Here is a 57,671-nt window from a genome sequence, read left to right on the forward strand (position 1 = left end):
TAGCGCAGCGTAGATCACTACTACGTGAGCAACGGAGCTTTCGGTAGCGTGACATATTCGCCGTCGACTAAGCTACAACGCAATACATCGTCATCAAAGTCGAGCTTTTAAGCAACCTCTTCCAATAGAAGCTTAAATGCTTGGCTTTCAGGACCAAGAAGATGGCTCGATACTAGAAAGCGAGTAGCGCAGCGTAGATCACTACTACGTGAGCAACGGAGCTTTCGGTAGCGTGACATATTCGCCGTCGACTAAGCTACATCGCAATACATCGTCATCAAAGTCGAGCTTTTAAGCATCCTCTTCCAATAGAAGCTTAAATGCTTGGCTTTCAGGACCAAGAAGCTTGCACGCTAGTAGAAAACGAGGAGCGCAGCGTAGATCACTACTACGTGAGCACCGCAGTTTTCGCTAGCGTGCAAGATTCGCCGCCGAATCCACTACATCGCAATACATCGTCATCAAAGTCGAGCTTTTAAGCATCCTTACCGTGAGACGTCGCGAAGTTCTCCTTGCATTGCTGTTAATACATCCCCCTCCGTCGCGAGCGGCGTATCGCCTGCTACAGTATGAGCCAGCATAGCTGCCGCAGCGGCAAACTCTACCGTGTGCAAAGGCGATGCGTCCTGCAGCTCGCCGTGTATAATCCCACTTGCATATGCGTCTCCTGCCCCTACCCGATCATAAACTGCGAAGGTAAGCTGGCGTGAAAAGTGGAATTGGCCTTCCTTATATAGATATCCAATCAATGAGTGCGTATTATCTCCATTGATCTTGCGATGTGTGCCAGCTACTGCTTGCAGCTTGTAGCGCTGTGCAACCTGGGGAATCAACTGTTGTAGTTGACCTGCTCTGTCCTTCTCACTTGCTGTCATACCAAGAATATGAATGGCATCTCGCTCATTCATAAAAACAATATCTGCGATTTCCAGCATCTCCTCATAATGAGGCTTTGCCAGCTCATAGCTGCCTTCTCCCCAAAGCGAAGGTCTGTAGTTGCAATCAAAAATTACGGTTTTGCCCGCTTTTTTTGCTGCTCGACCAAGACGCTTCATCGCGGCACGGACCTCATCATTCATGGCAAGCGTAATACCGCAAAAATGTACGGCATCGATATCCGCAGCTGCTCGTTCAAACACAGCATCGTCAAACTGAGCAGTATTAAAGCTGCTTCCCCAGCGATCCGTATAGGTGACTCGGCTTGCTCTCGCCCCGAAGCCATGCTCCAGAAAATAGCTGCCAATATATCGTCCACCGCGAGAGATATAATCCGTTTCAATTCCTAACTTGCGCAAATAAGCGATTGCTGCATCGCCAAGCGGATTATCGGGCAGCTCACTTAGCAGATACCCCTCATGGCCGTAGCGAGCCAAAGCAGATACGACATTAACTCCCGTTCCAGAGAAGGAATAGTTCAAACTATTGCTCTGCGACAACGTTGCATAGCGCGGCACTTCAAGCCGCATCATAACTTCTCCGAAAGCGGCTACTTTACTCATAACGATCAACCAATGCTTTAAGCGACGTATACAGCTTGACTACATCAGAAACTCTTGTTGCTCCTGTCGCAGAATCGATAATCGAGGTGTACACATGCGGAATAACTTGCGGTACGCCGGCCTGTAGCGCGATTTCAACGATCGCTTCAAAATTGTCCAGATCAATCCCACCAGTCGGCTCAAGCGCAAATCCTTCCTCGCCGCAGGCTTTCGCCACTGCGCGATATTCCTCTTCTAGCTTAAGACCGCCCATAGGGTAGTATTTCAATGCATTACCGCCCATGTCGCGTACTAAAGCAATAGCCGCCTTAACTGGAACAATTGCCTTATCCTCAATAGCACTGCTTGCTACACCCGTAGAAATGTTCACGTAGCCCGGCTTGCCGCAAGGAGATACAAGGCTGTTCACCCAGCTGTCTCGTCCATCCAAATTAGCACGAGTTGCACCTACTGCAGGGAAAATTTGATTGATATGTGCGCCTGCATAGCCTTTTACGATTTCGGCAACAACTGCAGCTTGACGATTGTCGCCTGCACCCAGACCAATAGAAACGGCATCGTCTATTGCTGCGCCGTACTCCTTCATCGCTTCTACCGCTGTTGCCGCATCAGGGTAAGACTTTGATAATACCCCTACCAGCACGTGACCCTCTGCTGCTTCAAATACTTCCTTGGCATTAGCTATGGAGTTGGTTAATACATTCAGTGCTGCTTTCCCTTTATATAGACGTTTGTTCATATTGCTCATCCTCCAATGATTTCGCGTATTCTGTTTGCAATTACTGTGATGTCGTCGCCCTGCAAGGAACGAGGATCAATATCGAAATAACCTTGCTTAACGCCATAGTCGCGTGTATACACAGCGATGTCGCCCTCACGCAGCTGATCATTAACCTGCGTCGCATTAAGTCCAGCCTTGCTTTCATCAATACGAATGCGGCTGCGGAAAATCGCACGACCTGCTTCATCCTGCACGATGCTTACAGCAACACCAGGCAGCGCAGACAAGCTGTCTAACTCAGCCAGTGCAGCTTTCTCCTGCTCGCTGTTATCCTGCTTGACGAGGTACTCATCAAGTGCTTGCAGCAAGCCAAAAATGCTCTCCTTGCCGACCTTCATACTGCGTCCGATGCCGTGCAGCTGCGTTCTTACCCAATCAGTGTATGGCAGCTTGCCTGCCACAATGCCTGCAGTTGGACCTTCAATGGCCTTCGAGCCACTGTAAATGGCTAGATCCGCATAGCGAACATATTTCTGCAAATCCTCTTCAGCAGCAGCATCTACAATTAGCGGGATGCGATGGCGTCTTGCAAGCTCGCTTACTTCTTCTACGCTAGCCATATTTTTCTGTACACAATGGTGCGATTTCACGAACAAAATCGCTGCCGTGCGCTCCCCAATTGCTTCCTCAATATGCTCCGTTCTGCCTTCATTGGCGTAGCCAACCTCGATCAAGCGCCCTCCGCCAAGTGCAACCATCGTTTCAACAGGAGCGCCGTACTGCACATTATGTCCTTTGAACATGATGATCTCATTGACATAGATAGGGTCCTGATGCAAGCGAAGACTCGCTCTCTGCTGACCTTTCGTCACCATAGCAGCGACAGACATCGCAATTCCACTTGAAGCAGAATTGACCGCTACTGCACCCTCTGCACCTAGCAAACGGGCAATATGCTCACCGGACTTGACAACCAAATCCGCCATTTCTACATATTTCTGCCCACCTTGCTTAACTGCCTCCATTACCGTATCCGTTGGCGCGGATACACCTAAAATGCTCATTCTGCCGCTTGCATTCACGACGCGCTTCAGACCGTATTTAGCATGCATGGTATGTGCCACCTGCTACCACTCCTTGTACATTAATAAATTCAGTTGCAACTCGTTCTTGTCCTTCAGAATCTACCAGCTGCTTCTCACCGGATACCACCTCAAACAGTGTCAAATCCGCTGGCGCACCAACCGTAATGCTTCCCAGCTCAGGCCGTCCTATCCTTGCGGCAGCACGGCTCGTTACCATTGAGACTACCTCCTGAAGACTATAACCCAATAGCAAAAATTTGCTCATCGTATCTGCCAGGCTGTACACTGGACCATTCAATCTATTATTGCGATATATATCTGTGCTGATTGTATGCGGATGTATGCCCGCTGCTTTTGCCTTTTCCGCTACTTCAAAAGAGAAGCTCGCCGTTCCGTGTCCAACATCGAGGTGTACACCGCGGTCCAACGCCTCAAGCAAAGCTGGTATAGGCTGTCCCTCTTGATCGAACAAATTATTCGCCTTGCCGTTTAGAAAATGTGTGATCATATCTCCTTGCTGCAGCAGATCGATCACATCTGCAATCGCTGGCGGTCCTGAACCGATGTGAACCATAAGCGGAAGCTTATAACGGTCGGACCATTGACGAGCTCGTCTAAGCGGCGCAAGCCCTTGCTCCTTAACAACGCTTCGGCTAATTCTCGCTTTCAGCCCTACAATAAAATCTGCATGCTGATGAAGAGCTTGGCTTAGCTTTTGTTCATCGAGCCATGCCATATCTGACAGCTCATCAATGCGCTCTAGTCCAATATGCGAAATATTCAAAAATGATAACACGCGTGTCTTCGCTTCAACTGCTTTCGCATAAAAGGCATCGATTCTATCAGCTCCGCAGCTGCCAGCATCTACAATGGTTGTGACTCCCAGCTTAATGCCGATCTCATCAATATCATCGCCATAAGGCGCGAGCTCCGACACTGCATGCACATGCAGATCAATCCAGCCTGACGATGCCATAAGCCCTGAGCCATCTATTGTACGAGCAGCTTTCCCCTGTCCAGGAGGAGTCAGCTCGGATATTTTGCCGTCTGCAATCACGATATCCACCATAGCTCCATCAAGCAGCGTTACATTTTGCAGCACCCATGACATAGGCCTTTCCTCCAATCCTTGAACGATCTATATAAAGCTTCTATTTCAACTTAATGGATCAAATTTGATCTTTATATTGGCAGCTATAAACTAATCTGAACTCGACACACCTCAGGAGCTAATGAGCTTCCACCAACAAAAACTGTCAGCTCACAAGGCTCCACTCGGAATCGCATGTCCTGGTTCCATATCGCTACTTCTTCTCTACCAAGCTCAAACTCTATCGTTTTAGCCTCTCCAGGCCGCAGTTCGACCTTTTTGAAGCCCTTCAACTCTCGTATTCTGCGGGTGATCGGAGAACCAGAAGCCTGAATGTACAGCTGCACCGTTTCGGCTCCTAGACGCTCCCCCGTATTTGTCACTTTAACTGAAAGCTTTATACTGGCTCCGTGCTCCAGCTCCAGCGAAGCTATCTGCTCAACAGACAGAGATTCCAGCTCATAGGAAAACTCGGTATAGCTAAGACCATAGCCGAAAGGATACAAAGGCTGCTCCGACATATCGACATACGGTCTGCGTCTTCCTTGATTTTTCTGATTATAATAGATTGGCAGCTGGCTTGATGAACGAGGCATGGAAACTGAAAGCTTACCGCTCGGGTTTACTTGACCAAACAACATCTCAGCTAGCGCATTGCCACCTTCAGGACCAGGATACCAGGCGCATATCAGACCTGCACAATGACGCTCGATCGATTCAAGAGCAAGCGGTCTGCCAGATATCACGATCGCAATAATAGGTGTGCCTGTTGCAGCTATTTGCTCTACCAGCTTCTCTTGGACGCCTCCAAGCCTTAAATCAGCGAGATCAACGCCCTCTCCGCAATCCATCTCACCTGCATGATCAGCTCCCATTATAATAGCGCCGTTCTGATCAAATTGATCTCCAAAATCACGTGCACTGCTTCCGCCCAGCACCAGTACGGCAACGTCGGATTGTGCGGCTGCTTCTACTGCTTCTGCGAATCCATCCTCTCGCATATCTCGAATGCCGCAGCCTCGTGCATACGTCACCGCTGAGCTAGCAGGAGCCATTTTACGAATCCCTTGCAGTACAGTTGTACATGTTCCAGGAAGCTGAATGCTTGTATAATCGCCCAGCTGATTATAGACATGATCAGCATTAGGACCGATCACTGCAATACGTCGCGGTGAAGCCGATAAAGGCAGTATTTGATTTTCATTGCGCAATAGTATTGCTGATTCACGAGCCAGCTGTAAATTCATCGCTTTGGCCTGCTCTGTTCCAACTACTGTAGCGGATAGAGATTCCTCCACATAAGGCTGATCGAATAATCCAAGCTCAAACTTGAGCTTCAGTACTCGGCGTACTGAACGATCCACCGTTTCGATCTCGACTAATCCTTGCTCGACTGCTTTCTCTAGTGTCGTAAATGCTGTATCCCAAAGGCTAATATCTACACCAGCCTTTAATGCTAGTGCTGCTGCCGCCTCATAATTGCCAGTAAGTGCAATCAACCTGTCGACTGCACAACCATCTGCCATAACCATTCCTACAAACTGCCATTCCTCGCGCAATATGTTTTGAAGAAGTTTTGAATTGGCGTGACATGGCACTCCATCAATTTCGTTGTAAGCCGCCATCAGCCCTTTGGCTCCAGCAGCAACGCCAGCATATGCAGCAGGCAAGTGGATCTCACGAAGCTCTCGTTCTCCGATATTCGCTGGGCCCGCGTTATGACCACCTTGCGCAGCACCTTGCGCGCATAGATGCTTAAGCACCGCAACTACTTTGTTATTGGACAGAAGCTCCTTGTCTCCATTTCCTTGCAGACCTTTTACTACTGCCTTGGCAAATTGAGCTGCGAGAAACGGATCTTCTCCGTAGCATTCCTCTGCCCTGCCCCAGCGCGGCTCAAGCAAAATATCCAAGGCTGAGACTAAGCCAAGATGTCCCCCGCGCCCACGAATTTCTGCTGCTACATAGGAATAAGCCCGCTCAGCCAATTCAGGATTCCAGGTCGAGCCTACCGCCAAATTAACTGGCAATAGTGTCGAATCCAGCGCCTGATGGCCGTGCGGGCATTCTTCTGACAGCAATACAGGGATGCCGAGACGTGTATGCTCGCGCACGTACCTTTGAATAGCGTTCGCTACCTTTCCATTCAATCTGGTCGGGATTCCATTATCATGCGTCACGGCTGACCAGGGATCGGCTCGGAATAAACCATACAGCGCTCCCATCCCTTCACCGAAAGCAACCTGCTCCTTAAACTTGTCCGTAAGCTCGATATCCTGACCTTCACGCTGGTAGGCGTCCCAGCCGTACATATGTTGATTTAGCTGACCGACTTTTTCCTTTAGCGTCATACGTGACAATAGGTCTTCTACTCGCTGTTCAACTGGAAGCTCGGCGTTCATATAGTCGGCAACCATTTCACCACTCCCTACGTGAGCTCTGTCATTAGAGCTTAATAGTTTCTCGTGACATTTATATGCTAGCTTTTATCGCTCGATATTCCTTTGGCGTCATGCCTGTTACTGATTTGAATACGGATACGAAATATTTGTATTCCTTATAGCCGACCCGATCTGCAATTTCGAACACTTTGTCATTTGTCGTTGCGAGCAGTCGCTGTGCATGACCGATACGTACGTCATTCATATATTCTTTAAAGTTTTTCCCTGTGTTTTGCTTGAAAATATAACTAAAGTGATTCGGTGTAATATTCAACCATTCCGCAACCTCTGAAGCCTTCATATCCTCACTGTAATGCTCCGCAATATACTTCATCGCCTTTTCAACAATCCAGTACGATTTGTTTACAGATTGATTACCAACGGCTTCGAGCAAGTCATGCAATTCCTCCAGCAGCTGATGCTCTATTGCTTCATAAGAATTGTAATGATGCAGATCAATGGGGTGCTTTCGTTCATTCGCTTGGTCTATATGAAGCGCATTCGAGCGCAAACGCTGGCGAAGAAGCGCCATCTGTTCCTCATATATACTTAACATCTCAGGCAATAATAGGCGATTCTGTCTCATTTCCGCTAAAAACGCTTTTAGCATGGCTTCAGATTCTTGCCATTCCTGACGATACAAGCAGCTGCTTAATTTACTTGCCCAGTCTCCAGACGGTGCATAGCTGCGATATACTTTTCTTTCAATTTCCAGTTCCTTGCACAGTTGTTCTGTCAGAATTGTATCTGACTGTAGAACAGAATAGAAAAGCAGTTGCTTTGCACGCTCGCAAGCCTCTGACGTATTTTCCGTTTCAGTATACGTTGCTGAAATCGCGATCACGATCTTGCTTTCGCGATGCCAATTTGCGATGGCTTGTCCTGCTAATGAATCCCATTGTTGCTCGGTCATGCTATTTCCTGAATCATGAACAAATGTATACAGCAAGTTGGGATGTGAAAAAGCAAAAATAGTAGACAAACCCGCAGAATGTATACAAGCTTGAAGCGTATTCTTCCAATCTTCTTGCAGGTCTCTAATTTCTTCAGCAGACTTATCGCCGAAGAACTGTTCATAGTCCGCTAATTGGCTTGCGATAACACGATATGAGCCACCCACTCCATTACAGCGTCTCAATGGTATCGACTCAGCATGTTCAGCTTTGTTATGAATAGCGTTCAAGAGCCATAAGACATCCTCTTCTTTGGAACCATTATCCTCATGTTCATGAATACGAGCTGCAATATTGCTTACAACTGCCTTGAGCTCATCAATATTTACTGGTTTAAGCAAATAATCACTGACGCCAATTCTCATCGCACGGCGTGCATATTCGAAATCTTCATAGCCGCTAATCATGACGAAGTTGATTTCGGGATAAAGCGTTCTAATTTGTTGTGCCAGCTCGAGACCATCCATGCCATCCATACGAATGTCCGACAGTACGATATCAATCGGCTCAGACTGAACGATTTGCAGAGCTTGCTCGCCATCATAGGCTACATCCACGATTTCGATACCTAACTGAGACCACTCAATCGTCATTCTTAAACCTTCACATATAATGGGCTCATCATCGACAATAATCATGCGAATGATACGGTTGCTGTTTCGCGACTTATTATGGTTGTTCATAGCTGTTATTCACCACCATTAGAGTTGAGATAAGGAATTTTCACTCTGACAAATGTGCCTTGTCCTTGATTGGACACTATCTCAAGCCCAGCACCAGAACCGAAAAAGATCGTTAAGCGTTCATTAATATTTTGCAATGCTCCGATTTTATCTGATGGCTGCTGCCTGCTCTTAAGCTTCGCTTCTATTTGACTCAAGCGCTGTGGCTCGATTCCTTTACCGTTGTCGCGAACATCAATCCAAACCTCATCGCCACTACGGTAAGCATTTACTTTAATCCAATTATTGTTCGATTTCACTTGAAAGCCGTGTATGAGGAAATTTTCGACTAATGGTTGAACAACCGTCTTCGGCAGCTTTAAATCAACCAGTGAATATTCCATAAATAAAGCGTAATGAAGCCGTGTTCCAAGGCGAACCTGATGCAGGGTTAGATAGGATTGTACATACTCCATCTCCTGCTGCAGGGTCGTAACGTATTGTCCATTATTCATGCTGGAACGGAAAAACCGTGACAGCATTTCGATCAGATGACTGGCCTTGTCTGCGTTCTCAAGTCGTGCTGTCCAGCGTATTGTATCCAGCGTATTGTACAGAAAATGCGGGTCAACTTGACTTTGCAGCAGTTTAAGCTCTGACTCCCGTTCTCTGATTTCCATTTTGTATTTATGGTCAATAAGCTCTTGAATCGTGTCCACCATCGCATTGAATTTACGATTAAGATCAGAAATTTCATTGTTTGAATTTACCGGAACCCGTGCAGTGAAGTCACCCATCATAACGCGTGTCGTCTCGTTTTTCAAACGAAGAATTGGGCCGATAATCATAATTTGAAATCCGATTAAAGCCGCAATCAGCAGCAATAATATCCCGAAAAGCACAGTGTTCATCAGCCATCGAACACCTACTAGCTGCTGGTCAATTACGGATTGCGGAATAGCAGTAACAATTGTCCAGTCAGTACCTTCCATCGCACGATTAAACGTATAAAAGGATTTTCCTTCGGAGCGAAAGCTCATATCTCTGACGCCTTTGCTGTTCATCGCTTCAAGAATATGATTTGGATCTAGTTCAGATGCTAGCGCATTCTCTGATTGAAGCACCTGTTCTCCATTGGGACCAACCACGAAGATAAAGCCCTCTTCGCGATACTGTTCATTTTCAAGCAGATTAACAATGCTGTCTTCATCAAGTCGTATCGTGAGATTACCAAGCGGTGTCGTTACATCTTTATACAAATTCAGCACGCGGAATAAGGATACGACATTGATGTTCCCTTTCCATCCGCCATTAATCGAATAACTTTCACTCCATACGATTTTCCCTCTTTTTTCAGAGGCTTTAAGCTGCCATTCTCGCTCATCGCCAAACACAGGCTCGCCCATTTCGATCAATCTGCCATTCAAGCCTTGGATGGTGATCGATTGAATGTATGGCTTCGAAAACATATGAAAAATGAGCAAGCCTTCAACAGATTCCTGAAGACTATCTATATACTCGCTGTAAACATTAGGATTGGATTGCAAATAAGCATTTAGATTTGCGTTGTAAATTAAATAGTCTGCAATATCCTCAACCATCGAAAATTGTTCTTCAAGCTGATTTACAACGGCATCAAGATTTCGAAGCGTCGATTCAACATATTGTTTCTGCAAAATATTAGTATAACTGGACTGTACAAGGATACCTACGCCCAATGTCGGCAAAATTACGAGCAGCAGAAAAATAAGCAGCGCAATTTGTTTTAATCCGAAATTTCTAAACATTCGTAATTTTCCAGGCATTAGATGCATCCCCTTCGCTCATAACCCGATCAAAAGCTTGCAGTGCAGAAAGCGAGTAGCGCAAGTCGGATGGTGAACCATCCTCTACAATAGAAGGTTCGACATTCGGCTTTCAGGACCAAGAAGCTTGGACGTTAGTAGAAAACGAGGAGCGCGGCGTAGATCACGCCTACGTGAGCACCTACAATGTTTTCGTAGAAAACATGCATCGAAAGCATTAACCTTCGCTAGCGTTCAAGATTCGCCGCCGACTAGACTACGAAGCAAACCATCGTCATCAAAGTCGGATGTTGAACCACCCCCTACAATAGAAGGTTCGGCATTCGGCTTTCAGGACCAAGAAGATGGCACGATACTAGAAAGCGAGTAGCGCAGCGTAGGTAATTGCTACGTGAGTACCTACAATGTTTTCGTAGAAAACATGCATCGAAAGCATACCCCTTCGCTAGCGTTCAAGATTCGCCGCCGACTAGACTACGAAGCAAATCATCGTCATCAAAGTCGGATGGTGAACCAACCTTTTCAATGAAAGGTTCAACTTTCGGCTTTCAGGACCAAGAAGCTTGGACGTTAGTAGAAAACGAGGAGCGCAGCGTAGGTAATTGCTACGTGAGCACCGCAGTTTTCGGTAGCGTTCAAGATTCGCCGCCGACTAGACTACGAAGCAAATCATCGTCATCAAAGTCGGATGTTGAACCATCCTCTACCCTTTGACTGCACCTGCTACCATCCCATTTACTAACTGCTTCTGCAACAATAGATAGAATATAATGATCGGAACTAAGGCAATTGTAAGTGCCGCCATTTGCAAGGTCAAGCTAGCCGTCTCTACGCCAACAAAATTAGCGATACCAAGCGGTAAAGTTTTCAGTGATTCGGAACTGATTAATACAAGGGCGAACAAGTATTCATTCCAGTTATAGATGAAGTTCAAAATAACAACCGTTGCAATCGCTGGGCGTGTAATTGGCAACATAATCGACCAGAAAATTCGGTAGATACCAGCCCCGTCCATAACCGCAGACTCTTCAAGATCCCTCGGAAAACCACGCATGAAGCCTTCCAAAATAAATATCGTAAGAGACAGATGGAATGCAGTATACGGCAAAATCAAGGATAAATAAGTGTCAAGCAAGCTCAAGTTCTTCATGATCATAAAGATCGGAATTAATGTTGCATGAATCGGAACAAGCATTCCTAGAAGAAAGATCGCATATACTGCTCCGCGAAGCTTGAACTCAAAACGTGATAGGAAAAATGCTGCAAGTGCGCCTAATAAAACCGTTACAATCAAAGATACGAAGGTGATAATTAAGCTATTCAAGAAATAAACGTCCATATTTGCAATTTCCCATGCTTTGCTATAGTTCGAAAACTCAAACGCCTTAGGCATAGCAAATGGACTAGCGGCATACTCCTGCTCCGTTTTAAAGGAGCCTACGATCATATAAAATATCGGTATAATGTTGAATATGGCAAACAGTCCAAGGAACGAGTAAGCCAAAATATAATATAACGGTGATTTTTTGGTCATAGTGTTCAGTTCCTTTCTAATTCTTTTCTCTGCCGACTCTGTTTGCGATCACGACCACGATTAGACTGAATATCAGAATCAGAATAGAAACCGCGCTTCCGTAGCCGAATTGTCTGCTTAAGAAAGCATTATTGTACATATAAATCGTCATAACTTCGGTTTGGTGAGCAGGACCTCCGCCCGTCAAAATTTGAATCAAATCAAATACGCGGAACGAATTACTTATGCTGTATATAACCGTGACCAGAATCGTAGCACGAATCATTGGAATTGTAATAAGGAATACCTTTTTCAAACCAGTAGCCCCATCAAGCTCTGCTGCTTCATTGACTTCACTTGAGATGTTTTGCAGCGCAGCCAGGAATATAATCATATACAAACCGCAGTTTTGCCAGATATACGCTACACTGATCGAAAGCATGGACAAATCTGGATCACCGAGCCAGTTGCGCTGCCAGCTTTCTAAGCCAATTACGCCCAGTATGCTGTTTAGGAAACCGTACTCTGTGTTGTAAATCATACCCCAGATCAAGGAAACCATTACTGAAGAGATGACAACCGGCAGGAAGCCAATCGTTCTGAAGAAACCATTCCCTTTTAATCCGCGGTTAAGCAGTAGTGCAAGTAGTAGCCCAAGTGGCAGTTGACCTACCAAACCCGTGAGCATGATGATGACATTATTTTTTACAGAAAGCCAAAAAATATCATCTTTAAATATTTCACTAAAATTATCCAAGCCAATAAATACTTTGGCGGAAATGCCATCCCAATTAAACAGTGAATAGTATAGGGAAAGTATGATTGGAACAATAGCAACGCCAATATAAATAATTAGCGAGGGGAGCAGCCCTATAAAAATGGCCAGCTTGGTCTTTCTTAGTGTATGCATTAGGCATCCTCCTCCAAGCAAAAAGTTTTTCTTTTAATGCGTGTTTCGTAATCTAGCTGTTTGAACTACCTCTTCTAAATCAGGGTTCAAAAAGCTGGGCTTTCAGAACCAAGAAGCTTGCACGATAGTAGAAAACAAGGAACGCAGCGTAGGAGATAACTACGTGAGCTCAAATGTTTTCGCAGAAAACAAACTACGAAAGCGTTCGCTAGCGTGTAAGATTCGATGTCGATTACACTTCAATGTGTTACGTCGTTATCAAAGCCCAACTATTTGAACTACCTCTGTAGAAAACAAGCCAGTATATGAACATCCCTATACCAGCTTGTTTGTCTACCGTTATCCATTTAGTTATTGATTGTAACCTCGTGCTTATCTTTCAATTAATGCTTGTGCATCCTGTGCAACCTTTTCAGGTGTAGATCTGCCTACAGTGATTGCTTGTAGACCATTTTCGAATTCTTTAGCAGCCTGCGTGTTAATAACTGCATCAAATACAGGAGAACTGCCGTGACTTGTTAGCTCATACATTTCTTTCAGATAAGGGCTAATATCGTCACCCATTTCCACATTCGCAGGAACTAGAATACCTGCTTTTGCAAGATCCGTGTATAGCTCTTCACTTACAAAGTACTTCATGAATTCAATCGCAGCAGCTTGTTTCTTCTCATCTAGACCACTCTTGATAGAGATACCGAACTGAGAAACACCAGATGCCATTTTAGGATCGCCTAGACCATCAGGTACACTTGGGAACAATGCAATTCCAAATTTGTCGCCTTCTTCATTCGTTGTACGAATACGACCATCAACAGTAGCAGATGAAATATGCATCGCAGCTTTACCTTGAATCAAGTAATCCTGTGCTTGTACAGAGTCCATGTTGTTAGCATCTACGTTAAATGCCTCTAGTTGCGTTAGTTCTTCGATAACAGCAATAGCTTTTACGAATTGAGGATCAGTAAGTTCAGCCTCGCCAGCCATAACTTTGTTAAAGAAGTCTGCTCCAGCAAAACGTTGTCCGATAATAGACATGTAAGAGGATTGAAGCGGCCATTTTTCTTTGTTGCCTAGAGAGATAGGTGTAATGCCAGCTTCTTTAAGCTTCTTGATCATGTCAATAAAGTCTTCATACGTGGATGGGAATTCATCGTAACCAACTTGTGACAGATACTCTTTGTTGTAATAAATAATGTCTACAAAATTGCGCTTTGTTGGAATTGCAAGTTGATTGCCATCTGCACTATAACCAACTAATGCATCCTCAAGAACAAGACCATTCCAGTTATCCATATAATCGTTAAGAGGCATTAACAGATTACCTTTTACAAGTGGATCAAGGTCTGCTCCAGGCCAAGTTACATTAATATCAGCCAAGTTGTTTGCGGTTGCCAATGTGAACAGCTTTGTTTTGTATTGTGCTGCTGCTACACCATCTTGTTGAATTTTAATATGAGGAAATTCTGCTTCAAAAGAAGCAATACGTGCTTTATACACCTCGTTATCGACGTTTGGTGATGTCCAAGGATGCATCATCGTTAATGTAATCGTTTCTTGTGATGCGTTATTCCCTTGATTACCGCCGTTCTCAGTGCCAGAATCTTTCTGATTGCCGCAAGCTGCCACAACAACCATTACTGTAGCCATAACTGTTGCAAATGTTAGACGTGTCCAGTTCTTCTTCTTCAATTCAACCACTCCCTCTTAATTTGTGATATAAAATGTGACATTCAATTAACAAAAAGCATAGTAATTCATGTCATACATTTATAGTAAACGTATAGAAAAGCAAAAAACATCCGAATAAATCATGATTATATCCATAATATTAAGATTTATCCACTTTAATGTCATGTAAACTAACATCGAATTGACCTTGTATATAGTTTTGAAATTTTAACCATTTAGTCGGAAGCGTTTTCATTTTGGTTAAATAATTGCGCTTATTTCAAGTATTGGATTGCGCGTACATTTTATTCAACTTCACTACGCAACCCAACACCTTCATATAGCATTAATTTCCTGCAAGAATATAATTAACCAGCTCATCTAATGGCACTGTCGCAAGTGCAATAGCCGTATCTGTAACACCATAGTAGATGTACAACAAACCATCCTTTACAACATTACCTGTCGGGAAAATAACATTTGGTACTTGATAACCAAACTTTTCATAATAAGGCACTGGCTCCATTATAAAGTTGTTCGTTCTTGCTATAATTTTTTCAGGATTTTCAAGATCAAGCAGGAGCGCGCCAACTCGATATACACTATCATAGTCAACACCGTGGTACAATACTAACCAGCCTTTATCCGTTTTAACAGGCGGTGTCGAGCCACCAATTTTCTTTTGCTCCCAAGGTTCAGGACCAGCTTTTGCTAATAGCTTCGGCTCTTCCCAATGGATAAGATCATCTGAATACGTAATCCACATCGCTGCTTTTTCCGTTCCGTATTCAGGGCCAACATACTCTTCAGGGCGTCTTAGCAAGACATATTTGCCATTAATTTTCTCTGGGAACAAAATATTGTCTCGGTCATTAATATCCAGAGGCGTCGTATCACACAAGTATTCCCAGTTCAACAAATCCTTAGATGTCAAAATTCCTGAGCGTGTCAACCAATGCTGCGGGTCATCCCCCCAGCCATCAGGATACTGAGGAATCGAGCGTTCTGGCAGACCAGTTCCTGTCGGATAATAATTCATCGCACAAGGACGAAGCGCATAGTTCAGATAGAATGTATCGTCTATTTTCACAATACGAGGGTCCTGCACACTTCCGTAAGGGAAACCTAGCATATCTGGCGTTACAATCGGTTCATCCTTTACATGGGTAAAATTAACGCCATCCTCACTCTCAAGTAAACCTAAAAAGTTTTTGCATGGTGTTAGCGAACCTGCTGTACGCTCAATCATATAAAATTTCCCATTATCGATAATAACGGCAGGATTAAATACCGTCGCCTTGCGCCATTCAAACAATCCAGGCACTACAATCGGGTTCTGGGGGTGTCTCGTAATTTGCATTCGCGAACCTCCTGACAAGATGTAATTGACTTATGAGTTAAATTATATAACGCCACTTCCCGCATTTATATCCGAAAAAACTTCGATTACATCCAATTTTCTAGTAATTTATGCATTGTATCCGTTTACATTTTATGGTTTTTCTATATTATTCAAATGTTTACCAATTACCTAACATGAATATGACATAAAAATCATGCTATATAAAAAGAAGTAGCCGGCTAAAATAAACTAACCGGCTACTTCTATATATCCTTAAACCATATCTGCTTGGAGCATTCCATATACAAAACTATCTGTCCACTCACCTTTATTCCAAAAGTCTTGAATAAAGTGGGCCTCTTTCCTCATTCCAACTCTTTCACAAAGTTGCGAAGACGCATGATTCCTGGCATCTAAATTAGCTTGAATTCGATGAACATTTCGCTCAGTAAATAACCAATTCACGGTGGCTTTCACCGCTTCCGTTGCATACCCTTTTCTTGATGATGTGGACAGGAAACTATAGCCAATTTCTACGGAATCCTTCATTCCTGTATACCATACAGAGATGTCGCCAATGACATAACCTTCTAGCGTAACAGCCAAATTTAAAACTTGTTTTTCCGTTAGCTCATTGTTTTTCAGCTTTTTTTCAAATTCTTCTTCAGCATTTTCATCGGTCCAAGCATCATGAAGCAGGTATTTGCAGGTGTCTACATTTTTGTAAATATCGAATACTGCTTCATAATCTTCCTTGATAAATGGCCGTAGTACCAACCGTGCTGTTTTTAGTTCCATGAATGCTGCTTCCCCCTAGTCTAAGTTGATTATTTCATTTGCCAATGCTATAGGTTGATCCTCATTTATTTCATGTCCTGCGTTTTGGATGATTTTTATTTCACTGTTAGGGAACCTCTGTCCGATAAACTTAGCTGCTTTGACATGTATAGCGTCTTTTTCTCCTACAAGCAGTAATCGTACTTGCTGTAAGTGTAGCAGATCTTGCGAGAAATCTCTTTCCTTTACGCTTTTCAGCACGGATAGAACTTGCTGCTTATCCTTATCTACACCTAATTCAGAACGGATTAATCGCCAGAAAATAGTGAAGACTAGTGTTTGAAGTGCCATAATCGCCTTGGGGGGACTTGGATGAAATGAACTGAGAATATATTTCACCTCTTTACTCGGATACATTAGTGCGTGTTGAGCAGCAATAACTGCTCCTAACGACAAGCCACATACGATCTTATGACCTTCTTCATCTTTTTCTATCTCTTTCTCCAATACATGAGCAGCCTGTTCAAGGGAATAGGATTCATTAACGAATCCGATTTGAAAGGAATCAATCAATCGTACGTTGTAATCGGGCGGAAGATGATTGATCACTTCGTTCCAATCCTGTGTTGTTTGTCCAAGACCTTGTAGTAAGTATATCGTTTTCAACCTCACGTCCCCCTTACCTTAATACCTGAACCGATTAACTTTCCCATAACCACTTCTGTGCGACGTCAATGTATTTTAGCTCTTTCATGTTTTTAAGGAAAGCAGGCTCTCGATCGATCTTACATGACCGTAACTCTAGTACTTTCAGTCTTTGCAGCTTCTCTAGCCCTGGCGGAATCTCTTTTATTGAGGTATATTGAATGGTAAGCCGTTCGAGCTGCTCCAGCTCTCCGATTTCTGGTGGTATGTAATTCAAGCTAATTTCGTCTATTGGCTTAACCTTGAAACCAGTGCGATCCGAGCTTCCGCACCTGATGGAGAGTATTTTAAGATTTTTCAGCTTGCTTATGGACGCAGGTATACGCTCCAGATCAGCGGTCATAATATCCAAATGCTCCAGCTTGCTCAGCTCAAACAAACCTTCGGGCAGACGATAAAGATCCTGTTCAAAAACTGCAAGATAACGTAATTCTGTCAGCTCTCTAATTCGATCAGGGAGCTCAGATATTTCATGACCACTAATATATAGCCAGTCAGTCTTATGTTTAACGGCATCATCCAATAGACGATCTAAATCACGATGAGCCTCTATGTCCAAGAAAAGACCGGTTATCTGCTCCATTAATTCTGTCGCTTCCTCATTCGTGACACACAAAATGTATATATGTTCATGTACAACTGAAATAAGGTAGTCTCCGCCACCTTCTTTTATGAAGCACAGATCTTCTGGCAGTTTACGAATCCAGTCTGATAAACGATTGGCCACTCGCTTCAGGACCTCTCCGCTTTCTTCACAGCATCGATAAAACAAATATTTCCCTTCGGTATAAAAAGCCTGACTATGGTACGTATCGCTTAATTCAGTAATTCCGTCATAGTCACCATCATTGACTGTGACAGTTCGAAGCAAGTAGGGCTCTAGTGCTTGTAATACACTTCTGTATTCAGCTGGCAAGCAATCAGCTGAGATGTTGTGGCTCCGAAGCACAAAACATTCCGAATTCTGTATCGCTAGATCAATGACTTGCTTATACGCTTTTCCTCTGGGATCAGTATACATTCTCATTCGCTTCTCTCCCTTCCTTTCCAAGTATATACGACACGTTTAGGTAATGCCATAATTTGGTATGTCTCTTGCTGATTTTTATTGTTAATTTTTTGTATGTTTCATATAGCTCATGAGCCCTGTTGACTGAGAGGAATCATACAGCACTTTTAGCCATAAAAATACTCTCTTTATTTGCGTTTTACGCAAATAAAAGAGAGTATTTTGAACGTTAGGTTTGGTAAAGTACTTCCACAATCTCGTTGCAGTCAGTTTTGGCTTCATGTAAGGTATCACAACTAGTATATTATTTAGACCGTGCAGTTCCCTGTTTAGCAGCTGATGCTTTGTTTTTACTCTCTCTAGTCTTGTACGGCTTAGGAGAATTAGCAGCTCTACGTTCTGCTGCTTGCCAACGATTCCATCCTTTTTTCCCTGTACCTCTACCTGTACCGCCTTTTCCTTTGCTCAATCGATCACTCCGTTATCATTTTGAATGTCCTATGTATTATCATAGCATTCGTGTCAAATTGATCAATTATACATGCTCTTATAGACAAAAACTCCTCTTTACCGTATGTAAATCACACCGTAAAGAGAAGTAGTTTTATTTTACATTATCTTATGTTTAAACCGTTTTGATCAGATCTGTCACTCCCACTCAATCGTTGCTGTTGGCTTAGACGTTATGTCATACACGATACGTTTAATGTTGTACAAGAAGTTACCCATCCATACATCTTATTCACTGATCCCAAACCTTTTCGCTGATCTGATTCGGGCACGTTCAATTTCAATCTCTCGATTGCGTGGCTCCGCTTTAGTCTCTAGCGCATCCAATAAATTTTTGGATATGAGCTGAATTTCATAAACGGCTCGATTGAACGCTTCCTCGTTTGCCTTTGATGGTTTGTTAAAACCCGATATCTTTCTCACATACTGGAGAGCCGCTGCCTCGATTTCTTCCTCGGTAGCGGGCGGAGCAAAGTTGAATAGCGTCTTAATATTTCGGCACATAACGATCTCCCTTTACCTTTTCTTATTAATATTTTACTACGCTGTACTAGCCTTAGCTAGAACTTATTCCTGTCACAAAAGCCACACAGCTCTCACAATATGAATTAATCTTAGAGAAGGACATCAATTGTCTTGTTTTGTATATAAAACAAAGTAAAAATTTCTCTTTTTAAATTAGTTAAACCAATCTAGAGCATAAATAGCATTAGCAGCTAATAAAAATCCAACGATACCAATAATCCAAGCTGTCATACTCTGTGCGTTTTTAGTTAACCATTTATCCAGCCTAATAAGTATTGGTTCCAGTGTTCTATGAGCAACAAGCCTACCTACCAATAGTAAAAGTGCAGGAAGTATCATTATAATACAGTAACCTAAGAGCATAAGACTACATATTGACCATGAAGGACTTTCAACTGTAATTAGGCCTATTGCTGCTAAATAGGGGAGCATTGTTGCAATTTCTAACACCACAGCAGTCAATGCAAGTCCAACCAACGTGATTAGAGCACTTTTACTAGAATCTTTGCCTCCCATAATGCGTTGTCGCCAATTTAAAATTCGACCACCACCTTGTGCTGCACGCTCAGATGCACGAAGACGGGCTTTTTTTGAATCCATCAGCTGGCTAATAATCAGTAAGAGAATCCCCAAAATAAATTGTCCAATTAACATCTGTTTTGATTCAAGTAATGAGCCATATCTGTTCAGAAATAGATCAGCACTAAACATGATTATCAAACCAAATAGAAAGTAAAGTCCTACTACGGTTAATAAGTAGATTAAAAATCTATCTACTCGAACGCGACGAGAAGTCATTAATAACCAAACGGGTATCAGTAGTGTACCGAAACTCATAGAATCAATTAAAGCGAGCACGACAAGGCTAGAAGTAAATGTTAAGAATGCCACTAATAGTTGACTCCTCTCTTTTATAGATAAAAAATAAAGCTCCTATAAGCCCCTTGGTCCCGTAAGTTTTTCACAGTAAGCTCTTCCTGCATCTCCTTTTGATTGATGCGTGGCTACTTCTTCTCCGTTATATAGGATGGTACAGCTTACCTCACTGCCATCCCCCACGCTTGCCCATGCTCGGGTAGAAGTAAGAGGAAACATCATATCTGTAGATACAGTGAATGCTTCTCTATAAGGAACTTCAATAGAATCAAAATAAACACTTTGTGGATTGTTACGACTATTTATTTCTACTCCAAGGTTATTTACTAAATTACCATCACTTTCAATAATAACCTCTACAGTAATTTCTTCTTCGGATTGTTCTTCTGCATTCTCGCCTGTCTTTTCATTTCTAAACAGTCCTTCAGACACACCTTCATACGTGCTCTTTATCACTCCGCAGCCCGATAGCATAATTAACATCACAGCAAAGAAAAGCATAAAAAAATTTAGCCGACTGAACTTCACCTTTCTTCTTCACTCCTTTGCTTTAAATAAATAGCCATCATTTTATCAATATAATCTATAAAATCTGAATCCATACCCACAACAACTGGTTCACCATCTTCCTGTACTCGAATCATTTCCCAATATTTATCTAATAAATCTTCATCATTATCAAATAATTCAAGTGCTTTTTGATATAATTCACCTGCAATCTCTTGTGCTTCTAAAGAATAAGGGGATTGATGCATAATTCCTCGTATTTGTTGATAAATAACAATAATATCCTCAAGCCGCTTATCATCACTTCCAAAAACGGGTAAATGGTTAAGTATATCTTTTTCCTTAGAAGTTAATGATAAATCATCACCGAAATGGGCGGGGATTACTCCTTCTACAAGAGAACGATTTTCTAATGCTTGAATAACTTGAAAAATTTCTTTTGCTTCAATTCTTCCTTTGAGCTGAATGGCATGAACGGTTGACCTAAGGTAATATTGTTTGCGGTTTAATTCTTCCTTTTCCTTCTCAATCAGTTCTATTTGTTCATTTAATGAAGTTATCCAATTTTGATTTTCTTTAATATCATTTTGATTTTGTGATAATAGTTGTTTTATTTGTTCCAATGTATAGCCAATTGATTTTAGCAACAGAATTTTTTGAAGGCGAAATAAGGCATTCTCATCATAGTAACGATAACGATTTTCTCTCATTTCTGTAGGTTTTAACAAGCCAATCTGTTCATAGTGATAAAGTGTTCTTTTACTGATATTAGTTTTCTTCGCTAATTCTCCAATCAATATCATCATTTGTTGTTCCTTCCCTTAAAAATATTATAAACAATGACGTATACGTTATTGTAAAGCAATTTATTTTTAATGCTACCATAAAGCAACATACATTTATATCAGGCAACTTCTGAAAAAAATCCCTAAGAAGTATTACACAACTTAGGGATAATTTTAGAGTAATGAATTTAAAAATTCTCTTGGTTTCACAATGCTCATATCTGGCGCTCCTATATGACAACGATGTAAAGATAGCAGTTCATTTTGGGTGGAAACAAGTATTCAAAACGTTCACTAAAACAAAAAAAGAGTTAGAAGCCCTTATATATCAAGGGTTTCTAACTCTTCTACAACTACTCCCACTCAATTGTCGCAGGCGGTTTAGACGTAATGTCATACACGATACGATTAACGTTATCTACCTCATTAACGATACGAACAGAAATCTTCTCCAGCACGTCCCATGGGATACGAGCCCAGTCTGCTGTCATTCCATCAATGGACGTAACTGCGCGGATACCTACTGTATAGGAATACGTACGAGCGTCGCCCATTACGCCTACAGACTTCATGTTAGGCAGCGCCGTAAAGTATTGCCAGATCTCACGATCTAGACCTGCTTTAATAATTTCTTCACGCAGGATGTAGTCGGAATCGCGAACGATTTTCAGCTTGTCCTCAGTTACTTCGCCAAGCACACGGATCGCTAGACCTGGACCCGGGAATGGCTGACGCCATACGATTTCAGCTGGCAGACCGCACTCCTCGCCGACTTTACGAACCTCATCCTTGAACAATGCTTTCAACGGCTCAACAAGCTCAAATTTCATATCCTCTGGCAAGCCGCCAACGTTATGATGCGATTTGATTGTTTGAGCAGTTGCTGTACCGCTTTCTACGATATCTGTATACAATGTGCCTTGCGCAAGGAATTTGAAATCATCAAACTTCGAGGATTCCTCGTCAAACACATAAATAAATTCATTACCGATGATTTTACGTTTTTGCTCTGGATCGTCTACACCCTTCAGCTTGCTAAGGAAACGCTCCTGAGCGTCGATTTTAACAACCTTCATATCGAATTTGCCTACGAAGGTTTCCATTACGCTTTCCGCTTCACCTTTACGCAGCAAGCCGTGGTCGATAAACATACAAGTAAGCTGATCGCCAATCGCTTTATGAAGCAGAATCGCGACTACTGAGGAATCTACACCACCAGATAGGGCGCAAAGCACTTTATCCTTGCCAACTTGCTTACGGATATCAGCAATCGTATCCTCGATAAAGCTTTCCATCGTCCAATTTCCTTCACATTCACAAACATTGTATAGGAAGTTGCGGATCATTTCATTCCCTTTCAAGGAATGACGAACCTCTGGATGGAATTGAACAGCAAAGAAACGGCGCTCTTCATCACTCATCGCTGCAATTGGAGCATGCTCTGTGCTTGCATCTACTCTAAATCCAGTTGGAGGCTCAATAACGAGGTCGCTATGGCTCATCCATACGGTTTGCGCAAGATCTAATCCAGCTGCAATTTTACTGTTTTCAATAAACATAACATCTGCTTTACCATACTCACGCTTGCCGGCACGTTCTACTTTACCGTTAAGCTGGTGAGACATCATTTGCATTCCGTAGCAGATACCTAAAATTGGAATATTCAAATCGTAAATTGCTGGATCTACAAGAGGTGAATTTTCCTCATACACACTTGCAGGACCTCCAGAAAATACGATACCTTTTGGATTCAATTCGCGAATTTTCTCAACAGGTGTATTGAACGGCAGCAGCTCGCTATATACACCCAAATCACGAATACGTCTTGCAATCAATTGATTGTATTGTCCACCAAAATCGAGAACAACGATAATTTCATTTTGCTTTGTCATGACCGAGCCTCCCACAATTAATGTGATAATTATAGCTATACCCCTTCCACGTAGTCAAGGTGGTTCCATACTTCTACAGAAAAACGTCGAGTAATTTGACGATTTTTAGCCAAATTACTCGACGCTCTTCTGCATATTCCTTATTATGGATGCATTATCTTGCACCCGGACCCGCTGCAATCGTACCTTCCTGCTCTAAAGCACCACCTACAGCATATTCACGAGAATTCGGTTGATCGGTTGATGCTTTTTTATTCACTCTTGCTCGTTTTAACATTAAAGCGTCCAACATTAGCTGCAGCTCGCCAGGCTCAGGAGCGGTCATTTGCTTGCTATAGTATAGACGCTCCTGCATTTGCAGCAGTTCCTCTAGCGCTTGCTTTTGTCCTTGATCGTGGATACCCGCCATAATCACCTTGATACGCTGTCTCCATGTTGCTGGATTAGCATGCTCAGAGACAGCATGCTCCAAGCACTTTAAGCGATGCTCAACGAGCCGTTGCACGTTGAATTGAATCTGTTCTCTTATTTCCGGCAGCTGCTCCATTGCCCGCTGCTGCTGTTCAAGACGCTTTTTATTGCGAGAAGGATAACTGATCGGGGCTTCCCGCAGCTTCTCAACCTCCATCAAGCGCGCATACCATTGTCGATAACGACGCAGCATTCTCGCCACTTGAAGCCTGCTCCAAAACAATCGCAGCATAATGACGATAGCGAGTACCCCTACGCTAACGGCTCCAGCCAGCATCCACTGATCCGGAGATAGCATCGAAGTCCATTGCTTCAGCTCCGTCCATAACTCGCTACCAAGCTGCCCCATTTGAGACATCCAGCCTGTAGTTTGCTCCGCTTCTTCTACAGCTGGTGTAGGATCAAAGGCAACCCATCCTACCGTAGGAAAGTATACCTCAACCCATGCATGCGCATCATTGTTTCTAACCTTATATTGCGTTTCCACTATGCCGCCTTCTATCGTTCGTTGCTCGACAGCTTCTCCCATATGATAGCCTTTCACATACCGTGCTGGAATATCCTGCGTCCGCAAGAGAACAACCATCGCTGTTGCGAAATGTACACAATAACCGCTTTGTTGTTCAAATAAAAAATGATCAACAAAATCCTCGTGATCGTTCGGGATTTCACTTTTCAGACTGTATGTGTAATTGTCCTTCAAGTATTGCTCAATCGCAAGAACCTGATCGTATCTGCTAGTCCAGCCGCCGCCTGACACCTCGGAAGCTAGTGCGGCCACACGCTCTGGAAGCTGCTCAGGAAGCTGGAGGTACGAATGCAGCATATCACTTTCCCATGCTCGTTGAGCAAGCTCCTCATCAGGCTCAACCATATCGTTAAGCTCGTCTGGCACAACAATCGGCAGCTCGGTTAGTACCGTATAGCTTTTTATCGCTGCATCCTTAACGGGTGAGTACAGTGCCCCTGTTGCAGGCTCAGTAATATAATTGCTAAGCTTACGCTCTGGATCACTAGCGATCAGCTCAAGCACCACTCCCCTCGTGCCTGATTGCATAAGCGGCATGCCAACCCACGGCTCGACATAAGTAATCGATTGCTGCAATCGCATTCGATTCGCTCCCGTACCAAGCTCAGCACTTGCTGCCTGCTCGTCCGATATAGTGTGCAAGGCGACAGCTCCGCCTTCATCACTCCAGCCTTGTCCTGTATAGGTTGAACGAGTCTCTGCCCGCCAATAGTTTTCTTGAGCTGACCACCCATAAAAGACAACCTCTGAAGAAGGACGGATCGTTTGACCAAGCACTTGATCATCATCGCCATAGCCTGTTGTGGCTAATGAGCTTTGCCGATAGCTGCTGCTGGTTACATTTCTAAGCGGCAATCCGCTGGACTGCTGCGTCCAGACGGTAAGCTCCTCAGAGATTGAAAACGAAAACAGATTGGACCAGGCGACTGGTTCGCTGCGCTTTTCCTTATTATTGCTCAGTACCATTCCACCCGCTACAACAATGACCACCAGAAGCACAATGCTGGCATATTGATAGCGAGCCTGCCTGCCCCAGCTTGCAGAGAGCTGTAGTCTGCGCTGCAGCTTCGGCAAAGTTGTTAATGCAACAAGCAGCAGTCCCTCGGCCATTGTACGCAGCAAGCCGTACCATACGTTAATTCCAAGCGTGGTGTGCAAGGTAACAAGATACAGCAGTGTCGCTGCAACAAGGGAAAGAGAAAGCTGGTAATACCACACCATCGACTGCAGGGACGGGACGAGCAGCAGCCACCCTGTAAACAGAAGAATTGTTCGGCATTCATCCGACATATACCAAATGCCATAATGAAACATATCCCTCACATTTTCTGAAAATGAAGGGATTAATTGAGCAAACCACTGAACGACGCTCTGATCTACTCCTCTATAGATGAACATAAGCGCCATCAGCCCGGTAAACAGACCTACCGCAATAAATACACTCATGCTTGGTCTAAGCATTCCTAGCGCCAGCATAATGCCCGTCAGCCATAGCAAGGCTTGTGGCTGCAGCAGCCTGCTCCATTCCCCTGCATGAACCCATGGCAGCAGCCATTCCAGTAGCAGCCCAAATAAGAGAACTGTCGTAACCAAACGATAAGAAAAAGTCGGCTCAAGCGAGTCACGCTCCTGATACATAGCGCTCACTCCCTTCCTCAACCTCTATTGCCGGCTCTGGCTTTTCATAGCTATATCGCCAAACGACCTGAATGCCTGCCTGTTCCAGTATTTTTTGCTGCTCACGCATCGCATACGTCATGACACGATTCGTTGTGACAAACTGCAGCTCCAGTCTGCTCCCCTTCATCCATGCCGCTTCGGCTAGCGCTATCCAACCCTCGCTATCCTTCCACGCACCAGAGTAAACGACGACATATCCTCCAGTAGGCAGAAGCATTGACATAAAAGGAACACGATCCTTCATATGAACGGAGACATCGGGGCGCGTAACCGCAAGCAAATACTGCAGCTCCTTAACATCCTTTTCTCCTGTAAACTCGAAGCTCCAATTATCACACAGCACAGATACATTTTGCTGCTGCCCCGCTTCTACTGTATCCGCCAAGCACCAGCTGATCATGGAGCTAAACATCTGATCCTGCTGCGCCTCCTGATAAGGCAAGTCATATTGGTCAAGAATCATACATAGCGATGGCGAGGTTTCATCCACCTCTCCAACTCTTGTGTGCAGTCCTCTTCCACGCGCCGCCGCCCGATGATCGATACGACGGAAACTGTCTCCAGCTGCATAAGGTCTAGTGGATAGACCAAGCCCTTCGTCCTCCGTATTCATGCTGTAATCGGAAAATTCGGCTTGATGCTGAGATCGATGCGACATGAAACGCTGCTGCTGATCGCTTCGATGCTGCATTTGTTTCATCCACGTGCTGCTTGTATTCAGCGCAACATAACTTTCGTCCATAGGCTGCTCAAGCTGCGGCAGCACAATCAGCTTCGCCTTTTGATCACATTCCACCTTGATGCACGTAAGCCCTAGCCAGTCACCAATACGAATGACAGCAGGCGCTGTCTCGTAGCAGCCTCGCTCCATAGCACTTACTTTGTACGTTAATGACATTGATCTATGAAACAAGGGCATAAAGCTCGCACGCAGCTTGATACGTTGTTTACGCATCGTGCTCGTATTATGCAATTGATCGTAGGCCGCATACCATACGCCTGGAACAGGCAGTTTACGTTGCAGCTTAACTGTCACATATAAATCGCCCTGCTCAAGCGTAGATGCTGACAATTGACGTTCAAAGCTTACGCCAGCAGCGGCGAGCATAGGGAACACTCCGCTGAAGACTGCTATAAACGTGAATGATCCTAACAGCAGCCACTCCGGCGCATCGCCGCGCAGCAGCACAGCTACTAAGGAAGCAAGCCATAAAACAAAAATGCCGCACCATGCTCCATATCGCGTGCGATAGTTTGGCTCCAGCTCAATAACACTGGTGACTGAAGGGGTACGAGTAACGCTGTTAGTGCCCCCGTTAGAATCACTGCTGCTTGCATCACGACTGCTTTCATCCCTGCCGATGCCTGCGTCATAGCTGTCGCCAGAAGCAGGAATAGCTTCCTCCTGCTTCAATTGAATAGACGATAATCGATCTTTTTTCATCGCGATCTCTCCTTTACATTCCTTGAAACCGGAATGCGCTGAAGCACTTGATTGACATAATCTCGTTTCATCTGATGCGTATTTGGATAGCTTTTCAGCTCAATGCGGTGCGCAAGCACAGTAGCTCCAATATGCAGCAGATCATCGGGCACAATAAAGCCTCTGCTCTGCATATATGCGCTTGCTTGAGCAGCCCTGAGCCAATCCCTCAATGCACGCGGACTCAGGCCCAGCACTAACGACTCGTCAGCTCTTGTGAACGCCGCAACCTCCGTCATATAACCTATAAGCGAAGGATGAACGTATACCCGTTGCAGCTCAGCTTGCATTTGCTGCCATTCTTCATGCGATATAACGGCACGCAGCAGCTCCAGCTTCGGTCGTCTGGCAGCAGCAAATTGCTCAAGAAGCTCTTGTTCTACCTGTTGCCCCGGATAACCCAAGCTCAGCTGCAGCATAAATCGATCCAGCTGCGCCTCAAGTAAACGGTTAGTCCCTTCATAGCGCAGCGGGTTTTGCGTCGCAATAAATACAAACGGCTGAGGCAGCGGATGCGTGACGCCTTCTATGCTCACACTACGATGCTCCAATGCCTCCAGCAGCGCAGATTGAGACTTCGAGCTTGCGCGATTAAGCTCATCTCCAAGTACAACATTTGCCATGATTGGTCCTTCTCGATATACAAGCCCTCTGCCCTGCGCATCCATGATCATGCCGCCTATAATATCAGCCGGCAACAGATCTGAGGTAAATTGAATGCGGTGAAATTTTCCGCCCAGCAGTCTAGCAATTGATGTTGCCAGCATTGTCTTTCCTACTCCGGGTACATCCTCTATTAAAAGATGTCCGCCTGCAAGCAAACCTATCATAACGTCACGTATTGCCGTCTGCTTACCTAGCAGTACTTGCCCAAGCCTCTGCTCCATACGCTGAAGCAGCTGAGCAGGCGGCTGTGACCAAGTATAATTAGCAGATAGCTGTTCCATTGATTGAGCAGTCGAAGAGGTAGTATTCATCTATGATCCTCCCTAGTACAATTTCTATTTCTAGTATCGCCACTCTCTCAATCTTTTAATCAACAATCTCTTAGCACTAGAGCATAAACAACAAAAAGGAAGAGCATCTCGCTCTCCCTTGAACATCCATCGTTATGTATGTATTGAATCGAAACTGTTGTGCTAACTTCCTTCTGCTTTTTTGCGCAGCTCTGCTGTCCGTTCCTTTAGCTGCTGGGCTTGCTTATCAGATAGCGGCTTGCGGTCCCATTTGATTGTTTCAGCAAGCCTTGATGTAATCGGCTGCGTATGTTCGTTAATGCTAAAAAACTGATAATCCCTCGTTTGAAAGTATGCAATAATCTCTGGTAGAGCCGCGACTGTTTCTCCATGCGTTGCACTGTCATGCAGCAGCACGATCATGCGATCGGACACACGTGATTCCTTTACCGCCTTCATAATTTCTTCAGCGGTCACCTCTCTCGATCTGGAATCACCGCTATCTACATTCCAGTCATAGACCATATAACCGGCATCTTCTACCGCTTTTAAATAACTTCTGTCCATATTGCCAAAGCTTCCCCCTGGTGCTCGGAACAAATAAGGCACAACTCCTGTAACCTCATAAATCGTTTCAGACGTCTCCACAAGCTGATTTACAAATTGCTCCGGCGACTCATACAGCTCGTTATAGCGGTGATTATACGAATGATTGCCAATGCTGTGACCCTCCTCTACGATCCGCTTTGCCAGCTCGGGATATTGCTTCACCTTCTCACCAAGCACAAAAAATGTCGCTTTTATATGATGTTCGGCAAGCATATCTAGTACCGATGCTGTCAGCTTGCTTGGACCATCGTCGAAGGTCAGATACACTTTACCTGCATAATTGCCCTGCTGCTCCTCATTGCTGTCTGGCAACGAAGAATTTTCTTCCTCCGGCTGCGGCTTTCTGCACTGCTCGAATGCCTTGGTGACAGGCATGGACTTCATCGCAAGCTGTAAGCACCCCAGCTCCTGTGATGCACCAATATAGTGCTGCTTGCCATTACTTGCTCTTCTGACGGTGCTGGCATCCACCAGCTCGGCTCGCTGCTGACCACGGTGCTGCTGAGACAGTATGCTTGTCTGCGAAAGCTGGGCAGCTTGTACGACTCCTGCCGCATCAGTATGCTGCAGTTGACCAGCAGGCATAATCGAATACAGCTCTCCTATCGCCCATAGCGATGTTGCAACCATTATGCCAATTATGACAATCAGCATCGACCTTCTCCACCAAGTGCTCAACAGCAACGCCTCCTACTATCCAATCGCTGCTATCAATATATGAACAAAGTAGAGGATGCATGTCTTGAATACGTGTATTTGCCAAAAAAACAAAAACAGCACAATCGTACCTGTGCTGTTGTATCTATTCCATCACATATTAGAGCTTGCTATGACGCTTCACTGCCTCGAGCACAGCATCGGCATGGCCTTTGACCCTCACTTTTGTCCACTGCTCAAGCAGCTTCCCTTTTTCATCAATAAGAAAGGTGGAGCGAACAATTCCCATATACTCACGGCCATACAGCTTCTTAAGCTGCCACACCCCATACTTCTCACACACCTTATGCTGCTCGTCCGAAAGCAGCAGATAGGGGAGTTCTTTTTTCTCAATAAAGTTTCGGTGGGATTTTTCATTGTCCATGCTAATCCCTACAACCTCTACGCCCAGCTGTTGCAGTTCAACATATCGATCTCGCAAATCACACGCCTCCTGCGTACAAGCAGGCGTCATATCCTTTGGGTAAAAAAACAGAACGACCTTTTTGCCAAGCTGATCCTTCAGTGACCACTTGGTACCGTCCGATGCAGGCAGCATAAACATCGGAACCTTCTTGCCAATCTCTAAGCTCATCGTATCTCCTCCTTGCTTCTGTCCACCTTATAAAGTACATATTAACATTATTATATACCCGCATGAACCTGCTGAATCTACTACGGAATAAGACTAAAATTTCGAAATAACGGTGTTGACTTCCGGGTCAATCAGCGAAAACAAACTTGACTGATAACGAATTGAGGCAAAGCTAATGAATGAAACGGTACGCCAGCAGTATTCGTTTGTTCGTCAAACGCGATTTTTCCCTCTAAAACAAAATCCTCCATGCATGCTGGTCGCCAATGTGACAATCACAGTTGGACCACACAGCTGCTTGGAGGATTTTTATATTGTTCAGCCTGCAATCATCAGGTTGCAGCAGCATGGCTACTGCACTAACTATGAACCCGCTCCGCGATATCGCTTCACACCATGATTCCATACTAAGAGTCCTAGTCCAAAGACGATCAGCCCCATCACTGGTGTTAGCAGTGCAAGCCTCGATATATCGTCCTCCTTTGGCTCCAGAAAATAAGAAGCAGGTATAATGCCAACGAAAGCGAACGGAAGCAGCCACGTCAATACGAATCGAATCAATTTATTATAAATGTTAACCGGATAACGTCCATAGTTCTGAATGTTGTACATAAGCGGCACGATGCCTGTCGGAGAATCCGAGTAGAACGACAAAGCGCTAAGGGCCGTATAGATTCCTCCATATATGAATACAGCACCCACAACCAGCACGACAAATACGAGCACGTCGATTGCCTGCAGCGTCAGCCCCATATCATACCAGCAAACCGCCATAACGATCATTCCAACAAAGGAACCGAATAAAGACGGGGGATCAATGTTTTCCAGCAGCACCTGATACAAGCTGTGTGCTGGCCTCGTTAATACGCGATCCATCTCTCCCTTCACGATATAACGCTCGCCAAAATTCCAAATACTAAAAAATGTGCTGAATACGCCAAAAGGCACCATGAAAAAGCCATATACAAAAATAACCTCGGATTGCGACCAGCCGCCAAGCAGTGGCGTATGCTGGAACACAACTAATATAAAGATCAGATTCATCCCCTGCTGCAGCAGGTCTGAGAATACTTCAATCCAGAAATCTGCGCGATACGTCATGCGACTCTTCACGTAATTTTTCAAGTATTCAAGCATTAGTGTCATATATCTCATGCTGTTAACCCCCTTGCACGAACAGGCGCTGCCTTGCTGAACGCCACATCACAATAATTGGAATAAGCAGCACAACGAGCCACGCAAGCTGAATAAGAAACACTTGACCCGCTGCAGCCAGCGGTGTACGTCCTGTAAAAATCGAGCTTGGCAAATACGTAATCGCTTGAAAAGGCAGCCAGCTCATAATTGACGAAAGCCAGCCCGGGAAAAATGCAATAGGAATAATAACGCCAGAAAACAAATCAACCATCACCCGTTTCATACGCATAAGCCCCTCGTTGTTTTCAACAAAGAAAGCGAACAAGCCTGTCATAATATTCAGCTGTGAATTAATGAGGAAGCTGAATACGAGCATTCCCAAATACGTAAGCCACACAACAGGATCTGACGGCAGCACGACCGGAAAGATCAAGCAGACAATGGCAAGGCCTGGGATCATAAACAGAATAAAGCGGAACAATCCTTCTCCAAACCCCTGCATCAGCTTGACGATCAAATAGTTGTATGGGCGAATCATTTGAATCGCGACGCTTCCATCCTTAATCTCAGTAGCGATATCACGATCCAGGTTGTTAAAGTAAAACGCTCTTGCCATCCATGAGATAGCCAGATAGGTTGTCATCTGATCGATTGAGAAGCCTGCCAGCGTATCCTGCGTGCCATATATCGCCTTCCATAAAAAATAATATGCGCCAATGTTAATGGCATAAATAATTATTCCGCTGTAGTAATTGACGCGATAAGCGAGCATCATCAAGAAGCGGATTCGAATAAAATCAATGTAAGCAGAAATCATTTCAGCACTGGCTCCTTTTCCACCTCGTTGACCGTTTCCTTCAGCCGTTCACTTTCGCTCTGCTTCACTTCGGCAGAGCCCGTCTGATAGATACCCCGTACAATATCATCCGTGTTCGTTTCAAAAATTTTAATATCACGAATCGGGGCGCCTCCAACGACTGCTCCCATCGCTTCTGAGAAATTCACCTCATGCGGCACGAATAACGATGCGGTAAACTCATTATCTCTCGTCCAGGAGACGTTCAACGCTCCCGTAAGCTGTTGAAGCCTGCTGATCGACATCGCTTCTCCAAACTGGAATTGAATCTCTCTACCCTTGCTCCATGTTGTTTTCAGCTCTTCCAGGCCGCCATCGTATATAATCGATCCATCATCAAGCATAATAACGCGTGAGCATAACGCTTCAATATCCTGCAGATCGTGTGTTGTCAGCAGGATCGTCGTTCCTTCCTCACGATTCATCTCAAGCAGAAAATCACGAATTTCTGTTTTTACAACAATATCAAGTCCAATCGTAGGCTCGTCCAAAAATACAATGGACGGGTTATGCAGCAGCGAAGCGACCAGTTCACAACGCATGCGTTGTCCCAAGCTTAGCTTGCGCACAGGACGGTTGAGCAGTTCACCAAGCTGCAGCCGTTCGACTAGACGATCAAGCCGCCGATTAAAATCATTCAACGGTACATCGTACACCTTGCGCAGCAGCTGGAATGATTCAATAACACCGATATCCCACCATAGCTGAGAGCGTTGACCGAATACGACACCAATTTCTTTGACAAATTTTTCGCGATCTCGGTGTGGAACATACCCGTTCACTTTTAGCTCTCCCGAAGTCGGCACAAGAATACCGGTCAACATTTTAATCGTTGTCGATTTTCCGGCTCCATTCTCACCGATATATCCGCATATTTCTCCCTGCGGAATCTGAAACGTAATATCATTAACCGCCGTCACCTGCGTATATTCCCGCTTAAACAAATCCTTAAGCGCACCTGACAGACCTGAGCGATTTTTCTGAACCTTAAACTGCTTGCGCAGCTCCTTAACATCTATTGCTAACATATGACAATGATAGCTCCTTTCATCGACATTTCCTGGGAAATAGTATTACCAATATGAAAAACTTGCAACAACTTGTCTACTGCCATTATAATTTGATGATATGTAATCATACAAAACTTCTAGCTGAACGTAAATGCAATCATACGCGGTGTTTTTGTATTATTGTCATGAAATAGTTTACCATAAGAACAGCGATGAGGTTCGTATATGATCCGCATAAACACTACTTTATAGGTATTGAAAGGGGACCAACCACGCGATGCGTACTCGGTCGAAAAAACAGAACAAAAAATTCAAATGGTTATTTATCGCAATATTAGTTGTTGTCGCTCTTATCGTTGGTGCAGTTGTTTATTGGGGTTCAGGTGTATTCAATTCATTAGATGGCTTACAGAAAGACAATAAAGACTCCTTGATCAATCCGGAAACGCCGGAAATTGAAGTTGAAGTTCCAAAATGGGAAGGCTCTGAGCGTGTTAATATATTGTTGCTTGGTGGCGATGCCCGTGAAGCAGATCCAAATGAGATGGCACGTTCTGACTCGATGATCGTAGCCTCAATAGATCCTGTTACGAAGGAAGCACATCTCTTCAGTATATTGCGTGATACGTACACGGAGATAGAAGGCTATGGAAGAGGCAGAATCAATACAGCTATTACACTTGGCGGTGCACCGCTTGCGATGCAAACCATTGGTGATTTGCTGGGACTAGAAATTCAATACTATCTCTATACCGATTTTGAAGGATTCAAGGCGCTTGTCGATGCAATTGGCGGGGTTCACTTTACCGTAGAGAAAGATATGAAATATACCGACAATGCTGACAAGAATCGTTATGATATTGATCTGAAAGCTGGCTATCAGCTGTTGGATGGCGACAAGGCGCTACAATATGTACGCTTCCGTCATGACGCATTAAGCGACTATACGCGTACTGAGCGTCAGCGTAATTTCCTAATGACGGTTGCAAAGGAAATGCAATCGACATGGAATATTATTCGCATGAGAGAAATTATCGAAAGCGTATCGCCTTACATTGATACGAATATAAGCGTTATGGATATGCTGAAGCTCGGACAACTCGGCTTAGGCCTTAAAATTGGCGATAGCGCGCAGATTCCTCCTTTTGAGCATTTGCGAGAAACGACAATAGGCGGGGCTTCCGTCCTTAGTTACAGCAGCGTAGAGGATATTCAGAATTATGTCCAAGAGGTGCTTGCGCCTAAGCCAGACCCTACTGTTGATTCTGAAGCGGATCCAACAAGCTTGAACGAAAATGCAGCAAGCAACACCACTGCTCAGTAACATTGGCACACAGAATATGATAAACTAAAGAGCATTAATGCTCTTACAATGAAAAGCAGGAGCGTTCATTCGCTCCTGCTTTTCATTGTCATTGGACCTACATGACCTGTAAAGGAGATTGTACTATGTTAAACGAAAGAAAACGATCAGAACAACTATATGAAGAGGCGTTGCAGCATATTGTAGGCGGGGTTAATTCCCCTTCACGTTCCTTCAAGGCAGTCGGCGGCGGAGCTCCAGTATTTATGGAGCGTGCCGAGGGCGCCTATTTATATGATGTGGATGGCAACCGTTATATCGATTACCTGGCAGCATACGGCCCGATTATTACGGGACATGCCCACCCGCATATTACAGAGGCAATTACGAAGGCGGCTGTTAACGGTACCCTGTTCGGCACGCCAACAGCACTTGAAATCAAGCTTGCTAAAATGCTGAAGGAAGCGATTCCTTCTATGGATAAGGTTCGCTTTGTCAACTCCGGCACCGAGGCAGTTATGACGACAATTCGCGTAGCACGCGCCTATACAGGCAGAAATAAAATTATCAAATTTGCCGGATGTTATCATGGACACTCCGATCTAGTGCTCGTTGCTGCTGGATCTGGCCCTTCTACGCTAGGCATCCCGGACAGTGCAGGGATTCCTACAAGCATTGCCCATGAAGTCATAACCGTTCCTTACAACGACATCCCTGCATTGAAGGAAGCACTTGAGCGCTGGGGTGACGAAACTGCTGCTGTAATGATTGAGCCGATTGTCGGCAACTTCGGTATGGTTATGCCTCATCCGGGTTACCTGGAGGCCGTATGCTCGCTTGCAAGAGGCGCTGGCTCGCTAGTCATTTACGATGAAGTCATTAGCGCCTTCCGCTTCCACTACGGCTCTACCCAGACGTATGCAGCGTTTCCGGATCATCAGGCGATTGAGCCCGACTTGACTGCGCTTGGCAAAATTATCGGCGGCGGTTTGCCAATTGGCGCATACGGCGGCCGCAAGGAAATAATGGAGAAGGTTGCACCATTAGGCCCTGCTTATCAGGCCGGCACAATGGCAGGCAATCCCGCTTCCATCTCGGCAGGCATTGCATGCCTTGAAGTGCTGCAAACACCTGGCATCTATGAGGAAATGGAACGTCTTGCAACAAAGCTGAAGCAAGGCCTGCTCGATGCTGCTAGCCAAAACGGCATTGCGCTTACCGTTAACCAAATTCGCGGCTCGCTATCCACTCATTTTTGCTCGCATGAGGTGACGAACTATGATCAAGCCCTGGACACAGATGGCGAATTGTTTGGACGCTTTTTCAAAGGCATGCTGGCGCAAGGCATCAATCTTGCCCCTTCCAAATATGAGGCATGGTTCTTGACCATCGCCCATACGGAAGAGGACATTGATCGTACGATTGAAGCTGCAGCCCACGTAATGGCTGCCTTATAATAATCGGAAACCAGGCACGTTTGCAGTCTACTGTACTGCTTCATTTAGCTTTTAGCGATGCACATCATAAGCCTGACTAACCTTTTATCGCATACAATACTATACAGGAGCTGCTTTTTATGAATATTCAATACTTACATCCTTCTGATCAAATCGTGATGATGATGGAACGGATATACAGCTATGGCATGACGACAACTTCAGGCGGCAATCTCTCAATCGTTGATGAGAACGGCGATATGTGGATTACACCTGCTAGTGTCGATAAAGGCGAGCTAACTAGACAGGATATCGTCTGCGTGAAAGCCGATGGAAGCATCGTCGGCAAGCATCGCCCGTCAAGCGAATATCCGTTTCACAAGCTGATCTATGAACAACGTCCTGATCTGAAAGCAGTCGTTCATGCGCATCCACCTGCTCTTGTTGCCTTCAGCGTCGTTCGTCAGATCCCTAATGTTGAGCTTCTGCCTCATGACTATCGAATATGCGGAACGGTTGGTATGGCGCCATACGGCTTGCCTGGAAGCATGGAGCTGGGACACCATATTGCAAATGTTTTTGCGAGCGGCATTAATACGGTAATGCTCGAAAATCACGGTGTCGTTGTCGGCGGAAAAACGTTGTTTCAAGCTTTCCAGCGCTTCGAAACGCTCGAATATTGTGCACGTTTGGAAATCAATGCACGTCGAATCGGTACACCGACAGAACTGAACTCCAATGTAGATATTGTAGCGCTGGAGCCAGAACTGACTGAATTTGTACCTGCAACAATTAGCAGTGAGGAGCGAGAGGCTCGCAGAGAAATGTGCAAGCTGATTCACCGCTCCTATGAACAGCAGCTCTTTACGAGCACGCAAGGAACCTTCTCACAGCGCTTGTCTGACGATTCGATTATTACGACTCCTTACAATATGGACCGTAAGTATTTACAGCCAGAGGATCTTGTTCGCATTAAGGATGGGCAGCGCGAAGCTGGAAAAGTGCCAAGCCGTTCAATTAAGCTGCAGCAGGCGATTTACAGCTCGCAGCCGCATATTCGATCCATTATATTGGCGCACCCGCCGAATATTATGGCGTTCGCGATTACGAATGAGGATTTTGATTCGCGCATTATTCCAGAAAGCTATATATTGCTGCGAGATATCCCGAAGGTGCCGCATGATGATCTTTACACGAAGGAATTGGATGTTGCCAAGCTGCTTACTCCGCAGACGCCTATCGTCATTGGACAAAATTGCTGTGCCATCGTAACAGGAACAAGCCTGCTAAGCACATTCGACCGCCTTGAGGTTGCTGAATACAGCGCTATGGCGGTAATATCAGCGAAAGCACTCGGCAGCATTATTCATATGGAGCCTGCGCGCATCGATGAAATCGATGTTGCCTTTAAGCTTAAATAACGATCGTGGACTATTGAGTCCCTTCTGTTATACAAGCAAAGGAGTCGTCTGAAAAGTATGCATCATGTACGGTGGTTAGCTTGAAGCTCGCAGTGAGCGAAGGAGTAAAGAGATTCTGGAAAACGCCAGTGGCTCGCCTTTGAAGCCTGATTCTACCTCATGAATTAGAGAAGGATCAGGCTTTAAACGCGAGTGATATTTAATCCGTAGCGGCTCCTTAGCTGTAGCTAACTTCTCAGACGACTCCTTTTACTTAACAGCATTAATAATTGATCTGCTCATGATCCAGCAGCTTCTCCTTGAGATCCAATCCTGCACTAAAGCCTGTTAGCTTGCCACTGGAACCAATAACACGATGACAAGGAACAACAATCAACACAGGATTTTTCCCAATTGCTCCGCCTACTGCCCTTACCGCCTTGCGGTTGCCGATTGTCTCTGCAATATCCCGATAGCTGACCGTCTTACCGAAAGGAATCTCAACCAGCGCTTGCCATACTCGTTTCTGGAAATCAGTCCCACGCATGTCAAGCGGGAGATCGAAAACTGTACGCTGCTTGTCCCAATATTGCTTGAACTGCTCAATATAGCCTGACATATACGAAGGATTTTCTATCAGCTCTGATTCTTTGGCATATTTGCTATGCCATGCTTGAAGCTCCTCATAATTGTGGTCAATATCGATATAGCAAAGTCCTTTCTCGGTGGCAGCCAGCGTATAGCACAGCTCTCCGTCACGCCAAGCACTCCAATATACATTCATCTGATAAGTCCTCCTCATCTGATTCGTATTAAATAAAAAAACCTGCTGTCATGTTTGTAGCATTGCCAACAGCAGGCTCTGAATCTTGTCTTATAATAATTGCAGTTATGTTCTAAAGTATGATGCCTTTTCCAGCAATTCACTCGATTTCGCTCGAAGCTCATCGGTTGATGCGGCAATTTCCTCCATAATAGCGGCTTGCTGCTGTGACGTATCGTGAACCGCTTTTGCACCTTCACGAATATTTTCAGCAACCTGGGCAACCTTGCTCGTCTGCTCGCGGGATTCCTCCACTTGCTTTGCTTGAATGGAAAGCAGGCCTGCCATTTTCTCGACTGTTTCAGCTACCGTAGTCGCTTCCTCCTTCACTTCATAGAAGGCTTTAGCGAAACGCTCACCATTTTCAGCTTCCTGACTCGACAGCTTGTATTGTTCATTAATCGATTGAACGGCTGCAACTACCCCATTTTGTACCTGTTCAATCAGATGACGAATTTCATCAACGGCTTGACCACTGCTGTCCGCTAGCGACTTCACCTCTTGTGCAACAACTACAAAGCCTCGGCCTTCCTCACCTGCACGCGCTGCCTCTATCGCAGCATTTAAGGCAAGCAAATGCGTTTGCTCTGCAATACCGCCAACAACGCTTGAGATGTTGCCGATTTCTTCTGCAAGTTGACTTAACTGCTGGATTGTTTCCAACGAGCCCTTATTCAACTGCTCCAGCTGACGCATTCCTTCAACAAGGGAGCGAAACACCTCTTCGCTTTGTGTAGCCGCCTGATTCATATGATCCGTTCGCTGCTTCGCCACGCTTGCTTCCTCTTGCATGTGCAGTGCAGAATGATACAGCTCGTCTGCCGATGTATTCAACAGATTAGTAGAGCTCGCTTGCATCGTAGTACCAGAAGTAATTTGTTCGGACTGAACAGTTAAACCCTCCAGCTGAACAGCCGTTTGATTCACTGCTTCCTGAAGCTCCTGCACATGACGATCCGTTAGCGCCGAGTTTGATTTGATACTGTTAACAATGGTACGGAATTGAATCAGCATCTTATTGACAGCCTCTGCAAGCTGGTACATTTCATCACGTGTTCGAACTTCTACTGAAGCAACATTCAAATTCCCCGTAGCCGCTTCCGTAACCGTATTTGTTACGGCAATCAATGGCTTTAGCATCCAGCGTGCTGCTATATAACCGAATAATCCCGTCCAAAAAATACCTATTGCTAATGTTCCTACTACAAACAACCATGATGGTATGGTCGAAAACCATTCTAATTTTCCGACTACAAGTAGAAAAAATGCACTTGTCGCATACGTGATTGCGGATGCTACTGTAATGCCAAGTACCATTTTTTTGACGATACTTTTTCGAATGTTCATAGAATTGCTCCTTTAGCCCGACTTAGATTTTAGTTTCTATTATTTCTATATATAAATGGGTTTTCAGACACGCCCTAATTCTTGAAGCAATTCTTGATGAATATGACCATTCGATGCGACCACATCACGGACTTCCAAATGGTATGAATGTCCTTCGATATCTGTAACTTTGCCACCTGCTTCCTGTATAATCAGCGAACCTGCTGCCAAGTCCCAGCTATTCAAATTATACTCGAAAAAGCCTGTCAAACGACCAGCTGCAACATATGCCATATGCAAGGCAGCAGAACCGCCTGATCTGATGTTGCGAACTTGCGGCGCTAAACGAGCTATTGCTCGTAGATTCAGAGGCAGCGCATAGCTTTGGTCAGGCGGGAAACCGGTTGCGATCAAGCTTTCCTGAAGCTTCATTTCCTTGGATATCTCAAGTCGCTTCCCGTGCACGTAAGCCCCTTTTCCTTTCTCCGCTACAAACAGCTCATCCGAGCTAGGATCATAGATAACTCCGACGATAACCTCTCCTTTATAGGCGAGTGCTATCGATACACAAAAGAATGGAAAACCATGCACAAAATTCGTCGTACCGTCTATTGGATCAACAATCCATAAATACTCCGCATCCTTGGCGCTTGCGATCGCCTGAGTCGATGCATCAGCACCTGGCTCAACCCCTTCCTCGCCTAGAAACGAATGCTGGGGAAAATGCGTACTAATTAGATTACGAATTAATCGTTCAGAGCCTTTATCAATTTCAGTTACGAGATCAGACGCAGAAACCTTTTGATTTAGCTGCAATGTAGTACCTAGCTTTGTTTTCACCCATTCTCCTGCTTTTGCAGCACAATTAATTGCGACAGCCGTAAAGCTTTTGCTGCCTACAACGGAGGGCAATTTTTCCTCTTTCAATTCTATCACCCTTTCTTCCAATAGCTTTTACTATGTATGTACGGCTGAAACTACTACTTGTTTCATTGTTTATAACCATATTAGTATAAAACCAACTATCCATCAAATATTGTTTCTCAGATGAAACAAAAATCAGCATGCATGTAGTAAAACGTTTACATTTTGTTACAGCTGCGAGGGCTCTAGGCCCTCGGATCAGCTTATAGCTCAATCGCTCCGTTGTTCAGTACCATCAATGGCTCCTGCTCCTTGCAGGCTCTAAGCTCATCCATTAACTGAAAAAGAGCGATATCCTTTGCTTTCGCCTCCAGCATACAATCGATTGCTGGGGCATATTGCTTAGCCTGCTGAAGAAAGGCAAGCAGCGGTCCAAGCTCTACATGATCAGCATGACCGCGAGGGTCGCTCAAGCTTTTGGGACTCGAGGCATGAATTTTTACGGGGAGATCATTTGGCGAAATGTCCAATCTTTCGCACTCCTTCGCCCAAGTCGCAACGATACGTGGCCAATAGTCATGAATCAGCTCAGTCTCAGTAATGGTTCCAGGATTGACCGCATGATGATGGATATCGAGCACCATCGGCACACCAACAGCTTCCGCAGCAGCAAGCGTCTGGGCAACATTGAAGGTTTTGTCGTCATTCTCCAACGTGACGCGATGCTTCAATCTTGACGGCAGTTGATTGAACTGTTCAACAAACCTTGCACCTGCAGTTTCCTTGTCACCATAGGCACCGCCCATATGAATATTGCACTTGCTGCGTTCATCCAGTCCCATCGCCTCGAGCATTGAAACATGATATTCCATATCTCGAATCGAGTTGAGCAGCACTTCTTCACGAGGGGTGCTGAACACACAAAAATGGTCAGGATGGAAAGATACTCGCATCCCCTTTTCCTTCACAAACTTCCCGATTGTCCGAAATGAGTCTTGCAGTGTCGCATAAGGATTCCACCCCGCGAGCGCCGCGTGTGTTGCAAGCGGAATTAGCTTTGATGAAAAGCGATAAACCATAATATCATTCGCTACGCAATGCTTTAACAGGCGAAGCGTATTGTGCAGATTCGTCTCGGCTATTTGCATCAATCGGTTGATTGCCGCCTCCCGATCAGCCAGCTTGGAAAAGCTTGCATACGTCATCGTTTTAGAAGGCGAGGCCTCTTTTAGCTCAAGGCTCATCGCCACGAAACCAAATCTGATTGTCGTCATTTACTGTTCTCCGAAAAACATCTCATGGGCAAGTGCTGTTTGAACACGCGCCTCTTCCTCTGTTAGTTTGCGAACAAGCTCCATTTCAACCTGAGTAATTTCCTCACCTTGAAAATTGATTTCAGCTATCGAAGCAGATATACGGACAATCGCAATCGCTTCATTAGATGGTGTGTAGGCAATTACTTTCTGACCAGTTGGATATACACGGAAGCCTTTCTTTACCATCTTGCCCTTTCCATACTCCAACAATTCATACAATTCCTGTTCTGACTTGAATTTGCATACCGAGTTGAATTCAGTTTGAAATCCCATCAATATCCCTCGCAATCTATGTACATTTATAGGTAGGTTATGATCAATCTTGTCCAGTATACCGAATCTTGACGCCACTTGCCAGACGAAACCATCCTAAATAGAAAAGCATCTTATATCGCGTAAGGCTCCAATATGATCATAGAGCTTCAGTACGGTATAAGATGCTTTTTCATATGATGAATCGGATTCAAATTAATTATTGCAGATCTCCGGTATAATCAATCAATTGCTTCTCTGCATGTCTTGCAAATGCAAGCTCGATCAGCTCATCAAGCAGCGCCTTGTAGCTTACGCCTGTTTCGCGCCAAAGCAGCGGATACATGCTGAACGGCGTAAAACCAGGTAATGTGTTCGCTTCATTAATAAACCAGCTTCCTGTTGTGCGCTCCAGGAAGAAGTCAATGCGTGATAGGCCTGTTCCATCAATGGCTTGAAAAGCCGTTACCGCCATCTCACGAACCTGCTCCATCTGCGCATCTGTCAGCTGAGCTGGAATTGCCATCTGAGATTTGCCGTCAATGTATTTTGCTTTATAATCGTAGAAATCATTCGAAGAGATAATCTCGCCAGCAATAGAGGCTTTCGGCTCATCATTGCCAAGCACTGCAACCTCAATTTCGCGTCCATCTACGAATTCTTCAATAATGACCTTGCGATCAAAACGGAATGCATATTCAACTGCTTGAATCAGCTCTTCGCGATTGCTTGCCTTCGAAACGCCAACGCTGGAGCCGAGATTAGCAGGCTTTACAAAACACGGATAGCCCAGAGCAATTTCACATTCCATCAAATAATATTCCTGCTGTTTCGCCCATTGCGGCTTCGTAAAGTAACGGAAAACGCATTGCGGCAAGCCTGCGTCCGCAAACGCTTTTTTCATAAACACTTTATCCATACCAACAGAAGATGCCAGCACTCCTGCCCCAACATATGGAATATTGGCCATTTCGAATAAGCCTTGGATTGTTCCATCCTCGCCAAATGTACCATGAAGCAATGGCAGCACGACATCGACCTGCTCCTCATGCTTGATTCCGTCTATTGCAGAAAAAATAGAAAAAAGTGCTGCGTGTGTCGTTCCTTCTCCTTCGCCAGCTGCAATACGCAGCTGCTCAGCGGCTTGAGGAGGTTGATTCATTGCTGGCCCAGACAGCCATTGTCCCTGTTTTGTAATATAAAAAGGCTTTATCTCATATTTGTTATAATCAAATTCCTTTGTAACAGCAAATGCAGTGGACAACGATACTTCATGCTCACCTGACTTGCCTCCATATACAAGGCCTACCTTAATTTTGCTTCCCATTCCAGATCCTCCGCTGCTTTCATTTTGTACACATAATGTACAACTTTAAGATGATTGAATGAGTTAGATGGACGAGGTCTTCTTACACGATGATTACAAATAGTCATGAATATGAAAGAAGCGATAACGTGTACTTGGGGTCCATGCATAGGAATCCTGGTAGTCCCAGTAGCGATGTCTGCTTGCTACGGTGTTGGCATTGACAAGCGGCTGTCCCTTGCTGTCAAACGCAGTAACAATCGTTGAATGCTGGAAGGTATTATTGCCATTCCAGTCGTATACGATCACATCACCAAGCTCCAACTGATCAGCACGCTCCACCTCTACCGCACGAAGCCCTTTGCTTCGCGCTCTCGATAAAAATGCAGTCAGTGAACGAGACACCGCCCAGCTGTAGCTCCACCATTCCTTGCCTTTTTGTTGTCTTCCCTTGTACCACCATCCACTATCTCTTCTATTAGTATAGAGCATCGGTGCTTCACCTGCAAAGAGACATTGGGAAACATAATTCGTGCAGTTTGCTTCGAACTCCTCATATTGCGAATTTGGCTTATTCCACCACGCATCCGCGTAAGCAACTGCTTGCTCGCGACGATATCGAGTCATATTGCTTGTGTTGCGGAAATGAGAAATGAGATCTGGATTGAGATACGGCTTGGAGATGATTGGCTCATCCTCTTCCTCCACCTCACTAAATGAGCCCCAATCTACAGTTGTTGATGCATAACGCGGCTTGCGCTCTGGTGTATTCGGCTCTACTCTCGTGATTTTCCATCCATTCTCTTCCTTCGCCAGCCATATGCGCTCCTGATCAATCCGCTCTTCAAAATAGTACTGATCATCCTGTGCAATTTTGCGTTTAATATACAGCTTGGCATTCAGTACAACTTCCTGCTCCAGCTCATTTACACTAAGTATCTCTGCTTTCGTTTCGCTGCCTGCGACGTGCGCACCGCGATATAGGTCACGCTCTCTTGAGCGAGCTAGGCGCTCATTTAATCGTTGATTGTGCAATTGATCAAGGGTAAACTCACTAACGCGATGACTATGCTGCTCGGTTTCTGCCTGATTGCAGCGTGTAATGTATTGCTGAAACACTGGCTTCCAGTCGTTGATCTTCTCACGCTTTGCCGGTGAGCTTGTTAACGGCGGCAATGAAGCTTTAATTGCGGAACGCGTTGGCTGCTGTTCCATACTAGGAACAAAGGTGGTCGCTTGGACTGTTTTGTTCTGCCCCGTAATCATCGCTGAGCGATGTGCCGCATGAATGACTGCCTGCTGCTTGCTTCGCGTCTTTTTTCTTCTTCGTTTCATATTTGCTGTCGACCTACTCATGCTTCCCCTCCTCACAATTTTCGGTTCGTTACTTTCGTAGTAGCATAACTGCTTCATTATATGCATGGCCTTGACTAATCATGTGGCTTTGCTATCGTTTAACTGGAAGCAATATTTATGAGAAAGCTTACAATTTTACTTTACGACCGCACTCATTTACCGCTATACTAGAGATATAAGTTATTTTGAAATACGGTTTCATCTAGTGAAACTGTAAATACGTTACAAAGGAGACTCATGATGGCTACACAAAACGAATATTCCGTTCGCTCCACACTAGAAGCCGGTGGCAAGAAGTTCGCGTACTACCACCTAGGTGGACTTGAACAACAAGGTTTTAAAGACATTTCCAAGCTACCATTCTCCATCAAAGTGTTGCTTGAAGCAGCCGTTCGTCAATTCGACGGCAGAGCAATTACACCTGAGCATGTTAAACAGCTTGCAAACTGGGCTAATGGACGCGAGGATAAAGAAATTCCTTTCATCCCTGCTCGCATCGTCCTTCAAGACTTTACAGGGGTTCCGGTTGTTGTTGACTTGGCAGCAATGCGTGACACTGTTAAAAAAGCTGGTGGAGATCCTAAAAAAATCAATCCTCTTGTTCCTGTTGACCTTGTTATCGACCACTCTGTTATGGTTGATGCCTTCGGTACACCAGAAGCGCTTGAGTATAATACAAAAGTTGAGTTTGAGCGTAACGAAGAGCGCTATCGCTTCCTTCGCTGGGCACAAACTGCATTTGACAACTTCCGTGCCGTTCCTCCAGGAACAGGTATCGTTCACCAAGTAAACCTTGAGTATCTTGCATCCGTTGCAGCTACAAAAACAATTGATGGCGAAACGGTTGTATATCCGGATTCTCTAGTTGGTACAGATTCTCATACGACAATGATCAACGGTCTTGGCGTAGTGGGCTGGGGCGTAGGTGGTATCGAGGCGGAAGCAGGTATGCTTGGACAACCTCTATACTTCGTAATGCCTGAAGTAATCGGCTTTAAGCTGACTGGCAGCCTTGCTGAAGGTGCTACAGCTACTGACCTTGCGCTAACTGTTACGGAAATGCTTCGTAAAAAAGGCGTTGTCGGCAAGTTCGTAGAATTTTTCGGACCAGGTCTATCCAATATCTCACTAGCTGACCGTGCAACAGTTGCCAACATGGCGCCTGAGTATGGTGCGACAATTGGTTTCTTCCCGGTTGACAGCGAAACGCTATCTTTCCTTCGTTCAACTGGCCGTCCAGAAGAGCAAATTGAGCTAGTTGAAGCTTATTACAAAGCACAGGATATGTTCCGTACAGACGATACGCCAGATCCTGTATTTTCAGATGTAATTGAGCTTGATCTATCTACAATCGTTCCTTCTCTTGCAGGTCCTAAGCGTCCACAGGACCGCGTAGAGCTTACAAACATGAAGAAGGAATTCAACGATATCATTCGCAAGCCAGTCGACAAAGGCGGCTACGGCTTGTCTGAAGAAAAAATCGAACAAAGCGTTCCAGTTAAGCATCCAAATGGTGCTCAAACTGAGCTTAAAACAGGTGCTGTCGTAATCGCCGCGATTACAAGCTGTACGAACACGTCCAATCCTAGCGTTATGCTTGGCGCAGGTCTTGTTGCGAAAAAAGCGGTTGAGCGCGGTCTTGTAAAGCCTGCTTACGTAAAAAGCTCGCTTACACCAGGTTCACTTGTTGTTACTGAATACTTGAAAAAAGCAAACCTGATCGAGCCGCTTGAAGCGCTAGGCTTCCACGTTGCTGGTTATGGCTGTGCAACATGTATCGGTAACTCTGGTCCGCTTCCTGAGGAAGTTAGCCAAGCAATCGCTGACAACGATATGACGGTTGCGGCTGTTATCTCTGGTAACCGTAACTTCGAAGGTCGCGTCCATGCGCAAGTTAAAGCAAACTACCTGGCTTCTCCTCCGCTTGTTGTCGCTTATGCGCTTGCAGGTACTGTGAACATTGACCTTGCAAACGAGCCAATCGGCTACGATACAAACGGTGAAGCAGTTTATCTAAAAGACATTTGGCCAACAAATGCTGAGATTAAAGAAGCTGTTGCAGCTTCTCTTAACCCAGAAATGTTCAACCAAAAATATGCGAATGTATTTACGCAAAATGAGCGTTGGAATGCAATTGATGTTCCAGAAGGCGAAAGCTATGAGTGGGATGAGAAATCCACTTACATTCAAAATCCTCCATTCTTCTCTAACCTTGGAGAAGGCCTTGCTGACATTGCCGATATCAAGGCAGCGAATGTTCTTGCATTGATGGGCGATTCTGTAACAACAGACCATATCTCGCCTGCTGGTAACATTACGGTGTCCAGCCCTGCAGGTAAATACTTGATTGAAAATGGCGTTGAGCGCAAAGACTTCAACTCCTACGGCTCTCGCCGTGGTAACCATGAAGTAATGATGCGCGGTACGTTTGCCAATATCCGTATCCGCAACGCTGTTGCTCCTGGTACTGAGGGTGGGGTTACTACGTATCTGCCAGAAAACGAAGTGATGTCCATCTACGATGCTTCCATGAAGTATCAAGAAGAAGGCAAAAACCTAGTCGTAATCGCTGGTAAAGAGTATGGTACTGGTTCATCCCGTGACTGGGCTGCAAAAGGTACGTTCCTACTTGGCGTAAAAGCTGTTATCGCTGAAAGCTTCGAGCGTATTCATCGCTCCAACCTGGTTGGTATGGGCGTGCTTCCGCTTCAATTCAAAGCAGGCGACAGCTGGAAGTCTCTAGGCATTACTGGTCGTGAGACATTCGACATCACTGGTCTATCCAATGATGTACAACCAGGTCAAGAGGTATCCGTAACGGCTACTCGTGAAGACGGAACAAGCTTCCAATTCAACGCAATCGTGCGTCTAGATTCACTTGTAGATGTAGATTACTACCATAACGGCGGTATTCTGCAAACTGTACTTCGTCAAATGATTGCTAATATGTAAGCAACAGCGCCTATTAATTGGCGCATGTAATAAAGGGGTGTCCAGCAGTCAGTGTTCTCACTGATTTGCTGGACACCCCTTTTGTATGTTTGGGTCTAGTACAATCATGCATGGCGCTACGACTACTGCATCATCTCTATATCGCTTTCATTAATAAACATGATGAACTGGTAATGAAGTCTGCCATTACTATATGATCTGCCATTAACAGATCGTTCGGGAAAAACCACATGATTATCCTTATCATACGTATTAACTCGAATATTGCTGGTCACTGACTGCATTGGCAACATATAGGATTGATTGACTTTCTTAAGCTGCTCCAGCTCCTTATTTATCGTGATCCATTCATCAGGAAGCGCCATTGCGCCATATGAGCTTTGCTGCAATGAAATACGGTGATCAACCTGCACCTTCGGCGTATAAATGCTATCATAAACCTGGTTGGACCTATGGCTGATTTGATACCCTCTGTTGTTAATTAAATATAATTGCAATGCATCCACTCCATCATCAGGATGAAGATTCCATAGGATACGATGAGCAGAAGGGTCGTTACGATCAAGAAGCCACAGTATGGGCATCCCTTCCGTAGTCACGTAAATCAGTTTCCACTTGTTATACTTCCATTCCCAAACACTCATACTATACTCATCACTAGCTGAAACAAACGGAACGTAGACGTTCTTGTGATCTAAATAAATGACATCTTGAATATCCTGCGCGGCCCCGTCTCGATATACACGATTAATCTCATCTACCAGTTTCTCTCGATCAGGAAAAGGTTTCGGGCTAGACAGAAATAGCATATATAATGCAACAAGTATGCCAATCAAAACTAACCCTGCTATACCAAAAAGCAGCTTCTTTTTGCCGTTGCTCATTGCATGATCGCCTCCTCAAGCAATGAGTTTTCCACACGATAATATAGCTGCTGGTCGTGCAATGTAATCAGCAGTCCCTTGCCATCGTCCTCTACATACATAACGGAGGATAAGCCGCTGCCCCATTTCGGCTGTACGCCTGTGAGCATATAAGGAAACTTCTCCTGGACCTCCATTCCAGCCTGTACAGACGTAATGATATTGAGGTACCATTGATCACTTAGAATCGGTGAAGACTCCATTGATGAAAGCTGCTGTTTTAAGCTGTCTACATCTAGGGAAACTTCAGAGCTTGCAGATGGGTGAATCGCAATAACCTTTGCATGTCGTACATTAGATACATATGTTGCAGGATTATCCTTCGGATAGATCACGCTATGAAGCGGCATTGCCAGTAATGTCGCTGCCAGTATCATGTAGTTGGACCAAAAGCCAAGCCATGCGAATTTACGATACCTTTGCCAGCGACCTTCCCTCCCTTTACATACCCAGTACAACAACCACACGCCTAACGGCAAAATTGCAAACCTAAGCTTCATCCCATTCTGAATCCAGTCAAAAGAAAATGAAAAAAGCGCTACAAGTATCACGATGACAAGCTTCCACACCTTAGGTCTAACCTCTTGCTTTCTATACACTCGATAGGCGATGTAGCCAATAGTTATATAGGCCAGCAACTTTGTTACAATCGAAACCATATCAATGGTAGAAACGTCTATCCCATTCCTCCCCCTTTCCGATGCACAACAATATCATAAATGCACTTACATATATTAACACATAATACCACATTTTCCTTGGTTCTTGAATATTTACACCAGTAAACAAATAACGCTTGTTTCAGGAGCAGAAAACTGTACCCGAAACAAGCGTCAATTCTTGAATTTACATTGCTTTTATTTAAAACCAAGGGGGGTTATTTTCTTTTGCGCGATAATCCAGGAATTGGATTGTTGCAAGTCATCACATAAACACCGCAGGATAGCGCGTAATCCACTGACTCCTCATCATCTGGAGCATAGCACCAAACCTGCAAGCCCATCTGTTTGTAATGCTGTACATCGGCTTCATTCAGAAGCTTCATATCCATCGCCAGCGCCCACATTTTAGAGTAGGTGCCTTGCTCGCCTTCTACAAAGTTAAACATCTTCTCGCCTTTAAAGCCTTGCGTTTTAGCACCGTATTCATCATACAAATGTGCAACAACATGAGCATCAAAAGAGGTAAATACACAATTTTCATACAGGCCAATTTGCTTCAGCTTCGCTACAGCCAGATCAGCAATCTCAATTGCTTCAGGACTAGGCTTGATCTCAACATTGAGCAATACATCTGGATGCTGCAGCATTAGATCGCAAAACTGGTCGAAGGTCGGAATCTTCAAGCCGCTAAACATTGGATTCTTCCAGCCACCTGCATCGAGCGCTTGGATTTGCTCGAGTGTATAGGATTTAACCTCTCCCGTGCCATTCGTCGTTCGATCAACCGTTTCATCATGAATAACAACAATATGACGATCCTTCGTCATGCGAAGATCAAGCTCGAGCATTGGACAACCCAGCTTTAACGCTTCATGGAAGGCCAACAGTGTATTTTCAGGATATGCCGATTTATAGCCACGATGACCAGAAACTATGATTTGCGTAGTATCTTGAATCTGCTCTATCATCACAAGCCTTCCTTTCTGTTATTATTCCGCAAGCAGTCGCTCTGCGTTTTGCTGAAACTTTGCTAGCGTAGCATCAATATCTTCATTGTCATACATGATCGCTTCTATGGCAGAGAAAAACTCTGGCTGAATCGAAGGCCAAGCTAGATCCTTGTTTGTATCATTTGCAAATTCCAGCTGCTTGTATGCTGTTTCACGAATTGGCTCCTGTGACCAAAGCTCCTTGATCGCATCAGATTCAACCATCTTATGCGTGAATGGCAAGTAGCCCGTGTCAATGACAAATTGTTCAGCACCTGCTGCATCTGTCAGCAGCCATTGCATAAATACTTCGCCCGCTTGTTTATTTTTTGATTCCTCGAACATCACGATATTACCGCCGCCAGTTGGGTTAGAGTATTGTACGTTTTGCGGTAAGAAAGCTGTAACATAATCAAAGTCTACTCCTTTTAACAAACCACCGATTGTCCCTGTTGATTGGAATAGAATCGCTACCTTGCCTTCTGTAAACATAGAGTTTACGATTGATCCCGAGTCAGCAGCTGGTGGGTAGAACAAAGCACCGTCGTTTTGCAGCTTTTTCAAAAATTCAAATACTTGCTTTCCTTTACCATCAGTAATAAATGGAGTTGTCGTATTGCTTTCATCGAAAACCGTTCCGCCCAGCTGTTGAACCATCGCGATTGGATACCACGTATCGTAAGGCATAGTCAAGCCATAGCGAGTTGTTTCAGAACCGTTCTTTACAATTGCAGCTTTCGCAACAGCTTCGAGTTCATCCCAATTTGTCGGGATATCCATTCCTAGCTCATCTAGAATGGTTTTGTTAACATGCATAATTGGTGTAGAACGATTGAACGGCAATGAGATTAATGTGCCGTTTTGCTCTGTGTCACCCATTAAGCCCTGTACAAAATCTGCTTGTGATAGGCCTGCCCCTTCGATAACTGGACCAAGATCAGCCAGCACCTCTGCGTCAGAAAATAGCTCGACAAAGCCGCGCTCGATCATTGCAACTTCCGGCGCTTGATTTGATGCAGCTGCCTGCTGGAGCTTCGTTACGGTTTCAGGATAAGAGCCTTGGAATGTTTCAACAACTTCGATTGATGGATTCGCATCATTAAAACGCTTCACCATTGCAGCGATAGCTTCTCCGTTAGACCCGCCCATGGAATGCCAGAAGTCAATCTTCACTTTCTCTCCAGAACCAGCATTGCCGTTATTGCCTACTGGTGTTGTGCCTGTATTACCATTTGCTCCATTATTGCTGTTACCTCCGCAAGCTGCAAGCATACTAATCATTAGTGTTAGAACAAGAAACAAGGATACCTTTTTCATATTTTGACCCTCCATTTGTTTGTTGTTATGGTAAGAAACATGACTACTTTATACCTGAGTATACAAATGCTTTAACGATTTGCTTAGAGCAAAAAATGTAAACAATTAAAATTGGAATAACAAGGATTACATTTCCGGCCATTATGACATGCCAGTTACTGATGCCCTCGGTTTCGCGCAGCATAGAAATCCCGACCGTCAGCGGTCGAACCGATGCTGAATCTGTCATAACAAGCGGCCAAAAATAATCGTTCCAGTGAGAAACGAAGCTGAATAACGCAATCGTCGCTAGTGCTGGCTTTGACATCGGAATCATAATTTTCCATAGTATTTTCAGCTCGCTGGCATTATCGAGACGAGCAGCTTCGATTAGCTCCTCCGGAACCTGCATCAAATATTGGCGAAGCAAAAATATACCGAATGCATTCGTCATAAAAGGAATGATCTGCGGCAGCAATGTTCTGCCAATTCCCCAATCGGACATCATCAGATATACCGGTATAAACGTTACCTGACCTGGGATCATAAAAGCTAAAAGAACTAAACCAAATAGAATCGTTTTCCCTTTAAATTTATACTTTGCAAAGGCATAAGCGGCAGGAATCAGCACAAGCATTTGTATGACAATAATTGATATTGTAATAATAGCTGAGTTGCTGAAATACGTTAAAAACGGTCCTGACTGCCAAGCTGTTGCGTAATTGATAAACTGAGGGATAGCAGGAATCATTGTTGGTGGAAACGTAAGAGTCTCCTTTAAGGTTTGCAAAGAAGTTGAGATCATCCATAAGAAAGGAAATATGAAGATCGCCGCCAGCAATGATTTCAGTACATATCCGCTTGCTTGTTTAGCAATGTGAAGTGATCTTGTCATAGCTTCCTCCTTATTGATAATGAACTCGATTAGCAAGCATTCGGAAATAAATAATGGTTAAAATGCTTATGATGATCATCAACACCATCCCCGTCGCCGAGGCATAACCGATATTGGTCGTCCGATGTTGATAGATATAATACACAAGCGTATTCGTTGAGTTATTCGGTCCGCCCAGCGTCATCATTCGAACGGTATCAAACACTTTAAAGGAACCGATTGTCATAATGATCAAAATAAAGAACAACTGTGGCGAAATCATAGGAAGCGTAATTTTGTAAAAGGTTTTCCACTTGCTTGCATTGTCAAGGGAAGCGGCTTCATAAATGCTCGGAGATACACCTTGCAGGGCAGCTACAATAATCAGCACATAATACCCGACACTTTGCCATACCGAAACAAATATGATCGACGCCATCGCTGTGCTTGAGCTTTGCAGCCACTGCGATGTAGGCAAACCTAATGTTTTCAACACGTAGTTCAAGAAGCCAAGACTCGGTTCCATCATCCACATCCATACGAGAGCGATCGAGACGATCGAGACGATGTGCGGCGTGAATATCCCTGCCTGTATGAATTGATTGAACCTCGAGTTTTTACTTACCCAAACCGCTATCGCAATAGACAGCACAAGCGTAATGGCTACCGTTGAAAAGGTATAGACGGCGGTATTGCCAAGCACCTTATAAAAATCTTCTCTCGAAAACAGCTCCATATAATTATCTAACCCAATAAATTTACTTTTGGATGGATTCATCAGGTTGTACTTATGCAGACTTAAATATGCTAAATAAAAAATCGGATAAATAACAAACACGCCAATACCAATCATCGCAGGCAAAATCAATAGATAAGGACGAATGACTTCAGATATTCGCTTTTTATCCATAATACTGCCCTCTCAATGTCTGAATTTTATCTAAATAAAGGGGTGTAGATTGGTGAATGCGTTTTTCCTGATCATCAAAAAAGTGAATTTTCTCCTCAGGCAAGCTCAGATAAATTTGCTCATTGACCTTATATTGGTCATCAAGACTTTTAATCATGAACGTATCAATTGGCGTTTTCACTTGATAAATGGTCTCGGAGCCCAGCATTTCTCTAGTCAATATCTCACCCATTGTTTGCAGCAAGCCTGGTTGTGGCTCTCGCCCTATCGTTGCACTTTCAGGACGGAAGCCAAACGTAAGATGCTTATGCTGCATGTGCGTAATGTTCATAGGTGGAACACCAATAAACTGTGCGGTAAATTGATTGGCTGGTATATGATACATCTCATCTGGAGAAGCTTCCTGCTGAATGACACCGCGATTCATCAGCACAATCTTATCCGCCATCGACATCGCTTCAACCTGGTCATGGGTAACATAGACAAACGTCGTACCAAGTTTTTTGTGAAGCTCAATCAGCTCGATTCGCATTTGAACACGAAGCTTAGCATCCAAATTGGACAGCGGTTCATCCATAAGGAAAACCGAAGGCTTCTTAACCATTGCTCGTGCAAGTGCCACACGCTGTCTCTGACCGCCAGACAATGTAGACGGCTTACGATCTAAATAATCCTTAAGCCCAACCGTTTCGGTTATGCTCTCAATTAATTCCTTACGTTCTTCCTTTGGCACTTTATTGTTTTTTAATCCAAATTCAATATTTTCACGAACGGACATTGTCGGGTATATCGCATAGTTTTGAAAAACCATCGCAATCCCTCGTTGCCCTGGAGGGGTTTTCGATACATCTCTGCCTCCGACAAGCACTTGACCGGATGTTTGCGGATCAAGTCCAGCAATCATGCGCAGCAGTGTTGTTTTACCGCAGCCGGATGGTCCGACTAATACGGTAAAGGAGCCATCTTCAATATTCAAATTCAGATCTTTAATTACATCGTGCTTATCGAAGGTTTTCGTAATATTCTTCAGTTCAATAGATGCCATATGCTCACTTCCTTCAGTAAATTCTAGTTTTACAGTTTCTCTTTACCAGCCCCTTTTTATGACGTTTTTATTCTTCATTGAATTACTCTTCTCTCCAAGCCCCGTTAAGCAGCCTCTTTATGTTTAAGCGCTTTCATTCCGTTTACTAAATTACAATTAAAAGCTGACAGGCGATTGCTGACCACCAAAAAGCTTATACTCTTCACCTGAGCACTTAATGGAAATGACGGATTGTTCCTCTCTTAGCTGCTCCACAATGGCAAGCCAAGTGGATCGTTTCGGCAGCTTGCAAGTAATGCAAAGCTTGACATAGACGTTGTCGATTGCTTCAGCTGCATCCTGCTCTTGAGAGGCAACAGCAATATTTAATACTTTTGCTTGATGAGCATCAAGTACGTTTAACACCTGCGTAATGGCTTTCGTATGTTCCTTAACCAGCAATTCAATTTGCTTGGTACGGCGTTTTTTCATAAGCAATTTTTCACATTTGTTCAAAATAAACAATGTTGTGATAACAAGTACGGTGCTGATGACCGCAGCTTTATAAAAACCAGCCCCAATGCAAAGCCCGATTGCGGCTACTACCCACAGTGAGGCAGCCGTAGTCAAGCCTTTAATGATATTGCCGTTTCGCATGATCGCTCCTGCACCAAGAAAGCCTATTCCGCTAATGACTTGTGCAGCTAATCGGGCGGGATCCATACGAACATTGAATTCATCTACAAAATCAGAAAACCCATAGATGGAAAGCAGCATGATCGTTGTTGAGCCTAAGCACACTAATATATGGGTGCGAAAGCCTGCGGAATGATTGCTGATTTCTCGTTCAATTCCGACCAATCCACCGAGTATAACCGATAGGATAAGCCGAATTACCAAGTCCATATCGCTTATCGACCATACGTTGAGATTTGTCATGTTCTATTCCTAGCCCTTATCTGTTAATAGGCCCATGTCATTATGTCCTGCACGATCTGTATTGCATTTGCATTAAAATAGTGTAGAATAATGGCATGGGCAAAGTAGCAGTTACCAGTTAAACTGGATAATTGTTTTTTCCCAGCTTCGATGAGCTGCGGCGGATTCCATAACTTTGGCGAGTTGGTCTGCCGTACTCACATTTTCGTAATGCTTTGGTACAATTTTGTTTAATGATTGCTGATATGCTGGCTGTCGCATAGCCTGAATAATTTGCTTAAAGTCATAAGCTGTGCTGCGACTGCTGCCAAACATTGTAATCCCCTTCTCAAGCACATCGCGTGTATTGATCGGCACTAAATCCTCGGTAACCCCCATCAATATCAGAACGCCGCCGGGCTTAAGAATTTGAATAGCCTGATTAATAGCACTCTGACTGAACTTTCCACCCGTACATTCAATCGCGATATCAACTAACGGCCCATTCTCAAAGTTATACGTTTGAACCATTTGTCGTTGAGCAAAATCAAAATTGTTAAGCTTCTCTTCAATCGCTCCGAATACGGTCAATCGATCATCATTCAGCTTATACATATGGTGCAGCATAGCTGCTGTCATGTAGCCTACTGGTCCGTCTCCGAATACTACAGCTGTACCTGACTGCAAGCGGTCGCGTACTCGCTCCAGTGCTTGATGAGAAACACTGCAAAGCTCTGTTAAGACGGCAATGTGATCAGGCACATCATCAGGAATTGGGATTGCATTGGAAGCAGATATGACAAGTCTGCTTTGAGCCATTCCATCAATTCCACTTGCAAGAAAACCTCCATGCTCGCAGTAGTTCTCTCCTATTCCGTTACAGTACTCACAGCACTCTTCCTTCGCTGTTCCATGCATTTCATATGCTGGCAAATTCGGTACGATAACGACTCTCTGACCGTTCTTGATCTCTTCGGAATTAGATTCGAGCACAGTTCCGATTCCTTCATGAAACAATGCCATAGGAAGCTTTTTTGCCAGCGCCTCCTGACGTCTTTGCCCGGTATAGTACCGCAGATCGGCATGACAGATGCTGACTAGCTCCGGCTCGATCAAAACCTCATGCGGCAAGAGAGACCGCTCAATCGTAACTTCTTCGATTTTGTGCGGCTCAATCAGCCGCAACACTTTACTTGACTTGCTTGCCAAGCTGCGCACCCCCTGTTGCGAAAATAATACGATTGCTGAGCAAGTAAAGCGCATTCATTACTCAATACAATCATTTTGGTTCATTACACTGTAATCACTTCAACGCCGCTCTTACCGTACTGCTCAAGATCGTATTCACTGATGCCACTTCCAGTAATCAGCGTATCAATCTCTTCGTTTGATGCGACCGTGTGTAAGGAGACCTTTCCAATTTTTGAATCATCAGCGACTACAATAATGTTCTCCGAGGCACGAATCATGCTTTGCTTCGTTGGAACAAGCTGAGCTTCTGGATGCATCAGCCCAAATCGGGAGTGTAAAACAGGAATACCGATAAATGCTTTGTGCACATGCAAGGAATTCAACACTTGTTCAGTAAACATACCGTTCAGCATATAACTGGAAGGGTACAATTCGCCACCCGTCAAAATGACCTTGATGCCTGGAGAATCTTTCAGCTCTGCAGCAACGTTCATATCATTCGTGACGACAGTGAGATCGGTACGATGGATCAAATTTTTTGCAATATGCAGCGTTGTCGTTCCTGAATCAATAATAATATGCTCGCCGTCTTTCACCATCTCTGCTGCCCGCTTGCCTATTAGCATTTTTTGTTCAAGCTGATTGCTATATCGCTCGTTAAAGGAGGCCTCTGAATTGGTCCATTCGTCAATCGTTACTCCGCCATGTGTCCGCTTCAGCAGTCCTTCACGAACAATCTCATTCACATCTCTTCTAATTGTAGCATCATGTACAGAAAAAGCTTTGGCCAGCTCACTAATCGTGGCTACTCGATGTTCCTTCACATACTCAATTATTCGAGTTTTTCTTTCTACAGCAAGCATAATATCCACCCCTACCACTCAATATTGCGCGCTAATGTTCAATATTGTTCACAATCTTATGATATATGGATAATTCGTGACTGTCAACACATTTTTGAGCATTTATGAGCATTTTTAAGTGAATTCCAAACATAATTGCGCAAAGTTGTGCAAGTTATCTCCATTTACTCATTTGAAACATGTTCATTTATGCTCATATTGATTGAAAAAGAAAAAAGCGACCATGCCCTCGTGGGACTGACCGCTTCCTTCCTATACAACAATAGCTAACTATTCGCATCGCTTCGGACAGCTTTTCACAAAATCGATACCCTCAAGCGGATTTTCCAAATTCAGCTTGAATACGAATTCGTTTCCTTCTTTATTTTGCAGAAAATAATATTGACTGTT

The 57,671-nt window shown here is 44.4% G+C and carries 51 protein-coding genes (1 of these 51 only partly in view); 4 read left to right on the forward strand and 47 right to left on the reverse strand.

Annotated features, from left to right (window positions below; translation table 11 throughout):
- Window positions 1–485: 485 nt before the first annotated feature.
- From ACFP56_RS09040 to ACFP56_RS09185, 29 genes are all read right to left on the reverse strand, one after another.
- Window positions 486–1,499 (reverse strand): sugar kinase, encoded by a 1,014-nt coding sequence (locus ACFP56_RS09040; protein ID WP_379233543.1) that lies wholly within the window; start codon window positions 1,497–1,499, stop codon window positions 486–488.
- The gene (dagF, locus tag ACFP56_RS09045; RefSeq protein ID WP_379233545.1) at window positions 1,492–2,247 is read right to left on the reverse strand and encodes a 2-dehydro-3-deoxy-phosphogluconate aldolase; all 756 of its coding nucleotides are present in this window, start codon (window positions 2,245–2,247) and stop codon (window positions 1,492–1,494) included. Before dagF ends, ACFP56_RS09040 begins: the two co-directional genes overlap by 8 nt.
- Window positions 2,244–3,344, reverse strand: coding sequence for a DgaE family pyridoxal phosphate-dependent ammonia lyase (locus tag ACFP56_RS09050; protein ID WP_379233548.1), 1,101 nt, complete (start codon window positions 3,342–3,344; stop codon window positions 2,244–2,246). The genes dagF and ACFP56_RS09050 overlap by 4 nt, the downstream gene beginning before the upstream one ends.
- A complete protein-coding gene (locus ACFP56_RS09055; RefSeq protein ID WP_379233550.1) occupies window positions 3,322–4,416 on the reverse strand; it encodes an amidohydrolase/deacetylase family metallohydrolase in 1,095 nt (364 codons plus the stop codon). Before ACFP56_RS09055 ends, ACFP56_RS09050 begins: the two co-directional genes overlap by 23 nt.
- A gap of 83 nt (window positions 4,417–4,499) precedes the next feature.
- On the reverse strand, window positions 4,500–6,812 hold the full coding sequence (locus ACFP56_RS09060) for a glycoside hydrolase family 3 C-terminal domain-containing protein (protein WP_379233552.1): 2,313 nt from the start codon (window positions 6,810–6,812) through the stop codon (window positions 4,500–4,502).
- Window positions 6,813–6,867: 55 nt separating this feature from the next.
- Complete coding sequence (locus ACFP56_RS21780) at window positions 6,868–8,472, reverse strand: response regulator transcription factor (protein ID WP_449290044.1); 1,605 nt, start codon at window positions 8,470–8,472, stop codon at window positions 6,868–6,870.
- A gap of 5 nt (window positions 8,473–8,477) precedes the next feature.
- Window positions 8,478–10,256: a sensor histidine kinase gene (locus tag ACFP56_RS09075; protein ID WP_379233554.1), complete on the reverse strand. Its 1,779-nt coding sequence runs from the start codon at window positions 10,254–10,256 to the stop codon at window positions 8,478–8,480.
- A gap of 703 nt (window positions 10,257–10,959) precedes the next feature.
- On the reverse strand, window positions 10,960–11,790 hold the full coding sequence (locus tag ACFP56_RS09080; protein ID WP_379233556.1) for a carbohydrate ABC transporter permease: 831 nt from the start codon (window positions 11,788–11,790) through the stop codon (window positions 10,960–10,962).
- A gap of 16 nt (window positions 11,791–11,806) precedes the next feature.
- Window positions 11,807–12,679 carry a carbohydrate ABC transporter permease gene (locus ACFP56_RS09085; protein ID WP_379233559.1) on the reverse strand — a complete coding sequence of 291 codons (873 nt, stop codon included), beginning with the start codon at window positions 12,677–12,679 and terminating at the stop codon, window positions 11,807–11,809.
- Window positions 12,680–13,051: 372 nt separating this feature from the next.
- Window positions 13,052–14,377, reverse strand: a complete 1,326-nt coding sequence (locus ACFP56_RS09090; RefSeq protein ID WP_379233561.1) for an extracellular solute-binding protein — start codon at window positions 14,375–14,377, stop codon at window positions 13,052–13,054.
- A gap of 316 nt (window positions 14,378–14,693) precedes the next feature.
- Window positions 14,694–15,707 carry a glycoside hydrolase family 130 protein gene (locus ACFP56_RS09095; protein WP_379233563.1) on the reverse strand — a complete coding sequence of 338 codons (1,014 nt, stop codon included), beginning with the start codon at window positions 15,705–15,707 and terminating at the stop codon, window positions 14,694–14,696.
- A 255-nt stretch (window positions 15,708–15,962) separates the two neighbouring features.
- Window positions 15,963–16,487, reverse strand: a complete 525-nt coding sequence (locus ACFP56_RS09100) for a GNAT family N-acetyltransferase (protein WP_379233565.1) — start codon at window positions 16,485–16,487, stop codon at window positions 15,963–15,965.
- A gap of 15 nt (window positions 16,488–16,502) precedes the next feature.
- Entirely contained in the window at window positions 16,503–17,132 is a 630-nt protein-coding gene (locus tag ACFP56_RS09105; RefSeq protein WP_379233568.1) for an alpha/beta fold hydrolase, read from the reverse strand.
- A 34-nt stretch (window positions 17,133–17,166) separates the two neighbouring features.
- Window positions 17,167–18,198: a leucine-rich repeat domain-containing protein gene (locus ACFP56_RS09110; RefSeq protein ID WP_379233570.1), complete on the reverse strand. Its 1,032-nt coding sequence runs from the start codon at window positions 18,196–18,198 to the stop codon at window positions 17,167–17,169.
- 286 nt (window positions 18,199–18,484) lie between these two features.
- Complete coding sequence (locus ACFP56_RS09115) at window positions 18,485–18,649, reverse strand: DUF3934 family protein (RefSeq protein WP_379233572.1); 165 nt, start codon at window positions 18,647–18,649, stop codon at window positions 18,485–18,487.
- Window positions 18,650–18,828: 179 nt separating this feature from the next.
- Window positions 18,829–18,909: a GMP synthase (glutamine-hydrolyzing) gene (locus ACFP56_RS09120; RefSeq protein WP_379234649.1), complete on the reverse strand. Its 81-nt coding sequence runs from the start codon at window positions 18,907–18,909 to the stop codon at window positions 18,829–18,831.
- A gap of 9 nt (window positions 18,910–18,918) precedes the next feature.
- Window positions 18,919–19,194, reverse strand: a complete 276-nt coding sequence (locus ACFP56_RS09125) for a DUF2277 domain-containing protein (protein ID WP_379233574.1) — start codon at window positions 19,192–19,194, stop codon at window positions 18,919–18,921.
- 174 nt (window positions 19,195–19,368) lie between these two features.
- Window positions 19,369–20,106 (reverse strand): GAP family protein, encoded by a 738-nt coding sequence (locus ACFP56_RS09130; protein ID WP_379233576.1) that lies wholly within the window; start codon window positions 20,104–20,106, stop codon window positions 19,369–19,371.
- A 42-nt stretch (window positions 20,107–20,148) separates the two neighbouring features.
- Window positions 20,149–20,619: a hypothetical protein gene (locus ACFP56_RS09135; RefSeq protein ID WP_379233578.1), complete on the reverse strand. Its 471-nt coding sequence runs from the start codon at window positions 20,617–20,619 to the stop codon at window positions 20,149–20,151.
- Window positions 20,616–21,404, reverse strand: coding sequence for a MerR family transcriptional regulator (locus tag ACFP56_RS09140; RefSeq protein WP_379233580.1), 789 nt, complete (start codon window positions 21,402–21,404; stop codon window positions 20,616–20,618). Before ACFP56_RS09140 ends, ACFP56_RS09135 begins: the two co-directional genes overlap by 4 nt.
- Window positions 21,405–21,736: 332 nt before the next feature.
- A complete protein-coding gene (gene guaA, locus ACFP56_RS09145) occupies window positions 21,737–23,275 on the reverse strand; it encodes a glutamine-hydrolyzing GMP synthase (RefSeq protein WP_379233582.1) in 1,539 nt (512 codons plus the stop codon).
- 154 nt (window positions 23,276–23,429) lie between these two features.
- A complete protein-coding gene (locus tag ACFP56_RS09150; RefSeq protein ID WP_379233584.1) occupies window positions 23,430–25,913 on the reverse strand; it encodes a transglutaminase-like domain-containing protein in 2,484 nt (827 codons plus the stop codon).
- Window positions 25,897–27,399 (reverse strand): DUF58 domain-containing protein, encoded by a 1,503-nt coding sequence (locus ACFP56_RS09155; protein ID WP_379233586.1) that lies wholly within the window; start codon window positions 27,397–27,399, stop codon window positions 25,897–25,899. The genes ACFP56_RS09150 and ACFP56_RS09155 overlap by 17 nt, the downstream gene beginning before the upstream one ends.
- Window positions 27,396–28,415, reverse strand: coding sequence for an AAA family ATPase (locus ACFP56_RS09160; protein ID WP_379233588.1), 1,020 nt, complete (start codon window positions 28,413–28,415; stop codon window positions 27,396–27,398). Before ACFP56_RS09160 ends, ACFP56_RS09155 begins: the two co-directional genes overlap by 4 nt.
- Window positions 28,416–28,577: 162 nt before the next feature.
- Window positions 28,578–29,681: a polysaccharide deacetylase family protein gene (locus tag ACFP56_RS09165; RefSeq protein WP_379233590.1), complete on the reverse strand. Its 1,104-nt coding sequence runs from the start codon at window positions 29,679–29,681 to the stop codon at window positions 28,578–28,580.
- A gap of 139 nt (window positions 29,682–29,820) precedes the next feature.
- Window positions 29,821–30,294 carry a thioredoxin-dependent thiol peroxidase gene (gene bcp / locus ACFP56_RS09170; RefSeq protein ID WP_379233592.1) on the reverse strand — a complete coding sequence of 158 codons (474 nt, stop codon included), beginning with the start codon at window positions 30,292–30,294 and terminating at the stop codon, window positions 29,821–29,823.
- A gap of 363 nt (window positions 30,295–30,657) precedes the next feature.
- Complete coding sequence (locus ACFP56_RS09175; protein ID WP_379233594.1) at window positions 30,658–31,449, reverse strand: ABC transporter permease; 792 nt, start codon at window positions 31,447–31,449, stop codon at window positions 30,658–30,660.
- 4 nt (window positions 31,450–31,453) lie between these two features.
- The gene (locus ACFP56_RS09180) at window positions 31,454–32,248 is read right to left on the reverse strand and encodes an ABC transporter permease (protein ID WP_379233596.1); all 795 of its coding nucleotides are present in this window, start codon (window positions 32,246–32,248) and stop codon (window positions 31,454–31,456) included.
- On the reverse strand, window positions 32,245–33,315 hold the full coding sequence (locus ACFP56_RS09185) for an ABC transporter ATP-binding protein (RefSeq protein WP_379233598.1): 1,071 nt from the start codon (window positions 33,313–33,315) through the stop codon (window positions 32,245–32,247). The genes ACFP56_RS09180 and ACFP56_RS09185 overlap by 4 nt, the downstream gene beginning before the upstream one ends.
- Before the next feature lie 259 nt (window positions 33,316–33,574).
- Here ACFP56_RS09185 and ACFP56_RS09190 point away from each other — a divergent pair, with 259 nt between their 5' ends.
- The 3 genes from ACFP56_RS09190 (at window position 33,575) to ACFP56_RS09200 (ending at window position 37,457) form a co-directional block, all read left to right on the forward strand.
- On the forward strand, window positions 33,575–34,621 hold the full coding sequence (locus ACFP56_RS09190) for an LCP family protein (protein WP_379233600.1): 1,047 nt from the start codon (window positions 33,575–33,577) through the stop codon (window positions 34,619–34,621).
- Between the two features lie 125 nt (window positions 34,622–34,746).
- Window positions 34,747–36,057 (forward strand): glutamate-1-semialdehyde 2,1-aminomutase, encoded by a 1,311-nt coding sequence (locus ACFP56_RS09195; RefSeq protein WP_379233602.1) that lies wholly within the window; start codon window positions 34,747–34,749, stop codon window positions 36,055–36,057.
- 119 nt (window positions 36,058–36,176) lie between these two features.
- Window positions 36,177–37,457: a class II aldolase/adducin family protein gene (locus tag ACFP56_RS09200; RefSeq protein WP_379233604.1), complete on the forward strand. Its 1,281-nt coding sequence runs from the start codon at window positions 36,177–36,179 to the stop codon at window positions 37,455–37,457.
- A 262-nt stretch (window positions 37,458–37,719) separates the two neighbouring features.
- On the opposite strand, the gene ACFP56_RS09205 is transcribed toward ACFP56_RS09200, so the two are convergent.
- The 7 genes from ACFP56_RS09205 to ACFP56_RS09235 all read right to left on the reverse strand — a co-directional run bounded on the left by ACFP56_RS09205 (window position 37,720) and on the right by ACFP56_RS09235 (window position 44,679).
- The gene (locus ACFP56_RS09205) at window positions 37,720–38,220 is read right to left on the reverse strand and encodes a methylated-DNA--[protein]-cysteine S-methyltransferase (RefSeq protein ID WP_379233606.1); all 501 of its coding nucleotides are present in this window, start codon (window positions 38,218–38,220) and stop codon (window positions 37,720–37,722) included.
- A 105-nt stretch (window positions 38,221–38,325) separates the two neighbouring features.
- Window positions 38,326–39,606: a methyl-accepting chemotaxis protein gene (locus tag ACFP56_RS09210; RefSeq protein WP_379233608.1), complete on the reverse strand. Its 1,281-nt coding sequence runs from the start codon at window positions 39,604–39,606 to the stop codon at window positions 38,326–38,328.
- Window positions 39,607–39,669: 63 nt separating this feature from the next.
- Entirely contained in the window at window positions 39,670–40,512 is an 843-nt protein-coding gene (locus tag ACFP56_RS09215) for an inositol monophosphatase family protein (RefSeq protein WP_379233610.1), read from the reverse strand.
- A gap of 200 nt (window positions 40,513–40,712) precedes the next feature.
- Window positions 40,713–41,723, reverse strand: coding sequence for a UV DNA damage repair endonuclease UvsE (uvsE, locus tag ACFP56_RS09220; protein ID WP_379233612.1), 1,011 nt, complete (start codon window positions 41,721–41,723; stop codon window positions 40,713–40,715).
- Window positions 41,724–42,038, reverse strand: a complete 315-nt coding sequence (locus ACFP56_RS09225) for a hypothetical protein (RefSeq protein WP_379233614.1) — start codon at window positions 42,036–42,038, stop codon at window positions 41,724–41,726.
- Window positions 42,039–42,237: 199 nt separating this feature from the next.
- Window positions 42,238–43,344: a D-alanine--D-alanine ligase gene (locus tag ACFP56_RS09230; protein ID WP_379233616.1), complete on the reverse strand. Its 1,107-nt coding sequence runs from the start codon at window positions 43,342–43,344 to the stop codon at window positions 42,238–42,240.
- A gap of 93 nt (window positions 43,345–43,437) precedes the next feature.
- On the reverse strand, window positions 43,438–44,679 hold the full coding sequence (locus tag ACFP56_RS09235; protein WP_379233618.1) for an amidase domain-containing protein: 1,242 nt from the start codon (window positions 44,677–44,679) through the stop codon (window positions 43,438–43,440).
- A 240-nt stretch (window positions 44,680–44,919) separates the two neighbouring features.
- Here ACFP56_RS09235 and acnA point away from each other — a divergent pair, with 240 nt between their 5' ends.
- On the forward strand, window positions 44,920–47,631 hold the full coding sequence (acnA, locus tag ACFP56_RS09240) for an aconitate hydratase AcnA (protein WP_379233620.1): 2,712 nt from the start codon (window positions 44,920–44,922) through the stop codon (window positions 47,629–47,631).
- Window positions 47,632–47,753: 122 nt separating this feature from the next.
- Here acnA and ACFP56_RS09245 read toward each other — a convergent pair whose 3' ends face one another.
- The 11 genes from ACFP56_RS09245 to ACFP56_RS09295 form a co-directional block, all read right to left on the reverse strand.
- Window positions 47,754–48,515 carry a hypothetical protein gene (locus ACFP56_RS09245; protein WP_379233622.1) on the reverse strand — a complete coding sequence of 254 codons (762 nt, stop codon included), beginning with the start codon at window positions 48,513–48,515 and terminating at the stop codon, window positions 47,754–47,756.
- Window positions 48,512–49,123 (reverse strand): hypothetical protein, encoded by a 612-nt coding sequence (locus ACFP56_RS09250; protein WP_379233624.1) that lies wholly within the window; start codon window positions 49,121–49,123, stop codon window positions 48,512–48,514. Before ACFP56_RS09250 ends, ACFP56_RS09245 begins: the two co-directional genes overlap by 4 nt.
- Window positions 49,124–49,431: 308 nt before the next feature.
- Window positions 49,432–50,184: a glycerophosphodiester phosphodiesterase family protein gene (locus tag ACFP56_RS09255; RefSeq protein ID WP_379233626.1), complete on the reverse strand. Its 753-nt coding sequence runs from the start codon at window positions 50,182–50,184 to the stop codon at window positions 49,432–49,434.
- 21 nt (window positions 50,185–50,205) lie between these two features.
- The gene (locus ACFP56_RS09260; RefSeq protein ID WP_379233628.1) at window positions 50,206–51,522 is read right to left on the reverse strand and encodes an ABC transporter substrate-binding protein; all 1,317 of its coding nucleotides are present in this window, start codon (window positions 51,520–51,522) and stop codon (window positions 50,206–50,208) included.
- A gap of 43 nt (window positions 51,523–51,565) precedes the next feature.
- Window positions 51,566–52,396 (reverse strand): carbohydrate ABC transporter permease, encoded by an 831-nt coding sequence (locus tag ACFP56_RS09265; protein WP_379233630.1) that lies wholly within the window; start codon window positions 52,394–52,396, stop codon window positions 51,566–51,568.
- 10 nt (window positions 52,397–52,406) lie between these two features.
- On the reverse strand, window positions 52,407–53,285 hold the full coding sequence (locus ACFP56_RS09270) for a carbohydrate ABC transporter permease (protein ID WP_379233632.1): 879 nt from the start codon (window positions 53,283–53,285) through the stop codon (window positions 52,407–52,409).
- Window positions 53,278–54,330, reverse strand: a complete 1,053-nt coding sequence (locus ACFP56_RS09275) for an ABC transporter ATP-binding protein (RefSeq protein WP_379233634.1) — start codon at window positions 54,328–54,330, stop codon at window positions 53,278–53,280. The genes ACFP56_RS09270 and ACFP56_RS09275 overlap by 8 nt, the downstream gene beginning before the upstream one ends.
- A 156-nt stretch (window positions 54,331–54,486) precedes the next feature.
- The gene (locus ACFP56_RS09280; RefSeq protein WP_379233636.1) at window positions 54,487–55,248 is read right to left on the reverse strand and encodes an MgtC/SapB family protein; all 762 of its coding nucleotides are present in this window, start codon (window positions 55,246–55,248) and stop codon (window positions 54,487–54,489) included.
- 111 nt (window positions 55,249–55,359) lie between these two features.
- On the reverse strand, window positions 55,360–56,436 hold the full coding sequence (locus ACFP56_RS09285; RefSeq protein WP_379233639.1) for an alcohol dehydrogenase catalytic domain-containing protein: 1,077 nt from the start codon (window positions 56,434–56,436) through the stop codon (window positions 55,360–55,362).
- Window positions 56,437–56,519: 83 nt separating this feature from the next.
- On the reverse strand, window positions 56,520–57,281 hold the full coding sequence (locus tag ACFP56_RS09290; protein ID WP_379233641.1) for a DeoR/GlpR family DNA-binding transcription regulator: 762 nt from the start codon (window positions 57,279–57,281) through the stop codon (window positions 56,520–56,522).
- A gap of 270 nt (window positions 57,282–57,551) precedes the next feature.
- Window positions 57,552–57,671 carry the 3' end of a hypothetical protein gene (locus tag ACFP56_RS09295; RefSeq protein WP_379233643.1) on the reverse strand. It continues 168 nt past the right edge of the window, so only the last 120 of its 288 coding nucleotides appear in the window; its start codon lies beyond the right edge, outside the window; its stop codon occupies window positions 57,552–57,554.

The organism is Paenibacillus septentrionalis, assembly GCF_042659865.1.
Taxonomy (GTDB): Bacteria; Bacillota; Bacilli; order Paenibacillales; family Paenibacillaceae; genus Pristimantibacillus; species Pristimantibacillus septentrionalis.

Bases quoted from the DNA above. Each gene is read 5' to 3' on its own strand.
- ACFP56_RS09040 (WP_379233543.1), bottom strand. From the start codon at position 1,499: ATGAGTAAAGTAGCCGCTTTCGGAGAAGTTATGATGCGGCTTGAAGTG.
- dagF (WP_379233545.1), bottom strand. From the start codon at position 2,247: ATGAGCAATATGAACAAACGTCTATATAAAGGGAAAGCAGCACTGAAT.
- ACFP56_RS09055 (WP_379233550.1), bottom strand. From the start codon at position 4,416: ATGTCATGGGTGCTGCAAAATGTAACGCTGCTTGATGGAGCTATGGTG.
- ACFP56_RS09060 (WP_379233552.1), bottom strand. From the start codon at position 6,812: ATGGTTGCCGACTATATGAACGCCGAGCTTCCAGTTGAACAGCGAGTA.
- ACFP56_RS21780 (WP_449290044.1), bottom strand. From the start codon at position 8,472: ATGAACAACCATAATAAGTCGCGAAACAGCAACCGTATCATTCGCATG.
- ACFP56_RS09075 (WP_379233554.1), bottom strand. From the start codon at position 10,256: ATGCCTGGAAAATTACGAATGTTTAGAAATTTCGGATTAAAACAAATT.
- ACFP56_RS09080 (WP_379233556.1), bottom strand. From the start codon at position 11,790: ATGACCAAAAAATCACCGTTATATTATATTTTGGCTTACTCGTTCCTT.
- ACFP56_RS09085 (WP_379233559.1), bottom strand. From the start codon at position 12,679: ATGCATACACTAAGAAAGACCAAGCTGGCCATTTTTATAGGGCTGCTC.
- ACFP56_RS09095 (WP_379233563.1), bottom strand. From the start codon at position 15,707: ATGCAAATTACGAGACACCCCCAGAACCCGATTGTAGTGCCTGGATTG.
- ACFP56_RS09100 (WP_379233565.1), bottom strand. From the start codon at position 16,487: ATGGAACTAAAAACAGCACGGTTGGTACTACGGCCATTTATCAAGGAA.
- ACFP56_RS09110 (WP_379233570.1), bottom strand. From the start codon at position 18,198: ATGAGAATGTATACTGATCCCAGAGGAAAAGCGTATAAGCAAGTCATT.
- ACFP56_RS09120 (WP_379234649.1), bottom strand. From the start codon at position 18,909: ATGGGTAACTTCTTGTACAACATTAAACGTATCGTGTATGACATAACG.
- ACFP56_RS09125 (WP_379233574.1), bottom strand. From the start codon at position 19,194: ATGTGCCGAAATATTAAGACGCTATTCAACTTTGCTCCGCCCGCTACC.
- ACFP56_RS09140 (WP_379233580.1), bottom strand. From the start codon at position 21,404: ATGATGATATTGATTGGAGAATTAGCGAAGAAAACTAATATCAGTAAA.
- guaA (WP_379233582.1), bottom strand. From the start codon at position 23,275: ATGACAAAGCAAAATGAAATTATCGTTGTTCTCGATTTTGGTGGACAA.
- ACFP56_RS09150 (WP_379233584.1), bottom strand. From the start codon at position 25,913: ATGTATCAGGAGCGTGACTCGCTTGAGCCGACTTTTTCTTATCGTTTG.
- ACFP56_RS09155 (WP_379233586.1), bottom strand. From the start codon at position 27,399: ATGAAAAAAGATCGATTATCGTCTATTCAATTGAAGCAGGAGGAAGCT.
- ACFP56_RS09160 (WP_379233588.1), bottom strand. From the start codon at position 28,415: ATGAATACTACCTCTTCGACTGCTCAATCAATGGAACAGCTATCTGCT.
- bcp (WP_379233592.1), bottom strand. From the start codon at position 30,294: ATGAGCTTAGAGATTGGCAAGAAGGTTCCGATGTTTATGCTGCCTGCA.
- ACFP56_RS09175 (WP_379233594.1), bottom strand. From the start codon at position 31,449: ATGAGATATATGACACTAATGCTTGAATACTTGAAAAATTACGTGAAG.
- ACFP56_RS09180 (WP_379233596.1), bottom strand. From the start codon at position 32,248: ATGATTTCTGCTTACATTGATTTTATTCGAATCCGCTTCTTGATGATG.
- ACFP56_RS09185 (WP_379233598.1), bottom strand. From the start codon at position 33,315: ATGTTAGCAATAGATGTTAAGGAGCTGCGCAAGCAGTTTAAGGTTCAG.
- ACFP56_RS09190 (WP_379233600.1), top strand. From the start codon at position 33,575: ATGCGTACTCGGTCGAAAAAACAGAACAAAAAATTCAAATGGTTATTT.
- ACFP56_RS09195 (WP_379233602.1), top strand. From the start codon at position 34,747: ATGTTAAACGAAAGAAAACGATCAGAACAACTATATGAAGAGGCGTTG.
- ACFP56_RS09200 (WP_379233604.1), top strand. From the start codon at position 36,177: ATGAATATTCAATACTTACATCCTTCTGATCAAATCGTGATGATGATG.
- ACFP56_RS09205 (WP_379233606.1), bottom strand. From the start codon at position 38,220: ATGAATGTATATTGGAGTGCTTGGCGTGACGGAGAGCTGTGCTATACG.
- ACFP56_RS09210 (WP_379233608.1), bottom strand. From the start codon at position 39,606: ATGAACATTCGAAAAAGTATCGTCAAAAAAATGGTACTTGGCATTACA.
- uvsE (WP_379233612.1), bottom strand. From the start codon at position 41,723: ATGACGACAATCAGATTTGGTTTCGTGGCGATGAGCCTTGAGCTAAAA.
- ACFP56_RS09225 (WP_379233614.1), bottom strand. From the start codon at position 42,038: ATGGGATTTCAAACTGAATTCAACTCGGTATGCAAATTCAAGTCAGAA.
- ACFP56_RS09230 (WP_379233616.1), bottom strand. From the start codon at position 43,344: ATGGGAAGCAAAATTAAGGTAGGCCTTGTATATGGAGGCAAGTCAGGT.
- ACFP56_RS09235 (WP_379233618.1), bottom strand. From the start codon at position 44,679: ATGAGTAGGTCGACAGCAAATATGAAACGAAGAAGAAAAAAGACGCGA.
- acnA (WP_379233620.1), top strand. From the start codon at position 44,920: ATGGCTACACAAAACGAATATTCCGTTCGCTCCACACTAGAAGCCGGT.
- ACFP56_RS09245 (WP_379233622.1), bottom strand. From the start codon at position 48,515: ATGAGCAACGGCAAAAAGAAGCTGCTTTTTGGTATAGCAGGGTTAGTT.
- ACFP56_RS09255 (WP_379233626.1), bottom strand. From the start codon at position 50,184: ATGATAGAGCAGATTCAAGATACTACGCAAATCATAGTTTCTGGTCAT.
- ACFP56_RS09260 (WP_379233628.1), bottom strand. From the start codon at position 51,522: ATGAAAAAGGTATCCTTGTTTCTTGTTCTAACACTAATGATTAGTATG.
- ACFP56_RS09265 (WP_379233630.1), bottom strand. From the start codon at position 52,396: ATGACAAGATCACTTCACATTGCTAAACAAGCAAGCGGATATGTACTG.
- ACFP56_RS09270 (WP_379233632.1), bottom strand. From the start codon at position 53,285: ATGGATAAAAAGCGAATATCTGAAGTCATTCGTCCTTATCTATTGATT.
- ACFP56_RS09275 (WP_379233634.1), bottom strand. From the start codon at position 54,330: ATGGCATCTATTGAACTGAAGAATATTACGAAAACCTTCGATAAGCAC.
- ACFP56_RS09280 (WP_379233636.1), bottom strand. From the start codon at position 55,248: ATGACAAATCTCAACGTATGGTCGATAAGCGATATGGACTTGGTAATT.
- ACFP56_RS09290 (WP_379233641.1), bottom strand. From the start codon at position 57,281: ATGCTTGCTGTAGAAAGAAAAACTCGAATAATTGAGTATGTGAAGGAA.